The following is a 55,885-nucleotide window of genomic DNA, read 5'->3' on the forward strand; positions in this document are numbered from 1 at the left end:
GTTTTAACAAATTTTTATAAGTAATTCATCAAGACAACTCATTTGGATGCCAAATAAAATTAAATTTGGTTCGCAATCAACATGTATCACAAATGTAATGCAGTATAATTACGAACTGAATGAGAATTATTCAAGTAATAAAAATGTTACATTTTTAATAATTTTTTTGAAAAAAGTTGTATAAATCAACGCGATTGTGTAATAATAGTATTACGAGGGAGGAATGGCAAAATGAATAACCAAATATTAGGTGAAAGGATTCGTTTTGTTAGAATCGAGCGAGGCTATACGCAAGAACAGTTTGCAGAAGTTTTGGATATTTCAAGACAGGCTTATTTAAGGCTAGAACAAGGTAAGCGTACGGTTTCCTTCATTGAGTTGGATAAATTGTCGAAGTTTATTGATGAACATTATAGCATTTTCACAGATGTAGATGACAAAGACTTTTCATTAGGAGCTTTATGTAGAAATGAAGGTTTTTCAGCAAATGAACAACATGCATTTGTAACAATCGAGAGAATATTAGACGTATTTAGCGCTCAGGAAAGACTTTATTACAAAATGAACGAAGGAAGTGAGCAATAGATGTCCTATATGGATGAGAGTTCTATTATTGAGTTAGAAGAACAAGCGGAAGAAGAAGCTGAAAAATTAAGAGCTATCCATAAGTTAGGTATTCGAGGGATTAAAGATCCATTTCAATTTGTGGAACAATCTCTTGGATACCTTTTAATTCGATATCCATTAGGTGAAGACTCCATCCAAGGGTTTGCTACAATACATACTGGTGAAGAATTGATAGTAACTAACTCATCTGAGAGGTTATCTAGGGAAATATTTACGCTAGCTCATGAAATAGGGCATATTATTTTTGATTTTAAAGATAGAAAGCCTAAAATAATACGAGATGTAAAAATAGGTGACTTTGAAAAGGAAAATTATATCGAATATAGGGCAGACTGTTTTGCTGCAAATTTCTTAATGCCAAAAGAAGGCATTGTAAAAAAATTGAAAGAAATGAAAATAAGAAATCAGCGAATCGATTATTTTGATGTGATTCAACTTCAAATTGAGTTTAGTGTTAGTTATAGATCTATGGTAAGAAGATTGCATTCACTTAATTTTATTGACTACTCTAGGGCAACAGAATTATATAATTATTATGAAGAATTGGGATTAAGTTTGAGTAAATTGTTTAAAAGAATTAATGCTGATACGAGATTGTTAGATAGAACTTATGAGATCCACGTTCCATTAAAATACTTTAAGTATCTTCAATCAAATTATGAAAATGGTTATATATCATATGATGTTCTTACAAAGGTATTAGAATCGATAAATGAAACTCCTGAAAGGCTAGGGTTTAATAAAATTTCACATATACAAAGCCAAGAAGATGATGATATTGATATTGATAGTCTTATTAAGGAGTTTGATAACTAGTGCGAAATGCAACAATTGATACAAATATTATAGGTCACCTTTATAGATGCAAAGCAGGTAAATTAATGACAAATTTATTTGAAGTTATTTTTGTAGATGAAATGATCTTAATAGAACTTCAAAAGAATTGTTCTGATATCTATGATGAATTTTATGAGGACGTGATAAACACTGGTTCTTGTTATAAATTAGTAACAGGTGAAATACTAAAAGATCAGAATTTGTATTCAGTGTATGAAGCACAACTAAAGGATTATAATGATTTGTTTTTTCCTCAAGATGAAGGAGAGAAAAGAGCTATTGTGCTAGGTCAAACATTTGGGGCTTTCTATTTATTAACTGATGATCAAAAATATATGGATGGACCTGCTTATATGATTCAAAATGAAATTATAAAAGACATGGAGTCACTAGCATTTTGGGAATTGATTTTTTTAAACGTACTTTGCGACTATATATCATTCGATCAAGCAAAAGAATACTATGACATTATTTCTAACAAGGGATTTACTGATGGATATAAACCGGATTTTACTCAAAAAACTAAACAGGCAGTTAGAAGGTTATCAAAACAAGAATGGTTTAGATTATGGATAAAGGATCAAAATATACCAGAAAAAAGAATAGCTGATTATTTAAGATATGCAAAAAGTATTGAACTTATTGCATAAAATAGAACCCGGTAATTTACATAATTGCCGGGTTTTTTAGATGTCGATTTCTGTTAATTCCCTCGAGCCTTGCCTTTACTATACCTGGATTAATTTTAAAAGATTGTGCCATATCATTAACAAGATAATTACTTTTAAAATCAAATAAATGTAGCATATGAAACGGAATAGCAGCATAACGTGTAAAACGTTTAGCATCCCATTCTTGGAGATCACGAAATGCTTTAGGCATGATTAGTTGCGATCCACAGTGTCTTAGAATATGACAGAGCTCATGAAAAAATTGTTCGTGTTGTTCCTCGATTTTTAACCTAGAATCAATACTGATGATTTTACTTCTACCATATGTAAAAGAATAAGAGCGTTTCTCTCTAAATCCAAGCTGAATTTCAAATGACCGAGCAATCTTGTGAATATCCATTTGTGAAGGAGTAGTAATTCCTTTCTTTAAATAATGATTAGCTATCCATTTTTCTAGATCGAATGGCTTATATGTGTAGGACATTTTAATCACCTCTGTTACATTATACGAACAAACGTTCTTTTTATCAATAAAAAAATACCAGTTTTTTCACTGGCATTCTTTATGTATTTAACTGATCTTCTTTAGTTTTTGTTTTCTCCATTCACCTATAAATTGTTCTACATGTAATCCATGCCACATTTTCATACCAGTTTCTTGACCGAACTCTTTAGCACTCCTAGTATAGTTACTAGTTGTTATAAAAAATGTTCCTGGGGTTTTATAGAATCTCTTTCCACCTTCTAGTTTTATTAAGTCAGCGTTACTTACATTATTACCTACTTTATATCTTTTACATTGAACTGCCATTTGCAACCCATCTTTAGGATCACGAACAATAATATCTACACCGTGATCACCAGCCCGTCCAATATGTTGGGGTTTATATCCCTTATCTTCGAAATACATTATACATAACTGCTCGAACTCTTCACCAGTTAATGACTGAAAATCAGCTTTCAATAAATAGTTCTTATCCTTTGTGCTTATTTTTTTTGAGACGGTTTTATTGGTAGCAGTTTTTTTGTTTGTTACCTTCTTTTTAGGTTTTCGCTTTGTCCGTTTAACTGGAATTATCCAACTCAATATAGCAGTAATAATCCAAGGCACTATTAAGGCTGCGAAGAAAAATATGAAATGTAATTCAAATCTGTTTATGTACCATATTGCTAATCCAGAAATTATTAAGATAATTCTGATTAAATGCAATATGCTATCCCTTTGTTTGGCTGTCAAAATGCTATTCCCCTCTTTCTTGTTTTGCTTTCCACTTTACATAGTCTATATGACGCTTAATATCGTCAATTTCCTCTTCTGTCAAACCTTCCATATCGAAGAAGAATAAGTTTTCGCTTTCAGCTTCTTTTTTTCTTGATGAGCCATTAATTAAATAATCAATGGAAACATCATAGAGATCTGCTAACTTATTTAATGTTTCATAATCAGGAGTACGTTTACCACTTTCATAACTAGAAAGTGTATTATTTCTTACTCCTATTTTCTTTGCAACTTCATTTTGTCTTAAATCATTTTTTTCACGGCACTGTTTTAATCGTTCATGAAATTCCATAAAGCACCTCCATATAATTTATATCTTAACATTATTTCTCTATCTGAGAATTTTTATTCACGAAATGTGAAAAAAATATTGACATTCACGTTTTGTGAATGTATATTATAAGTGTAGTTCTCATTATGTGAATGAATGTGAGGTGAATACATGAGAAAAATAGGGACTAGAATTAAAGAAATTAGAAAGTCAAAGGGATTAACTCAAGCCTTTGTATCCAAGAGATTAGGCTATAAATCTCCATCCATGCTTAGTGAGATAGAATCAGGAAAAAAAGGTTTGGATGCAGATAAAATACCATTGGTAGCAGGTATACTAAATGTCGATATATGTGAACTTTTTTTTGAAGATAAAATTCACGAAATGAGAACTAAAGATAAAACAGCGTAACCTGTTATTACTATAGAACAATTAAAATAATAATTTAATTAACAAAAAACTACCACAAGTTTCCATATTCACAAATAACAAAAATATGGTTAGTCCACATATTGCTGCTGCATATGTTAAGAACAGGGGTGATACAAATGGCAAAGCAAACAACCAAGAGAAAAGTCACTTATAAGATCAGAAAGGTTACTTATGGCGATATGCCAAGAGAGGAAGCATTTGAAAAAGCCTTAAAGCCGTATTTTACACCAGAAGTTATTCCAGATAATCCACAAGAAAAGGTGATGAATGCTTAATGCTAGGGTTTCAAAAATATTTATATACCGTTGTTGCTGAAATTGATGGATGGACGATAGAGAAAACTTTTGAATCAGATGTGACCTTACCGAAAAATGAAGTTGCGAGGAGAGGTTTTGACTTATTTGGTCTAAATGCAAAGCTAATCGGCTATAAAATGAAAACAATTTAACTAAAGCGGTGAAAACTATGAAATTAGAAAACTGTCAGAAAAAACAACACTTAATAAATTTAGTGAAAGATCTAAAGAAGCAAGGAGTAAAGATCGATTTTGCAGTGAAGTTTATAGAAAAGTAGGTGAGAGGGTTGAATGATAAAGACATAAAAAGTAGCAAGTGCGACCACACACTTACTACAAAGGAAAATTAATTCACTTTAACTTTATCATTCTTCTCCTATTTTTTAAAGTCTTTTTACTAGTTTTTTACAAAGAAAGGGGAAAAATATGAGTTTGGCGATCGCACCATTGAATCTAACAAGTCTATCAAGTCTCTTTCCATCAGCAGAAAAACCATTCAAAGTAATTAAGCTGATTGGTTATTCCTATATAAATAAAAAACAAGACTATAGCGTTGCAAAGCGTCCGTTTATGAAGAAATGGCAAGATTTGAATGTGCCAGGGTTAGATGAACATGAAACAACACAATGGTTGAATCAAAAAGGATGGACAGGCTTAGTAATTCCAGATGGCTATGACGTTATTGATATCGACGACCAACAGGAAGGACAAGCCATATTTGAAGCACTTTTTGCAGCTGATTTTCAATTTCACGCGATTAAAACTGTTCGAGGTTATCAGTTCTTTTTTAAGTCTACAGGTAAAGTGAGAGGTCAAGATGCAAAGGTACTAATGGCAGGTGGTTTTGTAGGTGATTATCGCCTTTCTGGTAGGGGACAAGTTGTTTTGCCAAGTGAGAATACTGAAGGTCGTGAGTGGGTACATGTTGCCAGTGGTGAGTTAGACGAAATGCCAATCTTTTTTGAACGATTAAAAAAATTAAGTAATGAAAACGATCGTCCATTCTTTTTGCCAGTAAATGAGGGTTCACGTAATAACACTCTTTATAGTCATTGCTGCCGGTTGATTGAGTTTGGGTATTCGCAAAAAGATGTATTATACATTGTTAGTTTTTTAAATCGATACTTCTTTATGCCGTCTATCGATCAATCAGAATTTGCAAATACATTACGCAGCGCATTTCAATTTGAACCATCCGGAACGAACTATCCAACAAATGGAACAGCACCACCTAAAGATTATCCATTACAGGCTGTAACTAATGAGAATAAGTCACGATTCAATCTCACAGAAATGGGAAATGCTGAACGGTTGGTTTATCGGAATGGTGAAGATTTAAAATATTGTGTTGAGTTTGAAGAATGGTTGATTTGGAATGGATCAACATGGATTGAAGATCGAAAAAGAAGAATAGAGCGTATTGCTATAAAAACATTTCGAGAAATGTATGGAGAAATCCAAGACTTAACAGATACGGATGAACGGAAAAACCTATGGAAATGGGCGCAAAGTAGTGAACGCAGTTCCGTTTTTCTTAATAGTATTGCTAGAGCACAAGCTATGTTGCCAGTATCACAGGAAGAATTAAACAAAGACAAATTTAAATTAAATTGTGCTAATGGTGTTGTGGATCTAAAAACCGGTCAACTACTTAATCATGATCGAAATATGTTGATGACGAAAAATACACACATTACTTATGATCAGAATGCTGAGTGTCCGAACTGGTTAGCTTTTTTACAAAGCATTTTCAAAAAAGACAATGGAGAGATCAAATTTGAATTGATTGACTTTATTCAAAAATCAATAGGATATGCCTTAACTGGAGACACAAGCGAACAAGTAGCTTTTTTCTTATGGGGAACAGGTCGAAATGGCAAAAGTACGCTAATAAACATTGTAAAGGATTTACTAGGAGATTACAGCAAGCAAACAAATGCCGATACGTTTACTACTAGAATCAATGAAGGTGGTATTAATAACGATATTGCTAGGCTACATGGATCACGATTTGTATCAGCTGTAGAAAGTGAAGATGGTCAAAAGTTATCCGAAGCCCTAATTAAGCAATTAACTGGTGGTGAACCGATCACCGCACGTTTTCTAAGAAAAGAGTTTTTTGAGTTTATGCCTGAATTCAAGATTTTCTTTACAACCAACCACAAGCCAATTGTAAAAGGTGATGATGAAGGGATTTGGAGAAGAATTAGGCTGATACCTTTTGATCGTACTATTCCCAAAGAAGAAGTGGACAAAGATTTACCAGAGAAGTTACATGATGAACTACCCGGCATTTTAAAATGGGCTGTTGATGGCTGTTTGAAATGGCAACAGGAAGGATTAGGAGAACCGGAAGAAGTGAAGAACGCAACAGACGAATATAAAGAGGAAATGGATCTCTTAGCTAGTTTTTTAAGTGAATGTTGTGTAATTAATTCAGAAGCTAAAGTCCAAGCTAATGAATTGCACAAAGAGTATTTAACTTGGGCTGAATCAGTAGGGGAATATCCAATGAAAAAGCGTTCGTTTAATAATCGTTTAGTCATGAAAGGTTTTCAGAAACGTAAGTCTACAGGTAATAAATTGTATTTTTTTGGTATTGGTTTACGTTCTGATTTTGATGAAGATATCATTTAAAGTTACTTAGTTACTTAAAGTTATCTATTTTACGATAACCACCTATAGAAAAAACTATTAAGAGAGTAACAAGAATTTAAGTAACTATTGGTAACTAAGTAACTCAAAAGTAACTAGAGGAGGTAAATATATGTTAAATACCCTCTTAGATGAACTATATGTAAATAATATACAAATAATACTACATGACAATAAAAAATTAAAACTAATATATAACAAAAATAATAACATAGAAAAATTAAAACAAAAAATAAAACAAAAAATAAAACATAATAAATTAAAAATAATCACTAGATTACAAGAAAACAAAAAAGCATGTGACATAGGTTTCAATATCTATGGTCATGGCGATCTTTATGAGTTTCGCTATGGCTATGGCTCTTATTTATATATAGAAAGGCATGAGAATGAATTGGTTAGCGTTTATAGGCTTAATTACTTTAAAGGGGGTGTAAAACCCTACAAGGTTAAAATTATCCGTGAGAACTGTTCCTTTGAACGAGGTTTTAATGATGCAGTTGGATTTATCCAATGGCTAAAAAAAGACGAAAAACAGGTTAGGAGTGATTCAAGATGTTTCTAGGTAGAGTACGAGCAAAAGGAAAGACGTATTTATATTTGAAAAAGTATTGCATAAGAGAAAACTATGAAGCAAACGCAACCATTATTTACGCATTTGGAAGAATTGATAATGCATTAAGTAAGATGTATGAATGGAAAAATGATTTTTCCAGCTTTCCACTAGAATTAAAACAACAGGGTTGCACCAAAAAAGATTTATTGAGTTGGATTGACACGTTAGAATCTGGCATACATAAAAGGTCAGGGAGATCATTTATTCATCAACAAAATATCTATGAATTTACAAAGTGATTTCCATTCAATCCAAGTGAAAACGTGCAGTATTTTAATATAATATATATATTAATTTTTGCACGCCTTTTTGAATGAGTCACCAAGATAATGCACCTTATATTTTTGTTAAATGAAATAGAAATCGCTTCTGAGTTTGGAGCGATTTTTTTGTTTTGAAAGATATTTTTAGAAAAAGTTTTATCATACATATGTTTGGTTTTATCATATGTAATGCTTAAAAATCGTGATAACTTTGAATGTAGTTAAAGCAATTTAATCTCATTGCTTTAGGAAGGTGAATGCATGAATAACGAAGAATCCCAAGATGACCAAATAATAGATTCTATGTCTAGTGATCCACAAGTAGTAGTTCCAGTAGATACACGTGAAATGACATTGTTTGAAACAGATTCAGGTGTTATTCATATCATCCATGAGATCACACTAGGCGAGTTAATAACGTCGACATTAATTATTTTGCTACTGGTATTAATGTTAATTAGTCACGTTATCAGGAGGTTTTAAAGGTGTTTGAGATCGTAGACTATACCGTATTAGAAATAGTATTGGTTTACATAGCTTTTTTATCAGCTTGCCTTTTGATCTTCCCACTTATTCGTCTAGTATTAACAGCATTTGAAAGGGGATCTGGTCTATGGAGGTAGGCGGTTTAATGGCGCAAGCCTTCAAGGTTTTACTTGGAAACCCGGACATAATGGCTGTTGTTATAAGTTGGGGCATGTTTTGCTCTCTCCTTTTTACAGTCATTGGTATTTATCGATTTGTTAAAGATAATTAAGTGAGATAAAAAGGAGGTAACAACATGCAAGGGGTTTGGGATTGGGCTTTCTTTTGGGATGCTTTTGAATTTTTTATGAAAACAGTAGCGCCGTTCCTTATGTTAATTGTAGCGGTGGTATCAGTTGGTTTGTTGCTACTAGTAGTAATTAGAGCCGTTAGAAACGGAAGGGACGCATAATGCTTTATAGTATCACTTTTTGGACTAACGATAACATGGCGAAATTTTGGGACTATGTCCAAATGTTATTAGAAACCATTCAACCAGGTATTATGCTTACCGTTGCTATTGTATTAGTAGGATTATTGATCGGTGTTATCGTTCGATCTTTCAAAAAGACAGAGGACGACGAAAACAACGATCGAGATTATGAAATAAGGCGCTATAATCGTTAATAATCGGGTTTTACCCGATATTATATAATTTTAAAATTTTATTAAGGGAGGAATTTAATAATGAGTATCGATTGGACAGGTTTAACATTACCGTTTGATGTAGGAGATTTAATCGCAAGTGGTAACGGACTTTTAGGAATGATTGGAACTTTCGTACTTTTAGCACTAGCATTCGTATTCGTTCCAAAAGTTATCACTTTGATTCGTCAGTCATTTTCAGCTGCCAGAGGTAAATAAGCCTTTAATTCTATTTTAGAAAGCGAGGTAATACAAGATGGAAGAAACAACACCGACTGGAATTGATTGGTCAGGTCTTTCGTTACCTTTCAATGTAGGTGACTTAATTTCAAGTGGTAATGGTCTTTTAGGAATGATCGGGGGCTTTGTGCTTTTAGCACTAGCATTTGTATTTGTTCCAAAAGTTATTACGCTTATCCGTCAATCATTTTCAGCAGCAAAAGGAAATTAATTTTTAAAGGATGGCAACAAAAAGCCGGGTAGATAGTTTTAAATGCTATCCTCCCGGCTTTTTGTTTTGAAAGGAGGGTAAACAATGGGGATTGATTTTTCTAATTTGTCGTTACCGTTTGATGTAAGTGATCTGATTTCAAGTGGTAATGGTTTATTGGAATTGGTTGGAAAATTTGTTCTTATTGGTTTGGTGTTTTATTTTACACCACTAATACAAGGTTTAGTTACTAAGGCTCTAAGTGGAGGCAATGTAAATGGTAAGGCTCATGCAGAAAGGGAATATAGGGAACATTTAGTATCACAACGGAGAAGAAACAGAAAAATAGCAAGTGCATTCAGGAGGTAAATGGAATATTGAAAAAGATTTTACCTTTGTTTCTATTAATATTTATAGCTTTACCAGTTAATGTTTTTGCTGCCGGAATAACTAGCAGCGAATATAACAGTAGCGAGGATATTTATTATGTATACCTGGACTTATCCGGGGTTGATACATTCACTATTACACAAGACAGCACCGGGGCAAGTTGGGACTATGAGACAGTACCAGGAACAAATTACACGACACTAACGTGTAACGGCTCCTTTACCTATACGTTTTACGATTCATCCGGCACATTACTAGCAACCGATAGCGTTACAGCTTCCGGGATTCAAGAGCAAAATTCAGCTTGTGAGGATGAACCGGACGACAGCACAGGCGGTAATGATAGTGGAGATAATAGTTATTGTGGATGCATTTTCCGTACACCAGGATGGGAAGAATACCTGGATAAAATAGACGACGTTATAGGGGCGATTCCCCCGGCTCCTAATTGGGGCAATGTTGCCGATACGTTTAGGGATTCGATTGTGCCGAGTTTAATAGGTGGAATAGAAAACATGCTAGGAAGTCCACCTGGTCAAATGTCTGCGCCTGGTTATCCGTCAGACCTGGACGACGGTAATTTACAAGAGCCAACCGGACAGGAAGACCCAGGGCTTGAAGGGTTCGACGATAGCGACATTAAAGGTCAAGCGCCGGATGTAGAATTCCGAGAGGATGAAAGCGGCGGCTTTGACATTGACAATCCTATAGACGCTATGCCGGAGCAAGAGGTATTTGAACCGGAAGAACCCGAAAACCCAAGACCGGAAGACCCGGAAGAGCCAGAGAACCCAACACCAACACCGGAGGAACCGGAAAACCCGATACCAGGAGAACCGGAAGAACCCGAAAACCCAGCACCAACACCAAGCGAACCGGATAACCCGGCTCCTGTACCGGAAGAAGGAGACAACCCAACACCGATACCGGAGGAAGGGGAAAACGAAACCCCAACACCAGGAGAAACAGAAGGCAGTTTCCCGATACCTGGAGATAGTGAGGGTGGTTATCCAATGCTAGGAGAAAATAGCGAAGGTTTCCCAATGCCATAAAAGAAAGGAGAGTGTATAAATGAAAAAATATATTGTATTACTTTTTGGTCTTTTATTGTTCTTAATGCCATTTAGTAATGTTTTCGCAAATGATGAACTAGATAGTTTAAATAGTGGTCATGGTGTAGGTTTATTGTACGACCCGAACGACAACGCAGTAGATGGTGATGATAGTACAGCTAGAAGTATATCTGGTAGTACTGTCGTTACTTATGAAATTGAACCATCAGACATAACACATTACTATTTAAAAACAAGTAATGGACGTGTAGCCGTAAGACTAGTGGACGGTGCCGGAAATGAAATAAAAACCTTTAGTGATAATGGATATAGAGCATTTAACCCGAAAATTGAAGACGTACACAAAGTACAAATATATAACGGTGGAAACTTGACATATGCAGCTTATTCATTGGAAATATACGGGCACGAAGCCGGGCTTGATGTAGAACCACCTGAAGAGGTTGGCAACTTAACGGCAGAAGAAGACAACGAAACAGTTACGTTAAATTGGAGCAATCCAAATGATGAAGACTTCTCCGGCATACAAATCTATCAAGATAACACTTTGATAAAAGAAAACTTAACAGGTACTAGCTTTACTATTAATGATTTAGAAAATTTCACAGAATACACTTTTAAAATAACTACCGTAGATACAACCGGGAATGAATCTAACGGTAAGACGATAACAGCAACACCTTACGAATGGATAGACAGCGACGGCGACGGAATACCTGGCCATGAAGACGAATACCCGGACGACCCTTTAAATGGTCAGCCGGACAGTGATGGAGACGGAATACCGGATAGCGAAGACGAATACCCAGACGACCCGGAAAATATTCCACCACCGGAAACAGCCGAAGAAGTGCCGGAAGTAGAAAGCTTAGAAATTGAAGCAACACCGGAAAGAGTAGACTTGTCCTGGAACAACCCACCAAAGTATTTTGGGAAAGCGACGATCTACCGGAAAACGACCGGAACCGTTACAAGTTTCAATATAAATGATCTTAATCCTTTTGCAGCACAAACCGTTTATGCTGCCGAAGATTACGAGCCGTTATTTGAAACAAATGGGACAACCTTTGCCGATCTTAGCGTAAACGAAAACGAGGAATACGAGTACAAAGTGACTAACACGTACAACGGTATAGAAAGTAATGGGGTAACGGTGCAAACCACCATCCCGGAACCCCCACTTGTTGACACTTCCGAAATGACGTTGCCGTTTGGTGTAGAAGGATTGATAGAAAGTGGTAACGGCTTATTACTATTGATCGGTGGCTTTGTGTTATTGGCATTAGCTTTTATCTTTGTACCGAAAGTAATAGCAGCTATAAGGCAATCCTTTTCCGGTAGTAATGGAGCAGCACAAACAGCAGCACCAGGAACCAGGTTAACCGAAAGACAACAAAAGATAGTGACCGGTCAGAAACAACGAGAACCGAGAGCGCCACGTATACCGAGGGAACCCAGACAAGGGAGGACATAACTATGAATAGCGATTTACTACAAGCGACAATAGAAGTGGTTTTTATGGGGCATATGATGTATGTTGCCCCCTTTCTTCTCCTTATGATGTCGATTTTGTTTATTGATAGGATTGTAGACTTTATTAAATCGATCGTAGCAAGCAAAAGGACAGGTTACTAATGGGGATTATAGGTGATGTTTTATCCTGGATAGGTAATTTAATATGGGGCGCTATTCAATGGCTGTTAGAGGGCATAGGAAACTTTATTCAAACGCTAATAGATATTATCGTAGCCTTTTTCCAAGTTATTTATGACCTTATCCAGGGCTTTTTTTATTTGCTCTATATGATCGGTGTACTAGCCGTTAAGCTGTTTCATGTGTTACTGGAAGCCGGAGGGCTATTGTGGTCGCTTGCGGTTGGATTTGCTCGAACATTAGGAAGTTTAGCTTATAGTCCACGATCTAGTGGCGGTCATGGTTATTCCGATATGGTAGGGCGATTATTTGATAATCTCACACCGTTACAACTAGAGCCGATAGCTTACATTTTATTGTTTGCTATATGGTTTACTACAGCAATCGGAGCCATGAAATTAATCTCAAGCATACGAGTGGGGGGCGATTAAAATTGATGCACTAGAAACAATTAAAAGTTTTATAGATAAGATATTTCAACCTCCTATTGGTTTTCTTGATCTTGCTATTGAAAGAATCCAGGGCGTTCAATTAGTGACAGCCCAGGGCATTGACATAGGTTCATATTTTGCAGTATTTGGAGACTTGCCTGGTGTATGGCAAATGGTAGTCTCTTCTATTTTGCTCTCTACTGTGCTGTTGGGCACACTATTAATCTTTAGATCAGTTATGAGAATGTATTATAGCGTGAAAGAAGGTGTTAAGTGGTGGTAGACGCATTTTTCTATATGTTTGTTGTAGGAGCCGGGACAAGCGCCGGGGTTGCAAGTGTTGTCTTTGTCTCCTGGAAGGTATACCAACGATCAGCTAATAAACAACCAAAAAGAAAACGAAAGGTAGTGTAATAAATGGCATTATTGAATCGAAAAAAGACAGAGGATGAATTTAACCTAGAAACGGATGACTTACTAATAGTTTTTGATAACGAAAAGAAAACGAGTGACATTAAGCATGTAACAGATATTACAGACGATTCTGTTATTTGCATGGGGTACTATAAAGTGCCCTTGTCAGATTGTGAGATTACAGTAGGAGAAATGGGGCGCAATTTCTTTTATCGTGCACCTTCTCGATCTGTAGAGGAAACAGAACGACTTGCACAATTAGAAATGAATACCGTACTTAGTCAGATCACAGCATATCAGCCCCCGGCTTTGCCTAGTAGTTTGGATTGGACGAAAGGAATATTATTCGCTTTGATCTTCATTGCATTTATTATTATCGCAGTTGTAGCAACTTAATAAACCAGGAGGGAAAAACATGGACGAATCAATGTATCGACTATTATATGAATTAAAAGGGATGGTTACTTCTACTTTGGAAGCGTCCGAATATTCCGACGAGGTGTTACGACCTTGCTTAGATTTAGTAGAAAACAAACTAATAGAGATTTTCGAGAAAATACCGCATGAGTAGTGTTGCTAGAAGGCTCTCAGGCTTAACGAAATTAAAATAGAAAGGTAGTTGGTCACTCAATGCAAAATACAGAGCAACAAAATGCACATTCAAACGCTGATAAGCTGCAATCTGTAATAAGTGATGATCTTTTCCCTCAGGTGCAGCACATATCAGACGTAAAACAAGTGATCGAGGAAATGCAAGGCAAATCACAGAACTTACGAGAACCACAGGTCAAGGCTTTGCTTTTCCTAGAACGATTAGGGCAAAACGAATATTTACACAAGGACGGCAGCCCCTATAAAGACTTAATTGAATATATCAAGAAACAAGGTAAAACAGACGTTGCAAACCCGGAATATTACCTAGACACAATCGAGGCATTAATACCGAAACCACCGAAACAGATCGTTATGGCTCCGGATGGAAAGGGGGCAAAACGATAATGGCACACCACTTTTTCATACAAGGACCACTTGGGGGCGGTAAAACCTTTTTAATGTCGCTCCTGGCTCACCATTGGAAAGCAAAAACCGAAGCCCAGGGCGGACGAGTAGAACTGTTCAGTAATTACGAACTTGCCGACAGTTACCCCATGACACACTATACAGACTGGTACAAGGTAGCCGAAGCGCAAGGCTCTATATGTTGTTGGGACGAAGCGCAAATGGCTTTCAGCAATCGTAAGTGGAGCAAATACGGTCAAGGAATAGCCACAGAAACCATGATGTTTACTAGAAAAATGCAATCGGTGCAGTTTTATTGCAGCCCTTCTATAAACAATGTAGACAGCCGTATAAGGCAAATTGTAGAAGTGCTGATCACAACTAGAAAGATTGGAGATAAAGGATTCTCATTGCATTTCATGGACTATCAAACCAGGGAGTTTTTACACAAACAATTTATACCTATGTGGAAGGCTAAAAGATTTTTTAAATTAAATTTATATGATTCCTGGAACATGGTACAAGGTTTTCCTTTGCCTGGCACTGAAAGAGAAGGAAAAGAGTTTTTTGAAACGTTAAACGACATTCACGACGAAGCAAGGGGGAAAATACGTGTTAGAAATTAAAGAGATTAGCATAGTGCCGAAAGGTTACAAGAAAAAAGACCCTAGAACGCTTCCGTATTTATACCCGGAGACATTAAATGTTGTTGCTTACGCTAGAAGTTTACAGCGGTTTACGTTTTATCAGACTTTAGAAGTAGCCGAGGATTTAGCAAAGCGCCAGGGTTTTATCTTGCTTCCGTTTGGTTGTATCCATTGGCAACGAGCCAAAAATTACGGTGCAGATCGAAAAATAAAGATCGGCAGAAGATCATTTTTTCTTATGAAGCCAGACGAACTTACGAAAGGTGAGAAACGAAAATTAGTGATGTATATAGAAGATTTAAAAGCGTAGGGAGGATCTTTATAGATGTTATTAAGACTAGATCACAGCGAAACAGCCTTATTATTGGCTCATATGGCTATGACAAGAAAAAGTGCTAGAAACACTTTCAAAAGAAACCATAAGAACGTAAAGAAAGAGTTGCTGCAATCTTTTGACGAGGTAAAAGCAAACCTGGAGTACGTCATAGAGAATACGGAAGAAGCAAGCGACCAGGTGTACGATTTTTATTTTAACGTAAGAGAAATAAAAATGATCTATTCTTTTCTTGCTAGTTATATTTCTTTGATTTCCGATACAGTCAAGAAAGCTGGAGTAAAGGACGGAGACAAGGAACAAATAGAAGCACTGGAGAAAGTCAAAGAACAATCTTACAAGCTGTTAGAAGGTGCTAGCGTTGTATAAAACATTCCTTCTATCAATTATCGGTTTTTTGTTGTATGTTTTCCCGGTTGCTGCTACTGATCTACACGACCAGGAACAAAAATATAAAAGAGAACTGGAAGAGATTGAAAAGCAAATAGACCAGACGAAAGACAAAGAGGAATTAATAGAGTTAATCAGGAAAAAAAGCGAAATAGCAGCTTATAAAAGGGCTTATAGTAAAGCAATAGAATATACGCAAGAAAACACGTTTACAGCCGTATATAATCCCAATACTAGCCACGATCTACAATACATTGATTTATACAAGCAAGCAGCAGCCCAATACAACATAGATTGGACATTGCTTGCTGCTGTTCACGACCAGGAGACTAACTTTTCTAGTCATGCAACTATGATAAGCAGCGCCGGGGCATTAGGGCATATGCAATTTATGCCTGGAACGTGGGAGCATTACGGTGTAGACGCAAACGGAAACGGTAAAAGAGATCCGTTTGAGATCGAGGATGCTATTTTTTCGGCTGCCAATTACTTAGCAGCAACCGGAGCAGCCAAAGGAGATATAAAGAGTGCATTGTGGGCTTACAATCACTCTACACAGTATGGTTTAGAAGTGATGTCGAAACAAGAATACTATAAAAACAATTACCAGGAGGAAAGAGAATGACTATAGGTAAAATAAGAACGATCTTATACAAGCTAGCAAAGTTTTTAGGAGATGTTAATGCAATACGAAGAGGAAAAGTAAAACAGCGTATCAAAAATAGAGTTGTTGGTAAGTTTGCAGCAAAAAGATTATTTAAATAGGGCTAGAATTAGCCTTTTCTTTTTTATTAGTGGTGTCATAACTTACAAGTATTGAACCAATTATAAAGTGGTTAATAGATCGGTATTCTAAGAGGTATCAAAACTTAGTGTCATAAGTGGGGGGATAAAAATGAAATACGGATACGCGAGAGTATCTACTGTTCATCAAGATTTAGAAGGTCAGATCCAAAAGCTAAATGAAGAAGGTTGCGAGAAAATATATAAGGATAAATTTACTGGAACTAAAAGGGATCGTTCGGCATTTAGTGAATTGCTCCAGGTCTTAATTAAAAATGATACCTTAGTTGTTACGAAATTAGATCGGTTTGCTAGGTCTACAGTAGATGGAATCAGTACGATTAAACAGTTATTTGAGAAAGGTGTTAAGGTACATGTGTTAAATATGGGATTGGTGGAGGATACCCCAACAGGAAGGCTTATTTTTAATGTGATGAGTGCTTTTGCAGAGTTTGAAAGAGATATGATTGTTGAACGTACACAAGAAGGAAAACAGGTCGCTAAGCAACGTGATGATTTTCGGGAAGGTCGCCCAAAAAAGTACAGCAAGAAACAAATTGAACATGCTCTTATGTTAAAGAAATCTTACTCATACAAACAAGTTGAGGAAATGACCGGTATAAGTAAGAGTACATTAATACGGTCTAAATAATTTTTGAATAAAAGGAACAAATGTTCTATAATTATTTTGTTATCACATTAATATGATATGTATAAAGCGAGGTGTTATAAGTGGAGAAGGATGAACAACTTACAACTTATCGTGAATACCCTTATTTAGTCTATGCCAGGGTATCTACAGATAAAGACGAGCAAAAGGATTCATTAACCAATCAAGTTGATATTTGCCGCTACTGGTTAGAACAAAATCATTTTGAATGGAATGACAGATCCATTTTAGAAGATAAAGCAAAGTCAGGTACAATGTTTCTCGAACGAACAGCTATGCAGCTAATACTAAAAAAAGCACGAAACAGAGAAATTAAAATGGTTGTGTTTAAATCAATACATAGGCTTGCCAGAGATTTAAAAGACGCACTAGAAATCAAAGAGGTTCTATTAGGTCATGGTGTACGTGTTGTAACTATTGAAGAAGGCTATGATAGCGAATTTGAAGGCAAAAATGATATGAAATTTGAAATGTTCTCTATGTTTGCAGCACAATATCCTAAAACACAATCGGTATCAATCAGTGCTGCACTTGCCGCTAAAGTTAGAAAAGGACATCATATCGGCAAAATTCCATATGGTTATGATCGTGTAAATCAAAAATTAGTTATCAAAGAAGATGAAGCAGCAGTTATAAGGAAGATTTTTGACTGGTATAATAACAAAGGATATGGACAAAAAACAATTACAAATAAACTTAATGAAGGTTTAGAAAACGGATCTATATTACCACCTAAATCAGGTGGAACTTGGCAACTTACTTCAGTTCAACGGATATTAAAAAACCGTACATTTTGTGGGGATTTCATCTTGAATCAATACACTAACATAAAAGTGGATGGAAGAAAGAAGCAAATAAAAAATCCAGAATCAAAATGGACGATTATTAAAGATCATCATCCTGCTATTGTGTCCAGAGAAGAGTTTGAGAAGGCTAATAATAAAGAAGTAGTTAATAAAAGACGAAAAGTAACGCCTTGGAATGAATTTCGAGGACTTATCAAATGTGGTCATTGTGGAAGTAATATGGTTGTTATGCAAAGTTGGAAAAAGAAGAAAGATGGATCTAAAACATATTGGAAATATTTAAAATGTAGTAAATATAGACGATCTAATAAGTGTATCAATCATCCGCCAATTACTTATGAGAGTTTCCGTGAAATGATTCTTGAAAGATTAAAAGAAGAAACGAAAAAAGAAAGTTTTAACTTAGGTAGTGAAATAACTGATTATACACATGATAAGATTAATCAGTTGAAACGGAAAATCAAATTAATTAATGAAAAAAAGGAAAGGCTACTAGATATTTATTTAGATGGGCTATTGAATAAATTTGAATATGATAAAAAAAGAAATAATTTGCAGAATGATCTTGAAAAGTTGGAGAATGAACTGTACATATATAATAATAAGGAGAAACAGGATATGGAGATTCAGTACATTAAAAATGCCATTGAAGCTTTAAATAATACTAATAAAGACTTGTATAATGTTTTTAATGCTTTGATTGAGTATGCTATTATATTTGAGAATGGATGTATTGAATTAAAGTACACATTTTACAATTGAAATATCAAATGTTGAGTTACCTTAATTCATAGCAGTTTGTTTAGTATGTTATTATATAATAGTGATTAATAGATATTTAATATTTATTCACTTATTGAACATTTGTATGTTGATAAACATTTTTAAAAAAAGGGGTATAGGCATGGCTGAAATTAATTATAAACCAGAACTATTAAAGTCAGAGGACGATGTGGAAAATAAATTTATTCAGGAGCTATTCACTAAGATATTGAAATATGAACTTCATGAAGACTTAAAATGGAAAGTGCCTGTTACTTACCAAGAAGGTAGAGAAGTTAAAACCAAAATAGCAGATCTAGTTGTTTATAAAAATAATGAACCTGTAATTGCTGTAGAAGCAAAAAAACCAACAGAATCAATAAACAAAAATATAGGGCAAGTTGATTCTTATTCCGCAAAGTTAGAGGTTAGATATAGCGTAATCACAAATGGAAGGAGTTTTATTTTAAGAGAATACCTTGCGGGAAACAAAAAAATTAATCTTGTGGAAGAAACAATTTATAAGCTTCACAATAAAAACTATAATTCTTTAATAAATATATTAGCAAAAGAAAACATTAACTTAAATGAAACAAATAAACTTCAAGAAGAACCAAAAGTTACTAATGAAATTACCGATTATCGAAGATTTTTTCGATCTATACACAATATTATTAGAGATAACGAAAAACTTGATCCAGCTGGGTGTTTTGATGAATTCAGTAAAATACTTTATTTAAAAATGGCAGATGAACAATATAAAAATGAGGGTATGGATAAATATCGTTTTAATATTACTACCTATAAAAGTTCAGCAAACTCAATGAAATTAATTAATGATTGGTTTGAAACTGCAATGAAGACATTCTATTCAGATGTATTTGAAGAAATACCACAATTAGAAGTTAGTGTCGAAACATTAGAAAAAGTCTTAAAAAAACTAGAAAACTTTTATATGAAAGATGGGAAAATGGATATAAAGGGAAGAGCGTTTGAAGAGTTCCTACCTTCGCAACTTCGCGGAAAAGGTCTCGGTCAGTATTTTACTCCAAGAAATATAGTGGATTTTATGGTTGAAATTGCTGATGTGAGTATGAATGATATTATAGTAGATTTTGCATGTGGTTCAGGAGGTTTTTTAATAAAATCTTTTGATAAAATGAAACAAATTTTAAATAGCTTACCGGAAAAAACATTCAATTCAATTGGAACAACTAAATTAGAGTTCGAAGAAACATTAAAAAAAGAGCAAATATTTGGAATAGATGCTGAGCCTAGGGCTGTAAGAGTTGCTAAGATGAACATGATGTTGTGGGGAGATGGAAAGCGTATCGTTAGAGGAAATGGCTTAGCACAAGATGACTGGAAAGGTGATTTATATTCGTTAAAAGAATTCGATCCAGAAATAGAAGGTAGTGGATGTACCCTAATTCTAGCAAATCCTCCATTTATAAAGGAGAAAGATTCAAAAGTTTTATCACAATATGAGATATCGGAAGGACGAAAAAGCATAGATGCTCAAAGTTTATTTGTAGAAAGAGGAATTAGATTATTAAGGCCTGGAGGTCGAATGTTGATCGTATTACCAGAAGGGGTACTATCAAATGAAGCTTCATTAAAAACCAGAGAGTATATACTAAAAAATGCGTTTATAAAAGGTATATTTGAACTACCTACACATACTTTTGTGCAAAGTGGTGTAGATACAGTGAATACGGTAATATTATACATTGAAAAATATGAGCTTGAGCTTAAAGAAAAGGTTAATAATGTTATTTCTTCTGCAAATGGTCCCGCTGAAAATATAAATATAATAAAGCAGCTTGAAGAGATGAATTATGAAATTTTTATGTCATCAGTTGAAAATGTTGGTTTTGAGCCCAATGGAAGAGTGTTTGTAAAAAAAGGTGAGAAGACGGATTTAGATATGATATTGAATATTTATAAAAACATGGAAATAAATAATGAAAAAAAAGATTTGATGGTCAGCTCTTTAAAAAAGTTAAAAAATCCAAAAAAACAATATAGAGGTAAAGTAAGTAATTATGATGCGATGTTAATAAATCTCAGGGAAACAAAATTAAGACTTGACCCTTCCTACTATTTATTTTGGAAAAATATTGGTGACAACTTTAATAATTATGTCCCTTTAAAGTATTACAAAATAAAATTCCATACCGAAAGAGTAAATCTTTCTACTGAAGAGGAAATTGATAAAGAGTATGCTGTCTATGGAGTGGACAAGAATAATCCTTTTAATCAACTAGTTTTTAATGAAATACAGCTAGGAGAAGATCTAATCGTAGAAAATTCTAAGAAGAAAATTGCTCCAAAAAATTCTATTGTATATAATCCTTACCGAGCATCTATAGGCAGCTTTGCATATGTACCAGAAGAATTTGATAATGCATTGGTTAGTGGAGCATATACTATTTTTACTACAGAAAACTTTGATGAAAGATTGCTTGTATACTTATTTAAGTCTCCAATATATAATCAATATATTAAAATTTTATCGACTGGATCGGTAAGAGATAATTTTGGAAAAGAAGAATTAAAAAATATACTAATCCCTAAACTTTCATCAAATGAACAACAACGTATTTTAAAACAATTAGAAGAAAAGAATAGATCGATACGTAGTAAATATGATGAGTTAAATGATGCTAATTACTCTAAAGTTAACTATATCTACGATGAATTAAGAAACTCACAACAATAATTTGGTTTTAACAAATTTTTATAAGTAATTCATCAAGACAACTCATTTGGATGCCAAATAAAATTAAATTTGGTTCGCAATCAACATGTATCACAAATGCCATGCAGAAGCTGGGTGTAAAGGGGCGCTCACAAGCTGTAGTGGAGTTATTGCGAATGGGCGAGTTAGAGCTTTAGATGAAAACCAGTTATTCTACAAAGGAATAACTGGTTTTTCTGTGGTTAGGAATTCATTTGAGAAGTAGTGGTTGGTATTTGTGGTTTATGATAAATATTCCAAATCCACTTTATGACAAAATACATTAAAATTATATTTGCAATGAATGCGAAGATGTTAACTGAATATGAATTGTTTATAGAAAGATGTTGTAAAAGGAAGCCAGAATTATTCTCACTGTAGATTGTAATAAACGGAAATGGAACACCAAAAGTATAAGTATATTTTGTTGTATGAAGTAATGTGGGTGTTTGATCCGGTATGATCGTTGATAGAAATAAAAATACAGCAGTTGCTATTAATAGAATCCATTTACTTAATCGATGTCTTTTTATTACACGGAATAAAAAGAATCCTAATAATATAAATGCAACAGAATACATGAAGATGTTCATGAATGTAGAATTGATTTTTAAAGCAATAGAAGTTATTTGAATAAAAGCACCACAGCCAATTAAAAGCAGAAACATAAAAAGAAACTCTATTACGGATTTTATTATGTCTCGCACCATTACCTCTCCTTTTAGAATAAAATGGTATAAATGTATTAAATTATATCAAAAGGTTACTACTATTTTCATCAATCAAGAATGAGCTTAAGCGTGCGCTGAAAACCAGTTATACAATATTTTACAAGTGAACTATTTTTAAAGTAAAATCAAAAGGAAATTATAAATAGAAAACTAGGGGAGCATTAGTATGGAGGTTTTATTAACCATATTTGTATTTACAGCACAAGTTTTTATTTATTTCATACCAAGTATTTTAGCTACTAAAAAAAATAAACCTAACAAAATAATTGTATATATTATTAACCTTTTCTTAGGTTGGACTCTACTCGGTTGGATAGCTGCACTTTATTTAGCGTTGAAAAGTAACCCTGGAAAGATCAATTATTGATTTTTATGTATGGATATGAATTGCTACATATTATAAAAGAGTTAAAGAATCATCAATCAACAAGTCCATTTCCAATATAATCTAGAGTTTCTAAATCAGCATATACAATCATATTATTAGGCATACCTGTATTTTTTGTAGGATAATCAATCAAATAAACTTCCTCCCCTTGATATGATTGATCATCTAGGTGAATGATCATATTTTGGTTTAAAGTAATTTTGGATACGTTGCCATCTTCCCAAGTGCCATTAACCCATTCTTTCTGCTCAGCTGATAGTTGGCTCCAAACAGTCTTTTTAACTTCAACTATGTTGGTTTTACTCGATTGTTTGTTGTGTTTACCCATATGTTGGTTAGCATAATCATTTGCATATTGTGAATTAGAACACGCGAAAAGTCCAAACAAAAGAATAGTGGATAAAACAAATAGACTAATTTTTCCCATTATCCAAACCTCCCTTATTAACTTAGTCGTCTGATAGTTTGATTAAGTTACAAAAATGTATCGAATTTATCGAAATGACAAAAAAGAAGGACTTTGCTGTCAATAATCAGGATATTTCACTATGTCGAATTACTCTGTTAACGTGTTAAATTAAAACCAGTTACCCGGATAAGGAGTAACTGGTTTTATTCATGCTAATTTTTAAACCAATCCGCTTTTTCCATATGTAGAAACGGAATATCCGTATCAACCTTTCCTTCAATTCGTACATTGGAAAAATCGGTTCCAGCTAACCACTCAGCAAAATCAAACTCAGTCGGCTTTTGATCACCACCTAATGCAAGCCATGAAGCTAATGACTGAGGGAAGTATGCTGATGTATGAATCGTTCCAGCCCAATTACGATATTGATTCGAAAACAGCTCTTGATCAGAATCGTTCAACATCCGGAAAGCTTCGAGTCCAGATAAATCATGATTTTGTTTGTTATTCATTGCATTTAACCTTTTGTTGGAATCATCTAAGAAATGGCGGTTTTCTTTAGTCATCATTTCAAAATGATTAGTACAAGTATTTCCTTGACGTACTTGTACACCTCGAGGTGACGTTTCTACAATCGAAGCCATATTACTTTTTCCATCGAAGAGTATATAACTAAATGAACCACGATGCCGAAGTTCTTTTAATAAGGAAACTGCTTCTTCCACATTAGCGCATAATTCTAGAACAAGTCTTCCCACCATGTGACAAACAAATCCGTCACCAGGGCGTTTTCGGTTAATAAATGTATAGCCTAAAGTAAGTCCCTTTTCGTTCATTCCGTCAGATCTTCCTGAAACTCGTTGACTGACACCAATTGTCGCATAACCATGATCTGTTGGTTGATATACAACGTAACGCCCATCATAGGTTTTCGGGTGATAATCATAATTACGGATCATATAATCTTTTCCGATAAAAATAGAACAACCGGATTGCTGTAGTTTCAAGCGATAGCCGCCAAACTCTAACAAAACGCGTTCCATTGGCCAGCCCAGTGCATCTCTTAACCCTTCCATTTCGTCCCAGATAGAGGAATTAAAACGTCTATATATGGCTTTTGCTGCATTCTCGTCAATCCGAAATCGAGGAATTCTTACTTTCCATTGTCTATTTCGATTTTGCACAAGAAAAGAGTTTTTTAATTTTTGACCTTGTATATAGCCTAGCTCATAATGCGAACCACGAAACTGGATCACATCTGTATAAATTTGTTTCATTTTACTGCACCTCAATAAGTATGTAAATTTCAATCAATACTCTTCATTATAATCTAATATGAGATTATTGAAAATATAGAAGAACTGTATAATAATGGGGGAGACTATTCCGACAAAACTTAAGCTTAGGGGGGATTAGTTGCAGTTTACATTTAATCCTGATGTTAAATGGAAGAAATACAGTGTCAATTGATTTCTATATGTAATCGCTGTTGTTGTGACTGTGGTGAGCACATTTTCTAACATGTTAGAGATAGGCATGATCCAGTTAATTATCGGCCTTATCTTGCAGTTGTTAATTATTTTATTCGGTATAACTCGGGTTATGTTTTATTATAAAATGCCCAATAAAGTATATTTACGTTTGGAAGAGAACTCTATCTCATTGTATCGACCAAATTTGTTAACCAGAATAGAAATTAAATTTCGTAACATTGAGCGTGTAGTTGAGATGGACGATATGTTTTTATTGGTGCAGGATAACGGTAAAGAAGAGCATATAAATAAGGTGTGGTTAGCGGAAGAGGCGATCATGATGTTGAAAAAAGAATTAAAATTTATCTTTAGTGAAAGGGCAATTCTTACTTGAAGAATATCGAAGTACAGCAACACGAAAATGAATAAAAGGAGTTTGATGTGTATTGGAAAATGAGATACTATTCAGGCAAGCAGAAGCAAAAGATTTGGATAAAATTGTGAAAATGTTAGCGGATGATCCACTAGGTAAAACACGTGAAAATTATAGACATCCTCTACCAAAGCAATATATTAAAGCGTTTGAAGCGATACAATCAGATCCCAATAATGAGTTAATGGTGGCTACTTTGGAAGGAGATATTATTGGAGTACTACAAATTACATTTACCCCTTACATAACGCATCAAGGGGGATGGCGAGCAACGATTGAAGGGGTGCGGACTGATGAGTCAGTAAGAGGGAAAGGGATCGGAACGAAGATGATTACGTGGGCAATTGAGCGTGCTAAATCCCGAAATTGTCACTTAGTTCAACTAACAACAGACAAATCAAGAACAGATGCTTTAAGGTTCTATGAAAACCTTGGTTTCAAAGCAACACATGAAGGCTTAAAATTAAAACTTAACAGGCGTTAAAAGGAATACCATTGAGTAATTGGCCATATGTCTTGTACGCTTTGGTGCTTGGAATCATATCGATTGTAACAGGTGAAATAGTAACTTTTGTGATGTTAGGCTTAATTTTAATCAGCCTGCAAAATATCCACCGTGTACTGAAGGAATTAGTTAAAATCAATCAAACAGATACTAAATAACTATCTACATCATTTATCCGCTGTATATATGGGTTACCTTTTTTAAAAAAAGATGATTTCCTTGCACATTCTTTCTAATTAGTCATTAACTTATAACAAGTTTACATGCAGTGTAGGTATTATGTCGAATTTGATACCACTTTATTTGTGGTAGGGTATATTTATAGGATAATATTACCATGTCCACCTCGTCATCTGGGTGATGTTTCAAATCAAAATATGAAGGGACAGGTTTAGTTGAAGGGTGGGTATGGAAAATAGCTAAAACCTGTTCCTTCCTGTTTTGAATCTTCTCAACTGTGGAAGTAACGATTTCTTTGGGAACAAAAAAACGGCTGCTTGATTTGACTTGGTTTTGCAATGGCCAAAATGACCTGACTTGTTTTGGAAAACCAGCTAATAGTCCGCATGCTTCATATGGTAACTGTCTTTCGCCTTCTACAATCAAAGCGTGATAGATGTTATTTGGTAAAGTGATTATTTTTTCCATAATGATTTAGCTAATAACCATGTTTTTTTAATGCCACTTGGAGAAGTGTTTTCCTCTTGTGTAGTTTTTGTTTCTTGTTTGTGTGGAACGCTTTTTTGTTCTGGCTCAACTGTGGCTGGTTCCGGTTTACTTGGTTTAGGCTCAACAATTGGCTCTTGTTTTTTTGGTTCTCGAGAAACGGCTGATTCTTGCTCTTTTGGTTCAGAAGGAACATTGGATACTCTCGTTTTTGGTGCTTCTACTTGCTCCACCTGTTGGATGTTTTTCTCTTCACTTTCAGTTCTCTTTTTATTCACATTTTCTTCTTTAAGCTTTTCTTTATTTTTTATTTCAGTTTTTGGTTCTGTATTTGCTGTTTTCTTTTTGACAATGATATTTTTGTTGAGTTCGTATTTTGCATTGTGGAATACCTTCTTACCATTCTGGACAGTGATCATATTCGTATCAGTAGATGGACGTCGCCGTTTTGGGTTTGTCATCGTACGATTACTTGGGGGTGGGGTTACATGGCTTTTAGGCTTTGCTGCTTTTAACATGTTATGCAATCGACGGTATTCACTCGTAGGTCTTCTCGTTCGCTGCTGTTGTTTTTCAGGTTGAGGCTGATTTTTGACTTGAGTAAATACATGCTTCTGCTCATCTATTTGTTTTTTTACTTCATGTAATTCTGTATCTGTATGTCCGATTATTTGATCTACTTTTTCGAGTAATTCATTAATACGTATTTCTTTCACATCATCCTTTATACTGTGAACGTCCTTCTTTAATTGTTGGATCGAGTGGTTAATTGCATGGATTTGAGCAGCTACTTTCTGTTCCTTCTGTTCATAACCTTGTATTTGCTTTTGATAGGTTTCTTCCATAACCTTCATTTCTCCTTTATATTTAGCTAATTCTTTCTTTGTTTCTTCTAATTCTTGTTGGACTTCCATATATAAAACGGATTCACTCTGATTCCACGTTTCTATTGCTTTTTTATAAACTTCTAGATCACGATTTAATTTTTCAATTTCTTCATAATTATAGAGCCTATATTGATACATGACGATTCACCCTTTTTACTGCACATTAATATAATATTGGTGAAACACCAATTCGTGACAAATGTGCTGTTTTATTCAGATTTTATAACTGATACTGATGAAACTCACACTTGTTTTGCGCTTGCGGACTCTTTTTATCATATGATATTCGCCTAACTTCCCAAATATCATGATATTTCCGCAAATTCACTAAAACATTTTTTGGTGTGTTGTCATAGGCTATATGGACAGTAATCTTATTTGGAGGTGTTTGCTCGATGCAAATGGATAATCTAACAGGAGGGCAGGAGCTTCTGTGTATTAATACAGAGAAGGTATATGACTGGATCTTAAACGAAGCAACTTTCGATTTGAATTTGCCAGACTTAGAATTACCGATCAACCCTGTAACTGGTGATCAGCTAGAATGTGATGATATTGATTTAGACTCAGTAACTTGTGAAGTTGCTCCTGCTGAAACGGATCCAATCGTTGTATTGGAACGTGAAGATCAAGTGTTTATCGTGGATGATGAAGAAGTAACATTACAAATTGTTAACATTCGTAAAAATTTCGAGGTAACTGTTTTCGTTAATTTGGTACCGGCGCTTGGTGGTACTCAAGTAGAAGTTGGTACGGCAGAATTTACTCGTTGTGAGCAAGTCATTCTTTGTGCACCAGAAGGAACAGACATAGATGTATCGTATACAGATCTAGATTGCTTTGTATGTACTGCTGCATGTGATGCAGGTACTACTACAGAAGCAGATGAATTAGATGTTACAGTAACTGTACGTCTATGCCAAAGCATCCAATCTACTTTTGATGTAACATTAGAACTTGTAGCTGAGTTCTGTCAACCACGAGACATTTTACCATTCCCACCATGCCCAGCACCAACTATTCCAGCACAATGCCCTGTAGTTTTCCCTAGTAACGGGAATAACGGATAATTCAACGACATAGGGATAAAGAGAGGGAAAATCCTCTCTTTCTTTTTTTTCATCTAGAAAGACATACGAAAGAGGTGTATTTATGTCTGATCATCAGGAAATACAACAAAAACTAATTAACTGGCAAGAAGAGCAGTCGTCTTATTTAGACCAAATCAAAGGTTTAATTCAAGATTTAGGTGTTACCGAAGATTTAAAGATAATTTGCTATTTTACTTCTTCTTTTCAACTGGCACATCAAGAAGATCGGGAGAATTATGGCATCGGTTCCTTTCATGTTCAGAATGTTGGAAACAAAGCCTTAACTAACCCACATATAGGGCTGAAGATCACCGCCAACATTGACTTTCAATTTTCAGGAAAATACCTCTATCAAAATTCCAAACAAACAAGAATGCTGTCAAATGCATGGGAGCGAATTAATGAACCATCTGACAAAAATGAGATTTGGTTAAGGCCGACCCAACAACAGACAATTGAACCAGGTGAGACATTAACCTTTTCCAATTTCCAAATTAAATGGATTCCAACCGGTAAATACTCTGGTACGATTCAAGGATTCACCTATGGCAATGAATTACCTAATGGTGTGAATGCATTGAATCAGATTAACCTGAACGGCTCGGTAGCAGATCGGCAACAGGAGGGCGATCTACATGAAAAAAAGTAAAAGAGATCAACAATCATTTGATATCAATCAAATGATAAGCCAATATATGAAAGACTATATCGACCGTATCCATAAGGAGGATTATAAAAAGAATAATAGTTTTGTATATTTAGAAAACGAAACATTGCATATGCTGCTCATGTATTTATTTATGAAAAATACTAGTAATAATACCGACAGTAGTCAGGTTAATTTATCAGAACTAGCGGAGGTACTAGATCGTCATATTGAAAACAACCGTCAAGGTTATGAAGAAGTAATTCAGCTATTAAAGTCTAGAGCTGAAGGAAGTAACGAAAATGACTAATCGTTGGTTATATTTGCCGATTGAAGTGAAAGTACGTGAACTAGATGCTAAATTACTTCTTTCTTATTATGCGATTCGTAGAGGCTATCAAGTAATGATTGGCGACATTGTCTTAGTGGCAGAAGCTGCAGCTCATTATCCCTCGGGTATATATTTCGCAAAAGGCGGACCAAAAGGGTTTCGAAAACGCATGGTCACCAAAGCTACTGAACATGGCCAAACAGTTGTTGAACTGGATGAAGAAGGATTATTAATCGAGAAAAATCAATATATACGTGACCGAATGAGAAAAGATACATTAGAGCTTGTAGAACATGAATATTGTTGGGGTGAGTACCAAAAACAAATCATTAGTGATACATATCCTGATATGGCTAATAAATGTCATGTTGTAGGTAATCCACGAATTGATTTACTAAAGCCTAAATTTCGAAATTTGTATCAGGATGAGGTTAAAAGCCTGCGACAACAATATGGCGATTTTATTTTAATTAATACCAGGTTCTCTTTATATAATGCGGCAAAAGGTAAAAAAGATACGGTCTTTGTCCAACATATCAAAGCACTTTATGAATCTTTTTTAGAAATGATTAAAGTGACGGCAAGCCATTTTCCTCATGTCAACATAGTTATTCGTCCACACCCAGCTGAAAATTTTAATTCTTATCGACGACTGTTCAAAAATATATCAAATGTCCATGTAGTCCATGAAGGCGGCATTAATAAATGGATATTAGCAGCAAAACTCGTAATTCATAATGGTTGTACATCAGGTATTGAAGCCTTTCTTCTGGATCAGCCAGTGATTGTCTATCAACCTTTTGAAACAAATGAAATAGAGCTGCCAAATCTATTGGGTTTTAAGGCAACAAGTTTGACAGAATTACGTGCTACTATTGATCAGCTATTACATCATCCAGTTGTTATTCCAGGTGATGATAGGTTGTATCATTATTGTAGCTGGGAAAAAAATAAATATGCTGTTGATCATATTTTAGATTTATGTAATACAATTTCGTTGCCATCACCACCTCGTAGCCGTTCAAACCCTAAAATTGAGCAGAAAAAAAACCTTCGAAAGCAAAAGCGGAAATTTTCATTGTCTGCAGAAGAAATTACATCTTTTTATCAAAAATTAGATGATATAGAGGGGCAATCTCCCCAACGAACAATTAAGCAAATTTCGCAAAATCTTTTCCATATTAAACAAGTATGAATTATTTCATACAGCAGCCGCCTTTGCTTCTTCTTATAGCTTTTCTTTTAATCTTAGAAGTGATAACGATTGGTTCATTTGATGATTTAAAATAATTGCCTACTTTTTTTGTGATTTGTTTAGCTTTCATTGAGCCATCTCCTTTAATTATTGTCCATTTTAGTATATTGGTATGTTTAAAAAAGGTATGGACGAATGGAAGTGTTGTCGAAAAACTAGGTGTTTATCGTTTGTTATGGTGAATAGCTGTTACCTCAGTCGTTGGGTTATTCCACTTTTTATTCGTATTGTTAGAGCTATCTGTTTGAACCGATTGGAGCATTCTTTGCAACTTACTGTATTCTGATGGCTGATATTTGGTTTTTTTAGATGTCACCGGTTTTCTCATTTCTGTTAATCCTTGTTGCAGCTGATCGACATCCTGTTTGACGCCATTCATTTCATTAATAAATAGTTCTAACCTATCGATCAATTTCGCTATTCGCAATTTCTCCACGTCGCCTTTTATGGATTGTACTTCTTGTTGTAATTCTGCGAGCACCTCGTTAAGATTTTCGATATCTAATTGATCACTTTTTTCGTTCATTTTTTGAATCTCCTTTCGTGATTATCGCCTACTACCTAATGTATGATGCTTTTGATAAACCGTGAAATAACATTAACGTTTTACCTATTAGTTTCATAGTCTATAGGGAGATGACGATCATAATGGAGGTGTGTAAGTGAAATGGCAATTAACCACATAACAGGTGGGCAGGAGTTATTGTGTGTCAATACCGAAAAAGTATATGACTGGGTCCTAAATGAGGCAACATTTGATTTAAATATAGATGGATTGGAATTGCCGATTAATACGGTGACTGGTGCCCAATTAGAATGTGACGATATTGATCTAAATACCGTAACATGTGAGGTTATTCCAGCGGAAGAAGATTCAATTGTTGTGTTAGATCGCGAAGATCAGGTATTTATAATAGATGATGAAGAAGTAACTTTACAAGTTGTCAATATCCGAAAAAGCTTTGATGTCATCGTAAATGCACAACTAATACCAGAGCTTGGTGGGGGTACAGTTGAAATTGGTACGGCTACCTTTTCACGTTGTGAGCAAGTGATACTTTGTGCACCAGAAGGAACAGATATTAATGTATCCTATACTGATTTAAGTTGTTTTGTATGTTCGGTAAATTGTGATACAGGTACAACGACGGAAATCGATGAATTAAATGTAACATTAACAGTACGGATATGCCAAAGCATTCAATCAACACATGAGGTTACAATTGAGTTAGAAGCTGATTTTTGTCAGCCACGTGATATGTTACCAGTTCCTCCTTGCCCAACACCAACGATCCCGGCACAATGCCCAGTTGTTTTTCCTGCTTCAGAACCTGAAATAAGTAAAAAGAAGAAACATGTACTAAGTAAGAAAAAATCGTTCGGAGTAATGAATACGGAACAACAGGTAGTAGAAGAAACGCCACAAATCGTACAAGAAACAAACGAAATAACGGCTGTCGAAGAAGAGCCAAATGAACAAATAAATCCGGAATCGGTATTAAATGAAGAACCATTAAATGAAGCAACTCATTCAGAAGACCTAACAAATGAAGAAGCAACAGAGACAAAAGGAGAGGAATAATCCTCTCTTTTTTGTTACTTGTAAGAAAAGTATATAACCATTGGTATCACAACTTTTATAAGCAAGTATGATAGGAAAAGGTGATTCATCACGTATATTTTAAGAAGCAGGAATGGCTATACATATGAAATTGCCATTTTGAAAGCTAGCTAGGGCAAGTCAACCACTACGGCTGACCGTTTCGCTTTCCTAGGGGCATGCTCTTCAGCTAACGCTAATGGAGTCGAAACGGTCGCCTTCGCTATTCTTGTTCTAAAACGAATAATAGAAAAAGCATATTGGATTTTATTAACCTTATTAGTAATTTCCTATGCCGTACCTTGCACTTTCACAGGGATGACAACTCAAGCTGTCTGATCTGACAAATATTGTAGCACATGTATAAAGCGAAGGCCGCCCCCTTCCACTCCTGTGGAAACTGTTTGACCTGAAGATCCACTTTTTCAAGCGGTTTTGGCTCGAAAAAGTTAGCTGGCTGAAGGGCAAACCCCACGGAAAGGGAAGGGGGCAGCCGGAGCGGTGGTCAAGCTGTTCAAATATTTCATCATTACTACTAAAGTAATAAAGGACCGATGGGGTTGCCGGTCTTTCTTATATTCTACCTATTATATAAATGGGTAGCTCTTAATAGGCTGAGGTCGTTACTGTTTTCCGACTATTCAATATACATATACAAGTACCATTTAATAAAGCCTTATTTAAACAGGAAAGAGGGACAGCAGTGTTTTTTAAAGATAGGACGATTTTAGTTATTGGAGGTACTGGCACAATTGGAACAAGTATAATTGCAGAACTGTTAAAAGACCAACCCAAAAAAATTAAAATATTTAGTCGCGATGAATATAAGCAAAATGTTGTAAAAGAACAATTCAACCATCATAACACACTTGAATTTGTAATCGGAGATGTTCGAGATGAAGATCGAGTAGAAGAGGCAATGACAAATGTAGACTATGTGCTGCAACTAGCTGCAATGAAAAGAGTTGATGCCTGTGAGCAAAATCCAATCGAAGCTGTTCAAACCAATATTATCGGAAATCACCATGTAATGAAAGCAGCGATAGCAAATAAAGTGAAAAAAGTCATTTTCACCAGTTCAGATAAGGCGATTTCTCCCACAAATGCATATGGTGCAACGAAACTAATTGGTGAACGTTTAATAGCAGCAGCAGGAGAAAATAACACCGTTTTTGCAAGTGTCCGTTTTGGTAATGTAATGGGATCAAGAGGTTCCGTTATACCACTTTTTCAGGAGCAAATACGGTCACATCAAAAAATAACTGTAACTGATCCTGATATGACAAGGTTTATGATGACTGTATCACAAGCAACTAAGCTGACTATCAAGGCATTAAAAGAAGCAAAAGGAGGAGAAATATTTGTACTGAAAATGCCTGTTATTCGATTAGGCGATTTAGCTGAAATATTAATCAAACAATCGCAGCAGCAAGTGACTACTGAAATTATTGGCTTAAAGCCAGGTGAAAAAATGTATGAAGAACTGATGACCCATGAAGAATCGTTACATGCATGGGAGTTTTCTAATATGTTTGTGATTCCAGTAGATACAGGCGTCAGCTATGTGCATGCAAAAAAAGCAAAACCAGGCACCTACAGTTCTGCAGAGCAGCAGGCAGTAAGTAAAGAGGAGCTTTATCAACTGTTAACTGGAGCAAACCTGATTTAAGAGGAGGAAATCATGGACAAATTCCTAAAGAATTATTGGTCAATGTATCTCGATTTTCTTCATGATTTTGAATCCTTAACTTACCGTGATTATGAGATTGTTCATTTTTGTCATTTGCCAGCCTTTGTCTTGCCTAACGATCATTTAATGAATCAACTGAAAGAGGGCTTCTATACAAAGTATGCAAAACGAGAAGTGATGTCATCAAAAGATATTCAAGATAAATTTAATGCTTTTACGGCAAAGCATCAAACCAATCAACCTAGATCAGGTGGTAAAGTTGCCATCCATGTAGATAAATTACTCCGATTTCCTAACTTGAGTTTACAAAAAAAATTTTCACCTGCTAATACGATTATGATAACGAATGGATCCAATCAGAAAAATAACAAACGTTCAACAAAAAAGAAAAATCGTGCTCGACCTCTCAATCAAACAGTAGTAACGACAAAACAAAGAAATAAAATAACCCAAATTCAACACACCCCGTTATATTATTTTGGTGAAATAGAAGTAGATGTAGAGTCGGAAGTCAAACAAGTACAACGAAAAGCTAGAGAGATAATAGTTAATCATAAAAACCATCCATTATATAGCAAATCTACTTTTCAAAAATGGTTACTGCAAAACATTTCATCAGTCATCATCTATATGGAAAAGATAGAAAAGTTGTTGGAACAGGTGAAAGTCTCATGTATTGTCGTATCGACTACGCATAGTTTCATCAGTCGGATTCTGGCGGTTGTTGGTTCAAGTAAGGGCATCCCTTCGATTTGTATGCAGCATGGTATTATATCAAGCGAGTTAGGTTATATTCCTAAAATCGCTACAGTAGATGCACTATATGGTCAATATGAGAAAGATTGGTATCAACAGCTTGGAATAGATGAAAATGCTCTCGAGATCATTGGCCACCCCCGATTTGATCAAAAATACAGACAACCTAGAATGAATCGTAATTCGTTTTATCAACGGTTAGGTTTAAATCATAATCGAAAAACAATTATGATTGCTGTCAGGGGAAATGAAGATATTGCTAGATGGCGGAAATTCATTCAAACCCTGAATAATAAGCAAAGGTTTAATATTCTCATTAAAAACTATCCAAGTAAGCAACCACATCAACTAACAAAAGAGTTTTCTAATGTATTAGATACGAAAGGTTTTGGAATTTACGACTTGTTTCCACATGTGAATGCAGTAATAACTTATTCTTCAACGGTAGGGTTGGAAGCAATGTTAAGTAATAAGATAACGTTTGTGCTGAACAAAGATTTCCCTGGAGCAACTGGTTATTTTCAAGGACTAGGAGACCTTATGCAATATGAGCCTCAACAGTTAGCTGAGAAAGTGATTGCGTATTTTACAAAAGCTGACTCCCGGCATTACGCAGAGAAAAAGCGAATCGAGTTTCTTCACCATGCCTATCCAAGTAAGCAGAAATCGATCGATCGATTGCATGAATTAGTTAATCGGTTAATAGTAAAGGAAGGATAATGGATGAATGTTTACAGGGAAAATTATTGGTCACTATATTTAGATTTTGTCGAGGATTTTAAAGATATTGTCTATCGAGGTTATCGCCTATCCTATCTCGTTCATTTTCCTAGTCTTATCCGTCATCACCCGGATATTTGGGGAGAAATGACAAAGCAATCTTTCAAACAAGTTTTACACCACAATGTCACAAGTCGAGAGCAAGTGCAAGCTGTTTTCTCAAATTGTTTAGCAACATGGCCTACACCACAGAAGGTGAGAAATGGGCAGGTCGCTTTCTTAGAAGATTCTCTGCTTCGGATACCACCGCAAGCCTATAAGAATTATTTTAATACAGACCAAACTATATTTATCAAAACCTATAAACATCCACATGATCAAGCTCAGTCAAATGTCTATTATTTACAAGATTATGCATCACGTCATATAGATAAACCAAAAGCAAAAATTAAACAGCAAATACAAACGTTATTACAGCAATTCTCGGCTCATCATCTCTATCAGAATCAGGTATTTCAATATATGTTCTATAAAAAAATCAACTTTGTCATCGATCAAATCGATAGGATGGAGAAATGGATAAGAAAAACTGCTATTTCCGTTGTTGTTATGTCAAGTCCGAATCATTTTGGCAGAGTGATGGCTTTTGTGGCGAAAAAGCATGGAATTCCTACGATCTCAATGCAACATGGCATCATTGGCAATGAGTTCGGTTATTTACCAAAAGTAGCAACCATTGATGCTGTTTATGGTCAATTTGAAAAAGACTGGTATATGGAAAGTGGAGTTCCTGAAGACGAAGTAAAAATAGTTGGACATCCTAGATTTGATCAAAGTCTACAAAAACCAGCCATCACAAAAGCGCAATGGATGAAACAATTAAACTTAGATAAGCGAAAAAAAACATTGCTGTTGATTGTTCGAGGTCAACGCGATCTAGATGAGTGGAAAATAGTAGTAGATCAAGTAGAAAAAACATTAAACCTTAATATCATACTGCGAGATTATCCAAATGATGAACGGCATCCACTATTACTGAATTATTCTACAATAAAATCTACTAAAAACCTTACACTGTACGATATTATGCCACATGTTGATGCCGTTGTTTCTTATGCATCAACGGTTGCATTAGAAGCAATGCTTGTTGGGAAGCCAGTCTTTATTTTGCATACGAAACTACCAAGTTATACGGGATATTATAACGGGATACATTCGCAGGTCCATCGAGATCCAATGAAATTAACAGACATGATTCACTTGTATTTCAAAGAGGCTAAATGGCGAAAATTTGTTCACAAGAATCAAACTCGATTTCTGGCTTATGCTTATCCTGATCAGAGTTCTTCTAGTCAACGTCTGCGAGACTTAGTGGATGAATTAAGGAGAGGAGATATAAAGTGAAAAAATCATTAAGCGAAATTCATGAGTACTGGAAGCAGAATAGTCATCCAGAAAAGTACAATTTAAAAACAGAACGAAGTAGCTTTTTATTAAGTTATGTTGAGAAATATATACAACCAAACGAACGTATTTTGGAAATTGGATGTAATGTAGGGAGAAACCTGCATCATTTATATCAAAATGATTATAAAGAATTAACTGGGATTGAAATTAGTCAGGAAGCAGTGGAACAGCTTCATAAAGTTTATCCAGAATTAGCAGAAAATACCGATATCATTCATGCCCCTGTAGAATCGGTTCTAAAGCATATGGAGAAGGATCGTTATGACCTTGTTTTTACGATGGCGGTTCTGGAACATATTCACCCAGACAGTGAATGGATATTTAATCATATTGCGAGGATAACCAAATCTTACTTGATCACACTTGAAGCGGAGACAGATGAACATTGGCGTATTTTCCCACGTAATTATCGTGACATATTTGAAGGTTTAGGTTTTAAACAAGTGGAGCAATCAACTGGTGAGAGCATCAAACTACCCAAGTATACCCTGCGTATTTTCAAAAAGAAATAGCTTCATACAGCATAACTGATTGGTGAATATAATGATGGGAGGTGTGTAAATGAATTATTTAATTTTATCCAGCTATTTTAGAAACGGTACAAGAAATTCTGGAGATGCCTTAATCACTACTAGTTTAGAAAAGATACTCTATAATTTAAAAGGGAATCACGTAAACATTGATATTGTATATCTTAAAGAAAAACCTCGAATAGCAAAGTTAAAAACAAATTATGCAGCAATACTCTCTCCATCATTACGCATTACGGTAGAAGGTGAAAAAGTTGCCCCGACATATCGTAATGAATACATGGACTTTGCCTTGAAGCATGACATTCCAGTTTATGTAATAGGTGCAGGTTGGAAACAGTATCCGGGAACGAAACAACAATCGTTACAATTACCATTAGCTCAACACGAACAAAAGCTATTTCAGTTAATCAATAAGAATAAAGGGTTGATTTCTACGAGAGATGTGTACACAGAAAATGTATTAGAAAAACATCAAGTCTCGTCGGTTGGGACTACAGGAGATTTGGGATTATTCGATACCGACCTGTTAAATACGCCTCCAAAGCTGCCAAAGAATATCTCCACCATAGCGATCTCTTTGCCACATAATTTTTATCATTTTGACAAATGTCGAGAAATGGCAAGGTATTTGATCCGACAATATGATTGTCCTGTGAAAATATGTTGTCACGGGTACGCAGATGATACTTTTCAACAGATATCCCAGAAATGGCCTGAGCCATCGATTGAGATCGTTGACTTATCAGGAGGTGCCAATAAATTAGATTTTTATAAGGATATTGATTTACACGTAGGATTTCGATTACACGCACATATTTGGTTTTTGCGTAATCGAAAACCTAGTTTACTTTTAGCGGAGGATGGACGCTCAACAGGCCATCTTGAAACGATCAGTGGCCTGGGGTATTCAGTCTCTCCGATATCAGCAAGGGTTTTCTCGGAATTTTTCCCGATTGAAACGGATCAGTTGAAGTCAACTTTTCAACGAGAAGAACCAACTAATGCGATGTATCAATTGTTAGAAGATGAAATCACTTCAGGTTTTAAAGCAACAAAAAATTCCTTAGTCAAAATTGATGCTTTATGGCAGAAAAAAATGAAGCCAATGTTGGATTTGATTCCTTAAATGTTGATGGAAGGGTGATGAATTTGAACATTCTCGTTACAGGCGGAGCAGGTTTTATCGGTCGTTGGGTTGTAGCCAAACTATTAGAGGATCAACATCATGTGTGGGTGTTAGATGATTTATCTAATGGCCGAAAGGAAAATGTAATAGAGTTTGAACAACATCCATTATTTCATGGATTAATAGCAGGTGATATCAAAGATAAGCAACTATTGGAGGAATTGTTTAAGGAACAATTTGATATATGCTATCACTTAGGTGCAAGTATCAATGTGCAGGACAGTATCGACAATCCAGAAACGACTTTTCATAATGATGTGATAGGCACATTTCATGTTTTGGAAGCATGCCGAAAACATTCCGTGAAAATGGTGTTTATGAGCACATGTATGGTATATGATAAAGCGAGTGATGATAACGGTATTAGTGAAACCAATCGAGTAAAGCCAGCTTCACCATACGCAGGCTCCAAATTAGCTGCCGAGAATATGGTACTTTCTTATTATTACGCCTACAGTCTGCCAGTAACAGTGATTCGTCCGTTTAACACGTATGGCCCCTACCAAAAAACCGGTGGCGAAGGTGGGGTTGTTGCGATTTTTATCAAAAATAAATTAACTGGTAAGTCTTTATCCATTTACGGAGATGGAACACAAACACGTGATTTACTCTACGTCGAAGATTGTGCCCGGTTTGTAGTAGAATCCGGTTATGCTGATGAAACGAATGGTGAAATTATCAATGCAGGATTAGGCAAAGATATCAGTATCAATGAGCTCGCATTATTAATCGCTAAAGATAAAAGCCGCATACAACATGTAACACATATCCATCCGCAAAGCGAGATTCCCAAATTACTATGTAACTATGAGAAGGCGAAGAAATTATTAGGTTGGCAGCCAATGTTCAGTTTGGAAGAGGGGATTCAAAAAACAGAAGCATGGATTCAATCGACAAATCTTATTTAAAAGGAAGGATGATTTATGTCTGAGCATACGTTAGCAATTCATGGTGGGAAACCAGTAAGAGAAAGGTATTTACCTTATGGAACACAGTGGATAGATAGCACTGATATACAGGCAGTTCTTAACGTGTTGAAGAGCGACTATCTTACAACTGGTCCAACGATTGAGCTATTTGAACAAAAGATTGCAGACTATGTGGGTGCTAAATATGCCGTTGCTTTTTCGAGTGGCACGGCAGCACTTCATGGAGCATGTTTTGCAGCAGGGATTCAAGAGAATGATCAAGTAATCACAACACCTCTTACCTTTGCTGCTACAGCTAATTCCATTCTCTATCAGGGTGGCAATGTCATATTTGCTGATGTTGATCCCAACACCTACAACATTTCCCCAAAAGAAATTGAGGCACACATTAAAGAGAAAACAAAAGCGATTATAACGGTGGACTTTACTGGTCAGCCAGTAGACTATGATCGAATACGTGCGATTGCAGCAAAGCACTCTATTCCTTTTATTTCAGACGCTGCTCATGCTCTTGGTGCAACCTACCATAAACAACAGGTAGGATCGTTAGCAGATATGACGATGTTTAGCTTTCATCCAGTGAAGCATATTACAGCAGGTGAAGGTGGCATGATTACGACGGATAATCCTAATTATTATCAGAAACTACGAGAATTCAGAAACCATGGCATCACACGGGATGAGGAGCGATTGGCTGTTTCAGGTCAACCTTGGTACTATGAAATGCAGTCACTCGGATATAATTACCGGATGACTGATTTGCAAGCAGCCCTTGGGTTAAATCAGGCAAATAAAATCGAAAGCTTTTTAGCGATAAGAAGAGCTATTGCAGAGAAATATAATGAAGCTTTTCGTGAGTTTGATCAGATTACTTTACCTTATCAGCTTTCTGATACCAATTCGAGCTGGCATCTATATGTCATAAACCTACAATTGGATAAATTAAAAGCGACTCGAACAGAAATTTTTCAAGCATTACAAAAGGAAAATATCGGCGTGAATGTTCATTATATACCGGTATACTTTCACCCCTATTATCAACAGTTAGGGTACCATAAAGGTCTGTGCCCGCATGCAGAAACGTTGTATCAAGCCATGATAACTTTACCACTGTTTCCCAAAATGACAGAAGCGGATGCAGATGATGTGATTGCTGCTGTAAAGAAAGTCCTCTCTCATTATGAGGTGTCATCATGAAAATTGTAGCGATCATTCAAGCTAGAATGGGTTCTACTCGACTACCTGGAAAGGTGTTACGAACAGTGCTTGGAAAGCCGTTGATCAAGTATCAGGTAGACCGGATTCGACATGCTTCTTATTTGGACGAAATCGTGATTGCGACAACAGACAACAGAAAAGATGATGTTATTGTAGAATTTTGCAAATCAGAGAAACTGCATTATATCCGAGGATCGGAAAAAGATGTGTTAAGCCGTTATCATCAAGCAGCAGAAGAAACAGAAGCTGATGTAATTGTTCGTTTAACGGCTGATTGTCCAGTCATAGATGCACAAACAATCGACCATGTTATCAAAGCTTTTGTAACAAGTAAGCATGCCGATTATGCTGCTAATGTTCTTGAGAGGACATATCCAAGAGGCTATGATATCGAAGTGTTTACAAGGCAAACATTAGCGAAACTAAACAAAATAGCATGCCGTAATAGTGATCGTGAACATGTTACTACCTATATCAGAGATCATCCAGATCAATTTGATATCGTTAATGTTCTTCATCATATTGATTATAGTAACTATCGTTTAACGGTCGACACCGTAGAAGACTTTCAATTAATCGAAAAAATCATCCAATCTCTTGAACCAAAGAAGCCATATTATATGTTAGAAGATGTAATTAAATTATTAGAACATTATCCAGATTGGCTAACAATCAATGCGAACATTAAACAAAAGGACTGGTGATAACTTATGCGAGTTGGTATTCGTTCTGATGCATCTAACCAAATTGGTACTGGTCATGTAAGGCGTTGTTTAGTGTTAGCAGAGCAGTTACGAACACAGGGCGTAGAGGTTATTTTCTTTTGTTACCATTTCCCAGGAAATTTAATTAGCTACATTGAAGGAAAAGGGTTCCCAGTTCATGTTTTATCTCATTCGACGATGATCGGCAATTTGCGCTCCAATTGGCGAAAGGATGCAGAAGAAACGATTGAGTTCATTCGACAATATCCTTGTTTTGATTACATTGTAGTAGATCATTATGATTTAGATTATCGGTGGGAGGCTGCAGTAAAACCATTTGCAGACCAATTGATGGTAATTGATGATCTAGCAAACCGCAGACATTACTGTGACAGTTTGCTAGATCAAAATCTGCTTCCAAACAAGGAGAAACGCTATCAACCATTAGTTCGGCCAGATACGGTTTTGCTTTTGGGTCCCCGATACCTTTTATTAAGAGAAGAATTTGTGATGACGAAGCTATATGAGAGGAAGCGCAGCACCATAGCTCGTATTATTGTTTCTTTTGGTGGCAGTGACCCAACTAATGAAACGTATAAAGCTTTAAGAGCTATTACTCAGCTTCAAGATCAACATTGGCAGGTGGATGTAGTTACAGGCACGTCCAACCAGCAAATCAAAGAGCTACGACATTTGGTAGAGCTGCACAAAAATATTCAGTTATATGAACAAACCAATCGTATGTCAGAGTTAATGGCGGAAGCGGATCTTGCAATTGGTGCAGGAGGAACAACAACGTGGGAAAGGTGTTTTATGCAATTACCTGCCATCACCCTTGAAGTAGCGGATAACCAATCTGAAATATTAAATTATTTGCATACTAAAGGGTTTATATATCACTTAGGGAAAAATAGTGAGGTAAAAACTGTAGACATTAAAGAAGCATTATGTCGATTAAGCGATACAACTTCCCTATTACAGCGGATGGCAGATCGGTTAGCTCACTTCAGAGAAAATGTTGATCATCGTTCTGTTTCACGTTTTATGCTGAAGGAGGGTACTAATGACTGATAGTTTTTTGAGAAAGCTCGGAGAAAATGATCTGGAACAAGTGCTAGCTTGGCGAAATAGTGATCATATTAAACAGTATATGTATACTGATAAAGAGATTACTTGGCAGGAACATGTACAGTGGTATGAGAAAGTGTCGACTGATCCTCATCATGATGTTTTCATTTATGTCCAACATGACAAACCACTTGGACTTGTACAATTTTTTGATAAACAAAAGCAACATCAGCGGTGTTACTGGGGGTTCTACATTGGAGAACTTGATGCACCTAAAGGTTCTGGAACAAAAATGGCTTCTTTAGCATTTGCTCACATTTTTAGTCAAGGGATACGAAAAGTCTGTGCGGAAGTAATCGAAACGAATCAACCTAGCTTTCACTTTCATCAAAAGCAAGGTTTTAAAGTAGAAGGTACCTTACGTCAACATGTTATGAAAGATGGTCAATATTATGATGTGTGGACATTAGGTTTGCTTAAGGAAGAGTGGAAAGGAGGAATCTCATGAAGGAAGTAACGATCCACAATCGAAAAATTGGTACAGATTATGAGCCTTTTGTCATTGCAGAAATGTCAGGGAACCATAACCAATCGCTAGAGCGAGCTCTTGAAATAGTAGAAGCAGCTGCGAAGGCTGGCGCAGATGCACTCAAGATTCAAACTTATACTGCAGACACGATGACATTAGAAGTCGAAAAAGGAGACTTTGTTATTTCAGATCCAAATAGTCCATGGGCAAACAAATCGTTATACAATTTATATCAGGAAGCTTATACACCTTGGGAATGGCACCAATCGATTTTTGACCGTTGCCAAGAGTTAGGGATGATCGCGTTCAGCTCACCATTTGATGAAACAGCTGTTGACTTTTTGGAAAACTTACATGTACCTTGTTATAAAATCGCTTCTTTTGAATGTACGGATATTCCATTGATTCGTAAAGTCGCCAGAACCAAAAAACCGATGATTATTTCAACTGGTATGTGTACCGTGGCAGAAATTGAAGAAACAGTCCAAGCAGCCAAAGAAGAAGGCTGTAATGAGATCATTTTACTAAAATGCACGAGTACGTATCCAGCAACCCCAGAAAATAGTCATATTAAAACAATTCCACATATGAAAGAATTATTTCAATGTCCAATCGGTTTATCAGATCACACGTTAGGTAGCGGTGTTGCTGTTGCAAGTGTAGCATTAGGTGCATCGGTAATCGAAAAACATTTTACCCTTTCTCGACAGGATGGAGGAGTGGACGCCCCCTTTTCATTGGAACCAGAGGAATTCCACTTACTAGTCCAAGAAACGAAAAGAGCCTGGCAGGCAATGGGGAAAGTCCAATACGGACCGACGAAAGCAGAGGACCAATCTAAAAAATATCGTCGGTCTATTTATGTTACGGAAAATGTAAAAAAAGGGGAATCATTAACCCGTGATAATATCCGCGTTATTCGTCCTGGATTTGGTTTAGCGCCAAAATACTATGAAATGTGTCTAGGTAAAACTGTTAATCAGCCAATTGAAAAAGGGACCCCATTATCATGGGATTTTATCTAGCTGTTTTAACAAGGCTGTCTCACTCAGCTGAGGCAGCCTTGTTAAATGATTGCATTTTTCACTTCTAATCACAGACAATATTTGGTATGATTTTGTGTGAACGAATGTTATTTTATTTGTTTTCGCTTCACCCATTCATAAATGATGGCATTACACTCATGAAAATACTTGGTTGGTACTTGATGTTTAGAACGATGAACATAGGCCACTTCTACATCTTCTAACCTTTTGCGAAAGATGTTTTGATAGGGATGTACATAATGATCGTTAGCACCATAGATAATTAATAGTGGTACATCAATTTTAGATAGTTGCTGCTCATTGTCATAATCCAAGCCTAATTGATATTGTTGTCGTAACATATCAGCGTTCGTTTTCTTTATTTCCATTTCTATTTCTTTTGCTGCTTTTTTATCTGAAAAATGATTGAAAGCAAGTGCTTTAGCTAGTAAAGGAATCCAATTATTTCTGGCAACTGTTATGCCTATTTTATATTCGGTACGAAGCATTAAGCTTTTCGGTGCGTGGTAAGCCCCAATCATAATAAGTGCTAATGTATGCTCTGGATAAGATATAGCGAATTGTTGTGCGATTAAGCCGCCGTTAGAATAACCACAAACAATGGCTTTAGAGATTTCATTTTCGTCTAACAAACTTTTTACGTCATCTACATACTGAGAAAAAGTTAGTTTTGTATTGGAATGGCCGCTACGGCAATCCCCTCTGTTGTCAAATGTAATAACGGAAAAGCTATGTTGAAGCAATGTTTGGTAACGGAATGTTAAGTGTCCCATTCCTGGCGGAGCGATAAATATGATTGCTGTTCCACTGCCGACTTTTTGATAATAAATTGCAGGATGATTCGTTGTATAAGGCATAATACCATCTCCGAATAAAAAGTATAGGAGGTAATGACGATGAGTATGTTTCTAATAGTTGGAGTTTTAGCAATTATTCTTTTTTTATTCTTGCGAAAACCAATTGTCAAAAAATTAGAGTCTTTCGGAACGTTACAGCTAGACAGTGAAAAACATAAATGGTTAAACAGTCATTGGAAGGCAGGAGGGATATTATTTGGAGTAAATGCGCTTCTTTTTTCTTGTACGATATTGATATTGATTGGCTTAAGCTATTTACTAATTCCATATCTACATATATTTATTATGATTGGTGCTGTAATTATCAGTCTTATTGTTTGGATTAAATTTGCACGTTCCTGGAGTGGATCGAAGCTGAATCAATGGAAGTTTGCTCTCATTGGCAGTAGTTTTTACGCCGTGATGATCATTTTCTTCAGTTATTGGTATGTGACATTAGAGCCTTCATATCCAGGAGAGGATTTATTTATGGCAGGTATCGGGTTAATGATGGCTATTTTTGTTTCATTTGTGGCTTTCTTAACGTGTTTAATCGTGGTTGGTACAGGTAATAATCGCTCCTATCAACGGTTAACAACTGGCTAATGGGGGTAATAAAGATATCAATAAACGGTTTGGAGGAGATGCAATTGATCGTAGCAATTTGCCAAATAATCGCCGATGTTTGTGCAGCCTTAGCAAGTTCTTTTGCAAACAATAGAAACCAGTGAAAATGACCGATTATCGGGACATAGGTCAGGTAAAAACATGCTTGTATCACTCAAGATATGCCATAATGTTAGTAGCGCGGACATTTAGTGCGTTATAGGGCGATATAATACCCATTTTTCGTTGTTGGCGGACATTTAATCCTTTATTTAGTTGTTTTTTGTTAAAATGAGTGTTATTTTCGATGAATAGCGGAATAGATGTCCTCGACGGATCTAAAAACGGTACTTTTGTTACAAATAGCGGAACGAATGTCCGCCTTAAGCCATGTTTGATGAATCGTACAATGCTCCATTCAACCTGGGTAACCTTACTTCACAGTATTTAATCTATTCAAAAGCGTTTAGTCTTGACTAAACGCTTTTTTGTCAACCTTAGAAGATTCTGTATAACATTTTATCGAGAAAAAATGTTATAGTAAACTTATGTATTTTTATGTATGAAGGGGCGTTTTGATTTGGGTAAAGAAGCAGAGCAAATTGCAGATATTGAAAGAGAATTAAGATTTTTATCAGGGATCATCAAACAAAAAGGTCGTGAAATATTAAATAATTATCCGATTACAACCCCACAGTTCATTGCCTTACAATTTTTATTAGAGCAAGGAGATTTAACATTAGGTGAATTATCCAAAAAAATTAACCTCGCTTTTAGTACCACAACAGATTTAGTTGATCGCATGGAAAAGAATGATATCGTGGAACGAGTAAAAGATACCAAGGATCGGCGAGTGGTTCGTATCCACCTATTAGAAAAAGGAAGAAAAATTATCCAGGAAGTAATTGAAAAACGACAGAAATATTTAGGTGAGGTTTTATCGAATGTTAAAGAAGAGGATATGGAACAGTTATCAAGACTATTACATCTCCTCCACCAAGAAATGAGATATCAAACAGAAAATGTAAAATTGTAAAGAGGCGATGATAGTGAAGCAACCAATTGGAGTTATTGACTCAGGGGTTGGCGGACTTACAGTAGCAAGTGAATTAATTCGTCAATTACCGAAAGAATCGATTATTTACTTGGGTGATACGAAAAGGTGTCCATATGGACCGCGCCCGAAAGAAGAAGTGATCCAGTACACTTGGGAAATGGTTCACTTTTTATTAGAAAGAGATATTAAAATGTTAGTTATTGCTTGTAACACAGCAACGGCGTTTACGTTGGAACAGTTAAGAGAAGAACTGTCGATTCCGGTTGTAGGAGTGATTCAACCAGGTGCACGTGCTGCGATTACCCATTCACGTACGGATGAAATAGGTGTGATAGGGACAGAGGGAACGATTAGCAGTAAAGCATATGTCGATACATTAAGGCAAATAAATACAGAGATTGAAGTCCACGATTTAGCTTGCCCACGATTTGTTCCCTTAGTGGAAAAAGGAATCGTACAGGGAGAAGAAGCGGATCAAGTAGTACGAGAAACGTTACAACCATTGAAGCAATTTTCTAATATGGATACACTTATATTGGGGTGTACGCATTACCCAATGATTAAAGCGTTGATTCAAAAGGAGATAGGATCAACCGTTACTGTGATATCGTCAGGAGAAGAAACCGCACGGGAAGTCAGTACCATTTTAGAATATCAAAATAAGCTTTACCAAGGTGAGCAGCCACCACAACATTTTTTCTACACTACTGGTGATGTCGGTGTTTTTCATGAAATCGCATCACGGTGGTTAAATCAGAAAATTGATGCAGTCGATAAGATTGAATTAAATACAGTCAAAAGTCTGGGAAAAGGTGCTATCTACTAGTGACATTAAATAGTAACGTATAAAAAATGTTCGCAATATGTGGAAATAAACAGATAGAAAAGCCAATAACTTGGCATTCTATCTGTTTTTTTGCCAATTTGAACCTTAATACAATCAAGGTACCTTCAAAACAGATTTTCTTATAATAATTGATTTTTAGATTATTTTGGTTGGTCTATTTTAAAAATAAGCTCGTATACATAGTAGTACAAACCATCGTAGGAGGTATCGGTTATGAAAATCGATTTAGCTAAAAAGTATGCAGGGGTTGTATTATTATGTTTGCTTTTGTTAGTGGGTTGTGGCGTTTTTGAAGGAGAACAGACATTAGATCAAATAGATGCACCACCCGAAAATGCAGAATTAACAGATGACTTGGAGAACATTCCGGAGGGTGAAGATGATTCAGAGGCAAATCCGGAAGAAGGCGAAGGTGAAGCTGAAGGAGAAGATCCAGTGGAAGAAGGAGAGACAGAAGGAGAAGACTCAGCGGCGACTACTGAATCAGTTGAAAGAGTTTTATATTTGTTAGATCAAAACGGTTTAGTTGTGCCTCAAGAAGTACAAATGCCAGCTCCAGCATCTAAAGAAGTGGCGAAACAAGTATTAGAATATCTCGTACAGGATGGGCCTGTGACATCGCTATTACCTAGTGGATTTCAGGCAGTTTTACCTGCAGGTACTGAGATTATCGATTTGAACTTAGAAGCTGATGGAACATTAGTGGTAAATGTTTCGGAAGAATTTACAACATATGAAGCAGAGAATGAACAGAAAATTCTAGAAGCTATGACACATACATTAACACAGTTTGAAAATGTAGATAGTGTGAAGTTATGGATCGAAGGAGAAGCGCAAGATTCCATGCCGGTTAATGGCACACCATTAACGGAAGGGTATTCACGAGCTAACGGAATTAACATTCAACAAACGGATGGTGTTGATTTAATGGAAAGTAAGGCGACTACGCTTTACTTTCCAATGCAAGGTGATGAAATGGTCTACTTTGTTCCCATTACACAACATGTTCCGATGAATGAAGAGAACCAATATCAATCTATTGTACAAGCTTTAATGGATGGCCCTTCATTTGATTTACCATTACAGCATTTTGTTAATACTGGCTCACAACTTGCGTCAGAACCTGTTTTTGAAGATGGAGTCCTTTCATTGAATTTTAATGAAAATATATTAGCCAACAGTGCAAAAAGCGTAATCGCCGATGAAGTGATGCAGTCGATCGTCCTTACATTAACTGAACAAGAAGATATCGAGGCTGTTGAGGTCACTGTTGAAGATCATGAAGAAGTGATAAGTGAAAGTGGACAACCATATACAGAACCAGTATCAAGAGATATGGTTACGCCAACTGAAAGTATTTAATCCATTCATTGAATCTACTTGTTTTATTATTCATTATAAAAAACTCGGCACCCGTTTCATTTGATTGGAGCGGGTGTTATCTTTTTAGCTAAATTTCTTATGTATGAAAAACCCATGTACTGAGAAAATATGTTAAGATAGAACAGTATGTAAGGAGGAAATAGAATGCGTGAAACAGGGAGAGAAATAGATCAACTAAGATCAATTGATATTCAAACTAATTTTACTAAACATGCCGAAGGATCTGTTTTAATTACAGTCGGCGATACGAAAGTGATATGTAATGCCAGTGTAGAGGATCGAGTTCCGCCTTTTATGAGAGGGTCAGGTAAAGGCTGGATTACTGCTGAGTATGCGATGTTACCTCGAGCAACAGAAACGAGAAACATCCGTGAGTCATCAAAAGGTAAAGTATCCGGACGAACCATGGAAATTCAGCGTTTAATCGGACGATCACTACGTGCGGTGGTAGACTTAGATGCTATCGGAGAACGTACGGTATGGGTCGATTGTGACGTGATTCAGGCAGATGGTGGTACACGAACTGCATCGATAACTGGAGCGTTTGTCGCGGTTGTACATGCACTAGGTAAATTACTAGAAGAAGAAAAAATAAAGTCATTACCAATAACAGATTATCTTGCAGCTATCTCGGTTGGGGTACTACCAGATGGAACGGAAATTTTAGATCTAGAATATTCTGAGGATGCCCAAGCACATGTCGATATGAATGTGGTGATGACTGGTAAAGGCGAATTTGTAGAACTCCAAGGTACGGGGGAAGAAGCAACATTTACAAGTACACAATTAACGAAAATGTTAGCTCTTGCTGAAAAAGGTTTAAAAGAGATTTTTAAAATCCAAGCAGAGGCAATCAAACCTTATCAAGATAACATAGAATAATCCTAGGGGAGCTTTTTCATATGAAAGAATTAATAATCGCAACAAAAAACGAAGGAAAAATGAAAGATTTTAAACGCTTATTTGACCCGTTAGAAATAAAAATATCTTCTTTATTAGATTTGGCAGAGCCAATTGATGATATTGAAGAAACGGGTACAACCTTTGAAGAAAATGCGGCAATAAAAGCAGAAGCGATTTGTGAAAAATTCAATATCCCGGTCATTGCTGATGACTCAGGAATAGAGATTGATGCACTTCAAGGTGCACCAGGTGTATATTCAGCCAGATATGCTGGTGAGGAGAAAGATGATAAAGCCAATCTGGAAAAAGTACTAACTGAAATGGAAAATGTACCACAAGCTGAACGTACAGGCCGTTTTGTATGTGTATTAGCTATCGCTCAACCAGGAAAACAAACGGTCTTTAAACGTGGAGAATGTGAAGGAACGATTGGTTACCAAGCAATTGGTAAGAACGGTTTTGGATATGATCCGATCTTTTACCCAACTGGCAGCTCTAAAACAATGGCAGAAATGACTCCAGAAGAAAAAAATCAAATAAGTCATCGCAAAAAAGCGTTAGATAAAATGGAAAACTGGGTAAAGCAGTTGTAAGAGGGGTGGAGACATGCCAAAAATTTTAATACTTAGTGATAGTCACGGTTGGACTAGTGAAGTTTCTGAGATAAAAGCTCGGCACCAAGACGAAGTCGATGCGATGATCCACTGTGGCGACTCAGAGTTAGAAGCAGATAGTGAAGAACTTGCAGATTTCCAAGTAGTTCAAGGAAACATGGATATGGATTTCCGTTTGCCAGAAGAAATTGATTTTCAAGTAGGAAAATTACATTTTTTTGTTACACACGGTCACTTATTTCAAATTAAATCAACATTAATGCCAGCATCCTATCGAGCAGAAGAGTTAGGTGCCAATGTCATTTGTTTTGGTCACTCACATGTTGCTGGCGCTGAAAAAGTAAAGGATCAATTATTCATTAATCCAGGAAGTATTCGCCAACCGCGAAGCGCACATCCTGGATCATATGTAATCCTGACAGCAGATGAACAATTAGAAAATATTGATATCCGTTTCTACACAAAGGATCAGCAGGAAATTTCCAGTCTTGCCTATCAAACTTCGTTAACATAAGTAACAAGCCAGCAGATATTGATTCTGCTGGCTTGTTACGAGTATGTTATAATAAATTTATAATTTTATGTTGACAATCCTAGCGTAAGTTTATATAATGGTACTTGTCCGTTAACGAGATACATAATAAAAATACATAGAAATGCGGGTGTAGTTTAGTGGTAAAACCTCAGCCTTCCAAGCTGATGTCGAGGGTTCGATTCCCTTCACCCGCTCCATGTCCCAGTAGCTCAGCAGGATAGAGCAACAGCCTTCTAAGCTGTGGGTCGGGAGTTCGAATCTCTCCTGGGACGTTTGCCAAAGCCTCACAATGATAATCATTGTGAGGCTTTTTTGTTCTCTGTGTAAGTAACGAAAACGCCAGTCAAGACTATCTTAATTTAGATCCATGAAAATCAAAGACTAATGAATAGCTGAAGATATATTTTTACCGAACGCTTTTGTAAAAATAATTTCCAAACTCTTTAGTAATAAATAAAAAATAATACTAGCACCAGGATAGACAATAAAAGTACCTAAATCATACAATATTGGATAACCCTCTATTATGTTTATAATCTTCATGATTAAACCAACGATACCACCGGCGATAGCATAATTAACCCAACGCACTCCTCTATTGATTTTATCAATTATTATAGATGCAGGTATTCCGATAAGTAAGAAAAAAGGGAATGAATACCAATAAACTATGAAAAACGTAATTAAGAATGAGGAGCCTGTTATATAAGTAAGAGTTGAACCAGTAATTTTATCGAATGCTAAAAAAGAAAAGTAAAGGATACATGGTGCAATTACAGATGTTATGATCCTTTTCATTTTATTCCTCCTAACATGTACAACATAACATAGAAAATAAACATTTACGAAATATGTTAGCGACAGTTAATGATCCGGTGTTTGACTGTTTGTTAGTTAGTGCTCTCAATAATTCCTATACTAGAATTAAAAGATTTAACGGTACTTAAAAACTTTGGATTCATGCAAATTTTAAATGAAATGGGAGGATATTCGCTATTTATGTCGAATTTATAGAATAGCAAAAGAAAGATCGTTTAAAACTTAAATGTGAATAAACAGTAGCTTTCGAATTTATGTGGAAGGAGTTCGGATCTATGTCGGATCGCCATCTCCTCCTTGCTACTACAATCTTTTTGAGGATGACCGTTCAAGATTGTATACTGCTGATTAGTAGGGTAAAAAAATATGTAACTTATGTAATGAGATACAGACGGGCGCCCATCTGTATCTGCAAAGGAGGTTATAAATTATGCGATACACTAAATCATTAAATTAATAGCCGTAACCACCACCGAAGGAAGCACCAATAATAATTAAGAGGATGAACAATACTACAATTAATGCAAAACCTCCACCGTAACCAGCTCCATATCCACTCATCGTAAGAAACACCCCCTTTAAACTCAGATAATGCATACTATGTTTTATTTTCAAAAGTTGTAACGGACAGCTGTCATCCAAATTCGAAATAAATTGAATAAGAAATGATCTTAACAATTTTTTCCTAGACGGTATCAAATTAGAGGTGAAATCTAACTAGTACTGATCGGTAATAGCTTTTGAGTCAATATTATGTAAAAGATTTATTGGATTATTTTTCTCATTTATTTAGAGGACCTAACTAAATCGTGAGGTCCTCTAAATAAGTTATTATCTACCTTGATTACCCATATTTGTTACATTGGAAAGTAATCTTTGAGCTTGTCCTTGCCCTCGACCATTCATCATACTATATGCAGCAATACCGACTCCGATGGAACCAAGTACAGATAGCCATTGGATATTTCTCACCCTAAACACCTCCGAAAGATATGTTGGCTTTAGATAGCCTCTCATATTTTTTGGAGATTGGATGAAAACATGTATGGGAATCATTTCTCATTAATAAAGAAACCATGGGAATGATGGAGGAACATACAGATACTAAATCTTATAAAAAGAATGGAATAAATGGCTTTTAAAGGAGTATCAACTTGCTAAGTATCTGTGTGAAATACGTGACTATTGGATTATTTTCTATCCTTAGAGGGATTGCGCAGATCCTTCACAACTAATAAGCAAGTAATAATGATAAAAATAATCATGGTTATTTGCGTGAGAGTGTGTTCCAAAGCTTGATGAATGCCAATGGAGAATCCAGTTAACAAAATAAATAGGTACGTTAGTTGGTGTAATTTCATTTTTAAAATGGTGTTGAAGTAACACCAAAATTCACCTCGTTTCGGTTCAAACTTTATTTGCTTTATTTGTTATAATAAGAAGAAAAAGGCTGGTGATGATCAATCAAAGCTGTTTTATTCGATTTAGACGGCACTTTGCTAGACCGAGATTCGTCGATAAATATTTTTGCTGAAAATCAATATAATAAATATTATAAAGCTTTACAACATATAGATAAAGACTTGTATATAAATTGTTTTACCGAACTGGATAACAGAGGGATGGTCTGGAAGGATAAAGTGTACCAACAGTTAGTTAAAGAATTCTCCATTACGGATTTAACATGGAAAGAGTTGTTAGATGATTATATAAGTCGGTTTTGTTATAGTTGTAAACCATTCTCTAATCTACATCAAATGCTGAACAGATTAAAGAATATGAACATAAAACTCGGGATGATCACAAATGGAAAAGGCACGTTTCAAAGGGATAGTATTAATGCTTTAGAAATTGATAAATATTTTTCAATCATTTTAATCTCAGAGTTAGAAGGGATAAAAAAACCAAACCCTAAAATTTATGAAAAAGCTCTACAACATTTGCAAGTCCAACCGCATGAATGTTTTTTTGTTGGAGATCACCCCGAAAATGATATAAATGCTGCCAAACGAGTTGGTATGCATACGATTTGGAAATATACTTCTGGTGTTACATGTGATAGTGCAGACTTTGTTATTGACGATTTAAATGAAATTCCGATTATTATGAAGGACTTTCAACACGACTAAGTATGTTAAAAAGCTCTTCCCCATGATCATCATCAACAATTAAAATTCATCCAGTCCTTCGCTATATCTGATGCTTGAGTAATATTAGAATAAACTTTATAATAGTATCTACTATCATAAAGAAAAGGCAGGTGAGATAATGGAAGAAGAAAGGGAAAACATCATTATTTTTCCTAAATGGAAGGATAATTTAGAAGGTAAAGCGAAAACAGCAATGCAGGAAAATCGTTTTCAGGAAGCTTATGACTATTTCCATCAATTAACGGAAAATGGTGTCCGATCACATGAAGTAATGACAGGTAAATTAATATGCATGATGGAACTTAACATGCATGATGAAGCGGAAGATTTATGTGAAGAACTAATCACCAAGAAAGATGATTATTTTGCTTCTTATGTACATATTTATGCCACATTATTATTTCAGTCAAGCAAGTATAATGAAGTGATGTTTCTAATTGATGAGGCTTTGACGCAAACAAATATTCCTTCTCATATTAGAGATCAATTACGACATATGTATCAGCTAAGTAAAGAATTACAGCAACAGGAAGATAAAAAATCATACATAGAAGTTCAGAAACAGTTAGAGGAAGCCATTGAACAGAAAAATGACCGTCAGCAATGGTATATGGTGAAGCGCTTACTTCAGTTGGAGGTATATCACGATAAAACTTTTTTTAGAGGGATGTTAAAGAATCCCGAAATTCATCCAGTAGTAAAGACGGCGTTATTAGAATATTATCAGAAAGTACAACCAGATCAACCGATACATATAGAAAAGTTTCAATTGACAGATGAAATACATATAAAAGAATTGGACGATATTTTACCTGTTTCCTTTATAACAGGTGTTACCCATTGGTTAGATCATGTACAACAACAAGACCCTACCAAATTTCAAATGATTCAATTCATATTAGAACGCTTTGCCTATGTATACACCCCTTTTTTACCACAAAAGGAAAACTATCAACTTTTAGCGGAGTCGCTGTTGTATTATGTTAGCAGAAGTTTCCAATTATTCGACGAAGAAGACGATCGCCAGGTTTCTGTTATCAAGGAACATTATTTGAAAATGATTGATATATCAGAGACACTTTATGGAACAATTTTAGACGTTTAATGCCTGGTGATAAAATTCATTGCAAAAAAAATACTACATACGTTATTATTATTGAAAGCAAATGCAATTATGTTATAATAAGATGGTTGCAATTTGCGTTCGGTCTATTATAGGATGGTATATTGAATGAACGTCAAATATACAGATTTTTTTATGTTGGAGGGAATTTAGAATGACAGCAAAATGGGAAAAGCAAGAAGGTAATGTCGGCGTCTTAACGGTAGAGGTAGATGCAGACAAATTCGATAGTGCTTTAGACCAGGCCTTTAAGAAGGTTGTAAAACAAGTACAAGTACCTGGTTTCCGTAAAGGTAAAATGCCGAGGGGAATGTTCGAAAAACGTTTTGGTGTAGAATCATTATACCAAGATGCTGTAGATATTATTCTTCCTGGTGAATACACAAATGCAGTAGAGGAAACTGGAATCGAACCAGTAGATCAGCCAGAAGTGGATATCGAACAAATCGAAAAAGGTAAAAACCTTATTTTTACTGCTAAAGTTACCGTGAAGCCTGAAGTACAACTTGGCGATTACAAAGGACTTGAAGTAGAAGAAGTAAGCACAGAAGTAACAGATGAAGATGTAGAAGAAGAAATCAAAAAGCAACAAGAACAACAAGCTGAACTTGTTGTGAAAGAAGAAGGCGAAATCGAAAATGGTGATACTGCTGTAATCGATTTTGAAGGCTTTGTTGACGGAGAAGCATTTGAGGGTGGTCAAGCAGATAACCATTCATTAGAAATTGGTTCTGGCTCTTTCATTCCAGGCTTCGAGGAACAACTAGTTGGTAAGAAAGCGGGAGAAGAAATAGACGTAGAGATTACTTTCCCTGAAGAATACCATGCAGAGAACTTAGCTGGAAAAGATGCTACTTTTAAAGTGAAAATCCATGAAATTAAAGCAAAAGAACTTCCAGAATTGGATGATGAATTTGCTAAAGACGTGGACGAGGAAGTAGAAACACTTGATGAGTTAAAAGAAAAAACAAAGAAACGTCTTCAAGAACAGAAAGAAAACGAAGCTGATGCTAACAAACGTGAATCTTTAGTTCAACAAGCGTCTGAAAATGCAGAAGTGGAAATTCCAGAAGCTATGGTACAATCTGAATTAGATCGTATGCTTCAAGAATTT

At 35.6% G+C, this 55,885-nt stretch carries 75 protein-coding genes, 2 tRNA genes and 1 pseudogene (1 of these 78 running past the window's edge); 65 read left to right on the plus strand and 13 right to left on the minus strand.

The window, feature by feature from the left end; translation table 11 throughout:
- Positions 1–231 precede the first annotated feature (231 nt).
- From D569_RS22530 to D569_RS0105115, 3 genes are read left to right on the plus strand one after another with little or no spacing between them, the layout of a single operon-like run.
- Positions 232–585 (plus strand): helix-turn-helix transcriptional regulator, encoded by a 354-nt coding sequence (locus tag D569_RS22530; RefSeq protein ID WP_018931325.1) that lies wholly within the window; start codon positions 232–234, stop codon positions 583–585.
- Positions 586–1,443: an ImmA/IrrE family metallo-endopeptidase gene (locus tag D569_RS0105110; RefSeq protein ID WP_018931326.1), complete on the plus strand. Its 858-nt coding sequence runs from the start codon at positions 586–588 to the stop codon at positions 1,441–1,443.
- Positions 1,443–2,114 carry a PIN domain-containing protein gene (locus D569_RS0105115; RefSeq protein ID WP_018931327.1) on the plus strand — a complete coding sequence of 224 codons (672 nt, stop codon included), beginning with the start codon at positions 1,443–1,445 and terminating at the stop codon, positions 2,112–2,114. Before D569_RS0105110 ends, D569_RS0105115 begins: the two co-directional genes overlap by 1 nt.
- A gap of 16 nt (positions 2,115–2,130) precedes the next feature.
- Here D569_RS0105115 and D569_RS0105120 read toward each other — a convergent pair whose 3' ends face one another.
- From D569_RS0105120 to D569_RS0105130, 3 genes are all read right to left on the minus strand, one after another.
- The gene (locus D569_RS0105120) at positions 2,131–2,619 is read right to left on the minus strand and encodes an ImmA/IrrE family metallo-endopeptidase (RefSeq protein WP_018931328.1); all 489 of its coding nucleotides are present in this window, start codon (positions 2,617–2,619) and stop codon (positions 2,131–2,133) included.
- Positions 2,620–2,706: 87 nt separating this feature from the next.
- The gene (locus D569_RS0105125; RefSeq protein ID WP_018931329.1) at positions 2,707–3,372 is read right to left on the minus strand and encodes a restriction endonuclease; all 666 of its coding nucleotides are present in this window, start codon (positions 3,370–3,372) and stop codon (positions 2,707–2,709) included.
- A gap of 4 nt (positions 3,373–3,376) precedes the next feature.
- Positions 3,377–3,706, minus strand: a complete 330-nt coding sequence (locus D569_RS0105130) for a helix-turn-helix domain-containing protein (protein ID WP_018931330.1) — start codon at positions 3,704–3,706, stop codon at positions 3,377–3,379.
- Between the two features lie 150 nt (positions 3,707–3,856).
- On the opposite strand from D569_RS0105130, the gene D569_RS0105135 reads away from it, so the two are divergent.
- The 31 genes and pseudogenes from D569_RS0105135 to D569_RS0105300 all read left to right on the plus strand — a co-directional run bounded on the left by D569_RS0105135 (position 3,857) and on the right by D569_RS0105300 (position 22,736).
- Entirely contained in the window at positions 3,857–4,096 is a 240-nt protein-coding gene (locus D569_RS0105135) for a helix-turn-helix domain-containing protein (RefSeq protein ID WP_018931331.1), read from the plus strand.
- A gap of 137 nt (positions 4,097–4,233) precedes the next feature.
- Positions 4,234–4,392 (plus strand): hypothetical protein, encoded by a 159-nt coding sequence (locus tag D569_RS24575; RefSeq protein ID WP_018931332.1) that lies wholly within the window; start codon positions 4,234–4,236, stop codon positions 4,390–4,392.
- Positions 4,392–4,565, plus strand: coding sequence for a hypothetical protein (locus tag D569_RS24290; RefSeq protein ID WP_018931333.1), 174 nt, complete (start codon positions 4,392–4,394; stop codon positions 4,563–4,565). Before D569_RS24575 ends, D569_RS24290 begins: the two co-directional genes overlap by 1 nt.
- A gap of 273 nt (positions 4,566–4,838) precedes the next feature.
- Positions 4,839–7,049, plus strand: coding sequence for a phage/plasmid primase, P4 family (locus tag D569_RS22535; protein WP_051084504.1), 2,211 nt, complete (start codon positions 4,839–4,841; stop codon positions 7,047–7,049).
- 130 nt (positions 7,050–7,179) lie between these two features.
- Complete coding sequence (locus D569_RS0105160; RefSeq protein WP_018931335.1) at positions 7,180–7,632, plus strand: hypothetical protein; 453 nt, start codon at positions 7,180–7,182, stop codon at positions 7,630–7,632.
- Entirely contained in the window at positions 7,623–7,922 is a 300-nt protein-coding gene (locus D569_RS0105165; protein WP_018931336.1) for a hypothetical protein, read from the plus strand. Before D569_RS0105160 ends, D569_RS0105165 begins: the two co-directional genes overlap by 10 nt.
- 285 nt (positions 7,923–8,207) lie before the next feature.
- Entirely contained in the window at positions 8,208–8,429 is a 222-nt protein-coding gene (locus D569_RS0105170) for a hypothetical protein (RefSeq protein WP_018931337.1), read from the plus strand.
- 2 nt (positions 8,430–8,431) lie between these two features.
- On the plus strand, positions 8,432–8,569 hold the full coding sequence (locus D569_RS24580; protein ID WP_018931338.1) for a hypothetical protein: 138 nt from the start codon (positions 8,432–8,434) through the stop codon (positions 8,567–8,569).
- Between the two features lie 158 nt (positions 8,570–8,727).
- A complete protein-coding gene (locus tag D569_RS0105185; protein ID WP_018931340.1) occupies positions 8,728–8,883 on the plus strand; it encodes a hypothetical protein in 156 nt (51 codons plus the stop codon).
- The gene (locus tag D569_RS0105190) at positions 8,883–9,098 is read left to right on the plus strand and encodes a hypothetical protein (RefSeq protein WP_018931341.1); all 216 of its coding nucleotides are present in this window, start codon (positions 8,883–8,885) and stop codon (positions 9,096–9,098) included. Before D569_RS0105185 ends, D569_RS0105190 begins: the two co-directional genes overlap by 1 nt.
- 60 nt (positions 9,099–9,158) lie before the next feature.
- The gene (locus D569_RS24585; protein ID WP_018931342.1) at positions 9,159–9,335 is read left to right on the plus strand and encodes a hypothetical protein; all 177 of its coding nucleotides are present in this window, start codon (positions 9,159–9,161) and stop codon (positions 9,333–9,335) included.
- 37 nt (positions 9,336–9,372) lie between these two features.
- Complete coding sequence (locus D569_RS0105200; RefSeq protein WP_018931343.1) at positions 9,373–9,567, plus strand: hypothetical protein; 195 nt, start codon at positions 9,373–9,375, stop codon at positions 9,565–9,567.
- Between the two features lie 84 nt (positions 9,568–9,651).
- On the plus strand, positions 9,652–9,915 hold the full coding sequence (locus tag D569_RS0105205) for a hypothetical protein (RefSeq protein WP_018931344.1): 264 nt from the start codon (positions 9,652–9,654) through the stop codon (positions 9,913–9,915).
- 8 nt (positions 9,916–9,923) lie between these two features.
- Positions 9,924–10,988, plus strand: coding sequence for a hypothetical protein (locus D569_RS23580; RefSeq protein WP_018931345.1), 1,065 nt, complete (start codon positions 9,924–9,926; stop codon positions 10,986–10,988).
- Between the two features lie 19 nt (positions 10,989–11,007).
- On the plus strand, positions 11,008–12,483 hold the full coding sequence (locus tag D569_RS23585; RefSeq protein WP_018931346.1) for a fibronectin type III domain-containing protein: 1,476 nt from the start codon (positions 11,008–11,010) through the stop codon (positions 12,481–12,483).
- 2 nt (positions 12,484–12,485) lie between these two features.
- Positions 12,486–12,644 carry a hypothetical protein gene (locus D569_RS24590; RefSeq protein ID WP_018931347.1) on the plus strand — a complete coding sequence of 53 codons (159 nt, stop codon included), beginning with the start codon at positions 12,486–12,488 and terminating at the stop codon, positions 12,642–12,644.
- The gene (locus D569_RS0105225) at positions 12,644–13,093 is read left to right on the plus strand and encodes a hypothetical protein (RefSeq protein ID WP_018931348.1); all 450 of its coding nucleotides are present in this window, start codon (positions 12,644–12,646) and stop codon (positions 13,091–13,093) included. The genes D569_RS24590 and D569_RS0105225 overlap by 1 nt, the downstream gene beginning before the upstream one ends.
- Positions 13,094–13,366: 273 nt before the next feature.
- Positions 13,367–13,507: a hypothetical protein gene (locus tag D569_RS24595; RefSeq protein WP_018931349.1), complete on the plus strand. Its 141-nt coding sequence runs from the start codon at positions 13,367–13,369 to the stop codon at positions 13,505–13,507.
- A 3-nt stretch (positions 13,508–13,510) separates the two neighbouring features.
- Complete coding sequence (locus tag D569_RS0105240) at positions 13,511–13,903, plus strand: hypothetical protein (protein WP_018931350.1); 393 nt, start codon at positions 13,511–13,513, stop codon at positions 13,901–13,903.
- A gap of 19 nt (positions 13,904–13,922) precedes the next feature.
- Positions 13,923–14,078, plus strand: coding sequence for a hypothetical protein (locus tag D569_RS24295; protein ID WP_018931351.1), 156 nt, complete (start codon positions 13,923–13,925; stop codon positions 14,076–14,078).
- Between the two features lie 59 nt (positions 14,079–14,137).
- A complete protein-coding gene (locus tag D569_RS0105250) occupies positions 14,138–14,506 on the plus strand; it encodes a hypothetical protein (protein ID WP_018931352.1) in 369 nt (122 codons plus the stop codon).
- The gene (locus D569_RS0105255; RefSeq protein WP_018931353.1) at positions 14,506–15,132 is read left to right on the plus strand and encodes an ATPase; all 627 of its coding nucleotides are present in this window, start codon (positions 14,506–14,508) and stop codon (positions 15,130–15,132) included. The genes D569_RS0105250 and D569_RS0105255 overlap by 1 nt, the downstream gene beginning before the upstream one ends.
- Positions 15,119–15,463 (plus strand): hypothetical protein, encoded by a 345-nt coding sequence (locus D569_RS0105260; protein WP_018931354.1) that lies wholly within the window; start codon positions 15,119–15,121, stop codon positions 15,461–15,463. The genes D569_RS0105255 and D569_RS0105260 overlap by 14 nt, the downstream gene beginning before the upstream one ends.
- Positions 15,464–15,478: 15 nt before the next feature.
- A complete protein-coding gene (locus D569_RS0105265) occupies positions 15,479–15,856 on the plus strand; it encodes a hypothetical protein (RefSeq protein ID WP_018931355.1) in 378 nt (125 codons plus the stop codon).
- Positions 15,849–16,502, plus strand: coding sequence for a lytic transglycosylase domain-containing protein (locus D569_RS23590; protein ID WP_018931356.1), 654 nt, complete (start codon positions 15,849–15,851; stop codon positions 16,500–16,502). Before D569_RS0105265 ends, D569_RS23590 begins: the two co-directional genes overlap by 8 nt.
- Entirely contained in the window at positions 16,499–16,642 is a 144-nt protein-coding gene (locus D569_RS24600) for a hypothetical protein (protein ID WP_018931357.1), read from the plus strand. The genes D569_RS23590 and D569_RS24600 overlap by 4 nt, the downstream gene beginning before the upstream one ends.
- A gap of 130 nt (positions 16,643–16,772) precedes the next feature.
- Complete coding sequence (locus D569_RS0105280; protein WP_018931358.1) at positions 16,773–17,312, plus strand: recombinase family protein; 540 nt, start codon at positions 16,773–16,775, stop codon at positions 17,310–17,312.
- Positions 17,313–17,392: 80 nt separating this feature from the next.
- Entirely contained in the window at positions 17,393–18,898 is a 1,506-nt protein-coding gene (locus D569_RS0105285; protein WP_018931359.1) for a recombinase family protein, read from the plus strand.
- 142 nt (positions 18,899–19,040) lie between these two features.
- Positions 19,041–21,620, plus strand: coding sequence for an N-6 DNA methylase (locus tag D569_RS0105290; protein WP_018931360.1), 2,580 nt, complete (start codon positions 19,041–19,043; stop codon positions 21,618–21,620).
- 89 nt (positions 21,621–21,709) lie between these two features.
- A pseudogene (gerE, locus tag D569_RS23920) lies at positions 21,710–21,796 on the plus strand (spore germination transcription factor GerE); the annotation flags it as partial.
- A 739-nt stretch (positions 21,797–22,535) separates the two neighbouring features.
- Positions 22,536–22,736: a superinfection immunity protein gene (locus D569_RS0105300; RefSeq protein WP_018931362.1), complete on the plus strand. Its 201-nt coding sequence runs from the start codon at positions 22,536–22,538 to the stop codon at positions 22,734–22,736.
- Between the two features lie 52 nt (positions 22,737–22,788).
- Here D569_RS0105300 and D569_RS0105305 read toward each other — a convergent pair whose 3' ends face one another.
- Together D569_RS0105305 and D569_RS0105310 are read right to left on the minus strand one after the other, a co-directional pair.
- On the minus strand, positions 22,789–23,184 hold the full coding sequence (locus D569_RS0105305; RefSeq protein WP_018931363.1) for a hypothetical protein: 396 nt from the start codon (positions 23,182–23,184) through the stop codon (positions 22,789–22,791).
- Positions 23,185–23,378: 194 nt separating this feature from the next.
- Entirely contained in the window at positions 23,379–24,443 is a 1,065-nt protein-coding gene (locus tag D569_RS0105310; RefSeq protein WP_018931364.1) for a C45 family autoproteolytic acyltransferase/hydrolase, read from the minus strand.
- 259 nt (positions 24,444–24,702) lie between these two features.
- Here D569_RS0105310 and D569_RS0105315 point away from each other — a divergent pair, with 259 nt between their 5' ends.
- The 3 genes from D569_RS0105315 to D569_RS24605 are packed head-to-tail and all read left to right on the plus strand — an operon-like array spanning position 24,703 to position 25,734.
- Positions 24,703–25,032 (plus strand): hypothetical protein, encoded by a 330-nt coding sequence (locus D569_RS0105315; protein WP_156822892.1) that lies wholly within the window; start codon positions 24,703–24,705, stop codon positions 25,030–25,032.
- A 52-nt stretch (positions 25,033–25,084) separates the two neighbouring features.
- Positions 25,085–25,555, plus strand: a complete 471-nt coding sequence (locus D569_RS0105320; protein WP_018931366.1) for a GNAT family N-acetyltransferase — start codon at positions 25,085–25,087, stop codon at positions 25,553–25,555.
- 11 nt (positions 25,556–25,566) lie between these two features.
- Positions 25,567–25,734, plus strand: coding sequence for a hypothetical protein (locus D569_RS24605; protein ID WP_163583348.1), 168 nt, complete (start codon positions 25,567–25,569; stop codon positions 25,732–25,734).
- Positions 25,735–25,819: 85 nt separating this feature from the next.
- On the opposite strand, the gene D569_RS0105325 is transcribed toward D569_RS24605, so the two are convergent.
- Positions 25,820–26,224: a M67 family metallopeptidase gene (locus D569_RS0105325; protein WP_018931367.1), complete on the minus strand. Its 405-nt coding sequence runs from the start codon at positions 26,222–26,224 to the stop codon at positions 25,820–25,822.
- A complete protein-coding gene (locus D569_RS0105330; protein WP_018931368.1) occupies positions 26,212–27,267 on the minus strand; it encodes a hypothetical protein in 1,056 nt (351 codons plus the stop codon). The genes D569_RS0105325 and D569_RS0105330 overlap by 13 nt, the downstream gene beginning before the upstream one ends.
- Before the next feature lie 257 nt (positions 27,268–27,524).
- On the opposite strand from D569_RS0105330, the gene D569_RS0105335 reads away from it, so the two are divergent.
- The 4 genes from D569_RS0105335 to D569_RS0105350 all read left to right on the plus strand — a co-directional run bounded on the left by D569_RS0105335 (position 27,525) and on the right by D569_RS0105350 (position 30,392).
- A complete protein-coding gene (locus D569_RS0105335) occupies positions 27,525–28,199 on the plus strand; it encodes a BMQ_0737 family morphogenetic spore coat protein (RefSeq protein WP_018931369.1) in 675 nt (224 codons plus the stop codon).
- A gap of 82 nt (positions 28,200–28,281) precedes the next feature.
- On the plus strand, positions 28,282–28,869 hold the full coding sequence (locus D569_RS0105340; RefSeq protein WP_018931370.1) for a hypothetical protein: 588 nt from the start codon (positions 28,282–28,284) through the stop codon (positions 28,867–28,869).
- Entirely contained in the window at positions 28,856–29,176 is a 321-nt protein-coding gene (locus D569_RS0105345) for a hypothetical protein (protein ID WP_018931371.1), read from the plus strand. The genes D569_RS0105340 and D569_RS0105345 overlap by 14 nt, the downstream gene beginning before the upstream one ends.
- Complete coding sequence (locus D569_RS0105350) at positions 29,169–30,392, plus strand: surface carbohydrate biosynthesis protein (protein WP_018931372.1); 1,224 nt, start codon at positions 29,169–29,171, stop codon at positions 30,390–30,392. The genes D569_RS0105345 and D569_RS0105350 overlap by 8 nt, the downstream gene beginning before the upstream one ends.
- Before the next feature lies 1 nt (position 30,393).
- On the opposite strand, the gene D569_RS24990 is transcribed toward D569_RS0105350, so the two are convergent.
- A complete protein-coding gene (locus tag D569_RS24990) occupies positions 30,394–30,522 on the minus strand; it encodes a hypothetical protein (RefSeq protein ID WP_018931373.1) in 129 nt (42 codons plus the stop codon).
- A 93-nt stretch (positions 30,523–30,615) separates the two neighbouring features.
- Positions 30,616–30,978 (minus strand): hypothetical protein, encoded by a 363-nt coding sequence (locus D569_RS0105360; RefSeq protein ID WP_018931374.1) that lies wholly within the window; start codon positions 30,976–30,978, stop codon positions 30,616–30,618.
- A 141-nt stretch (positions 30,979–31,119) separates the two neighbouring features.
- Here D569_RS0105360 and D569_RS22555 point away from each other — a divergent pair, with 141 nt between their 5' ends.
- From D569_RS22555 to pseI, 12 genes are all read left to right on the plus strand, one after another.
- A complete protein-coding gene (locus D569_RS22555; RefSeq protein WP_018931375.1) occupies positions 31,120–32,034 on the plus strand; it encodes a BMQ_0737 family morphogenetic spore coat protein in 915 nt (304 codons plus the stop codon).
- Positions 32,035–32,755: 721 nt separating this feature from the next.
- Positions 32,756–33,721, plus strand: a complete 966-nt coding sequence (locus D569_RS0105370) for an SDR family NAD(P)-dependent oxidoreductase (RefSeq protein WP_018931376.1) — start codon at positions 32,756–32,758, stop codon at positions 33,719–33,721.
- 12 nt (positions 33,722–33,733) lie between these two features.
- Positions 33,734–35,218 (plus strand): hypothetical protein, encoded by a 1,485-nt coding sequence (locus D569_RS0105375; protein ID WP_018931377.1) that lies wholly within the window; start codon positions 33,734–33,736, stop codon positions 35,216–35,218.
- Between the two features lie 3 nt (positions 35,219–35,221).
- Complete coding sequence (locus D569_RS0105380; protein ID WP_018931378.1) at positions 35,222–36,622, plus strand: glycosyltransferase family protein; 1,401 nt, start codon at positions 35,222–35,224, stop codon at positions 36,620–36,622.
- Positions 36,619–37,197 carry a class I SAM-dependent methyltransferase gene (locus tag D569_RS0105385; RefSeq protein ID WP_018931379.1) on the plus strand — a complete coding sequence of 193 codons (579 nt, stop codon included), beginning with the start codon at positions 36,619–36,621 and terminating at the stop codon, positions 37,195–37,197. The genes D569_RS0105380 and D569_RS0105385 overlap by 4 nt, the downstream gene beginning before the upstream one ends.
- A gap of 49 nt (positions 37,198–37,246) precedes the next feature.
- Positions 37,247–38,344, plus strand: a complete 1,098-nt coding sequence (locus D569_RS0105390; protein ID WP_018931380.1) for a polysaccharide pyruvyl transferase family protein — start codon at positions 37,247–37,249, stop codon at positions 38,342–38,344.
- Positions 38,345–38,367: 23 nt separating this feature from the next.
- Complete coding sequence (locus D569_RS0105395; protein WP_026287224.1) at positions 38,368–39,312, plus strand: dTDP-glucose 4,6-dehydratase; 945 nt, start codon at positions 38,368–38,370, stop codon at positions 39,310–39,312.
- 15 nt (positions 39,313–39,327) lie between these two features.
- Positions 39,328–40,530 (plus strand): UDP-4-amino-4,6-dideoxy-N-acetyl-beta-L-altrosamine transaminase, encoded by a 1,203-nt coding sequence (pseC, locus tag D569_RS0105400; protein ID WP_018931382.1) that lies wholly within the window; start codon positions 39,328–39,330, stop codon positions 40,528–40,530.
- A complete protein-coding gene (locus tag D569_RS0105405) occupies positions 40,527–41,255 on the plus strand; it encodes a cytidylyltransferase domain-containing protein (protein WP_018931383.1) in 729 nt (242 codons plus the stop codon). Before pseC ends, D569_RS0105405 begins: the two co-directional genes overlap by 4 nt.
- Positions 41,256–41,261: 6 nt before the next feature.
- Complete coding sequence (gene pseG, locus D569_RS22560) at positions 41,262–42,326, plus strand: UDP-2,4-diacetamido-2,4,6-trideoxy-beta-L-altropyranose hydrolase (RefSeq protein WP_018931384.1); 1,065 nt, start codon at positions 41,262–41,264, stop codon at positions 42,324–42,326.
- Positions 42,319–42,831, plus strand: a complete 513-nt coding sequence (pseH, locus tag D569_RS22565; protein WP_018931385.1) for a UDP-4-amino-4,6-dideoxy-N-acetyl-beta-L-altrosamine N-acetyltransferase — start codon at positions 42,319–42,321, stop codon at positions 42,829–42,831. Before pseG ends, pseH begins: the two co-directional genes overlap by 8 nt.
- Positions 42,828–43,877 carry a pseudaminic acid synthase gene (gene pseI, locus D569_RS0105420; protein WP_018931386.1) on the plus strand — a complete coding sequence of 350 codons (1,050 nt, stop codon included), beginning with the start codon at positions 42,828–42,830 and terminating at the stop codon, positions 43,875–43,877. The genes pseH and pseI overlap by 4 nt, the downstream gene beginning before the upstream one ends.
- A gap of 107 nt (positions 43,878–43,984) precedes the next feature.
- Here the strand turns inward: pseI and D569_RS0105425 are convergent, their stop codons facing one another.
- A complete protein-coding gene (locus tag D569_RS0105425) occupies positions 43,985–44,755 on the minus strand; it encodes an alpha/beta fold hydrolase (protein WP_018931387.1) in 771 nt (256 codons plus the stop codon).
- Between the two features lie 39 nt (positions 44,756–44,794).
- Between D569_RS0105425 and D569_RS22570 the strand changes: the two genes are divergently transcribed.
- From D569_RS22570 to D569_RS0105470, 9 genes are all read left to right on the plus strand, one after another.
- The gene (locus tag D569_RS22570; RefSeq protein ID WP_018931388.1) at positions 44,795–45,340 is read left to right on the plus strand and encodes a hypothetical protein; all 546 of its coding nucleotides are present in this window, start codon (positions 44,795–44,797) and stop codon (positions 45,338–45,340) included.
- 562 nt (positions 45,341–45,902) lie between these two features.
- The gene (locus D569_RS0105435) at positions 45,903–46,376 is read left to right on the plus strand and encodes a MarR family winged helix-turn-helix transcriptional regulator (protein WP_033404668.1); all 474 of its coding nucleotides are present in this window, start codon (positions 45,903–45,905) and stop codon (positions 46,374–46,376) included.
- 13 nt (positions 46,377–46,389) lie between these two features.
- Complete coding sequence (gene racE / locus D569_RS0105440) at positions 46,390–47,223, plus strand: glutamate racemase (protein WP_018931390.1); 834 nt, start codon at positions 46,390–46,392, stop codon at positions 47,221–47,223.
- A 234-nt stretch (positions 47,224–47,457) separates the two neighbouring features.
- The gene (locus tag D569_RS0105445) at positions 47,458–48,606 is read left to right on the plus strand and encodes a GerMN domain-containing protein (RefSeq protein WP_018931391.1); all 1,149 of its coding nucleotides are present in this window, start codon (positions 47,458–47,460) and stop codon (positions 48,604–48,606) included.
- Between the two features lie 165 nt (positions 48,607–48,771).
- Positions 48,772–49,509: a ribonuclease PH gene (gene rph / locus D569_RS0105450; RefSeq protein ID WP_018931392.1), complete on the plus strand. Its 738-nt coding sequence runs from the start codon at positions 48,772–48,774 to the stop codon at positions 49,507–49,509.
- A 20-nt stretch (positions 49,510–49,529) separates the two neighbouring features.
- A complete protein-coding gene (locus tag D569_RS0105455) occupies positions 49,530–50,123 on the plus strand; it encodes an XTP/dITP diphosphatase (RefSeq protein ID WP_018931393.1) in 594 nt (197 codons plus the stop codon).
- Positions 50,124–50,136: 13 nt separating this feature from the next.
- On the plus strand, positions 50,137–50,658 hold the full coding sequence (locus tag D569_RS0105460; RefSeq protein ID WP_018931394.1) for a metallophosphoesterase family protein: 522 nt from the start codon (positions 50,137–50,139) through the stop codon (positions 50,656–50,658).
- 144 nt (positions 50,659–50,802) lie between these two features.
- Positions 50,803–50,876: transfer RNA gene (locus D569_RS0105465), tRNA-Gly, on the plus strand.
- Between the two features lies 1 nt (position 50,877).
- Positions 50,878–50,951, plus strand: a tRNA-Arg gene (locus D569_RS0105470).
- 109 nt (positions 50,952–51,060) lie between these two features.
- Here D569_RS0105470 and D569_RS0105475 read toward each other — a convergent pair.
- The 3 genes from D569_RS0105475 to D569_RS24300 form a co-directional block, all read right to left on the minus strand.
- Positions 51,061–51,477 carry a hypothetical protein gene (locus D569_RS0105475; protein ID WP_018931395.1) on the minus strand — a complete coding sequence of 139 codons (417 nt, stop codon included), beginning with the start codon at positions 51,475–51,477 and terminating at the stop codon, positions 51,061–51,063.
- 474 nt (positions 51,478–51,951) lie between these two features.
- Positions 51,952–52,059, minus strand: a complete 108-nt coding sequence (locus D569_RS23925; RefSeq protein ID WP_018931396.1) for a YjcZ family sporulation protein — start codon at positions 52,057–52,059, stop codon at positions 51,952–51,954.
- A gap of 270 nt (positions 52,060–52,329) precedes the next feature.
- Positions 52,330–52,470, minus strand: a complete 141-nt coding sequence (locus D569_RS24300) for a hypothetical protein (protein WP_018931397.1) — start codon at positions 52,468–52,470, stop codon at positions 52,330–52,332.
- Between the two features lie 491 nt (positions 52,471–52,961).
- Here D569_RS24300 and D569_RS0105490 point away from each other — a divergent pair, with 491 nt between their 5' ends.
- The 3 genes from D569_RS0105490 to tig all read left to right on the plus strand — a co-directional run.
- A complete protein-coding gene (locus tag D569_RS0105490) occupies positions 52,962–53,627 on the plus strand; it encodes an HAD family hydrolase (RefSeq protein ID WP_026287226.1) in 666 nt (221 codons plus the stop codon).
- Positions 53,628–53,766: 139 nt separating this feature from the next.
- A complete protein-coding gene (locus D569_RS0105495) occupies positions 53,767–54,753 on the plus strand; it encodes a tetratricopeptide repeat protein (protein WP_018931399.1) in 987 nt (328 codons plus the stop codon).
- Between the two features lie 172 nt (positions 54,754–54,925).
- On the plus strand, positions 54,926–55,885 hold the 5' portion of the coding sequence (gene tig, locus D569_RS0105500) for a trigger factor (RefSeq protein WP_018931400.1). Its footprint extends 327 nt past the window's final position; only the first 960 of its 1,287 coding nucleotides appear in the window; the start codon lies at positions 54,926–54,928; the stop codon falls past the right edge of the window.

The sequence above is a fragment of the Gracilibacillus lacisalsi DSM 19029 genome (genome assembly GCF_000377765.1).
GTDB lineage: Bacteria > Bacillota > Bacilli > Bacillales > Amphibacillaceae > Gracilibacillus > Gracilibacillus lacisalsi.

Excerpts from the sequence above, each read along its gene's own strand:
- D569_RS22530 (WP_018931325.1), top strand. The coding sequence starts at position 232 with ATGAATAACCAAATATTAGGTGAAAGGATTCGTTTTGTTAGAATCGAG.
- D569_RS0105110 (WP_018931326.1), top strand. The coding sequence starts at position 586 with ATGTCCTATATGGATGAGAGTTCTATTATTGAGTTAGAAGAACAAGCG.
- D569_RS0105120 (WP_018931328.1), bottom strand. The coding sequence starts at position 2,619 with ATGTCCTACACATATAAGCCATTCGATCTAGAAAAATGGATAGCTAAT.
- D569_RS0105130 (WP_018931330.1), bottom strand. The coding sequence starts at position 3,706 with ATGGAATTTCATGAACGATTAAAACAGTGCCGTGAAAAAAATGATTTA.
- D569_RS0105135 (WP_018931331.1), top strand. The coding sequence starts at position 3,857 with ATGAGAAAAATAGGGACTAGAATTAAAGAAATTAGAAAGTCAAAGGGA.
- D569_RS24575 (WP_018931332.1), top strand. The coding sequence starts at position 4,234 with ATGGCAAAGCAAACAACCAAGAGAAAAGTCACTTATAAGATCAGAAAG.
- D569_RS24290 (WP_018931333.1), top strand. The coding sequence starts at position 4,392 with ATGCTAGGGTTTCAAAAATATTTATATACCGTTGTTGCTGAAATTGAT.
- D569_RS22535 (WP_051084504.1), top strand. The coding sequence starts at position 4,839 with ATGAGTTTGGCGATCGCACCATTGAATCTAACAAGTCTATCAAGTCTC.
- D569_RS0105160 (WP_018931335.1), top strand. The coding sequence starts at position 7,180 with ATGTTAAATACCCTCTTAGATGAACTATATGTAAATAATATACAAATA.
- D569_RS0105165 (WP_018931336.1), top strand. The coding sequence starts at position 7,623 with ATGTTTCTAGGTAGAGTACGAGCAAAAGGAAAGACGTATTTATATTTG.
- D569_RS0105170 (WP_018931337.1), top strand. The coding sequence starts at position 8,208 with ATGAATAACGAAGAATCCCAAGATGACCAAATAATAGATTCTATGTCT.
- D569_RS0105185 (WP_018931340.1), top strand. The coding sequence starts at position 8,728 with ATGCAAGGGGTTTGGGATTGGGCTTTCTTTTGGGATGCTTTTGAATTT.
- D569_RS0105190 (WP_018931341.1), top strand. The coding sequence starts at position 8,883 with ATGCTTTATAGTATCACTTTTTGGACTAACGATAACATGGCGAAATTT.
- D569_RS24585 (WP_018931342.1), top strand. The coding sequence starts at position 9,159 with ATGAGTATCGATTGGACAGGTTTAACATTACCGTTTGATGTAGGAGAT.
- D569_RS0105200 (WP_018931343.1), top strand. The coding sequence starts at position 9,373 with ATGGAAGAAACAACACCGACTGGAATTGATTGGTCAGGTCTTTCGTTA.
- D569_RS0105205 (WP_018931344.1), top strand. The coding sequence starts at position 9,652 with ATGGGGATTGATTTTTCTAATTTGTCGTTACCGTTTGATGTAAGTGAT.
- D569_RS23585 (WP_018931346.1), top strand. The coding sequence starts at position 11,008 with ATGAAAAAATATATTGTATTACTTTTTGGTCTTTTATTGTTCTTAATG.
- D569_RS24590 (WP_018931347.1), top strand. The coding sequence starts at position 12,486 with ATGAATAGCGATTTACTACAAGCGACAATAGAAGTGGTTTTTATGGGG.
- D569_RS0105225 (WP_018931348.1), top strand. The coding sequence starts at position 12,644 with ATGGGGATTATAGGTGATGTTTTATCCTGGATAGGTAATTTAATATGG.
- D569_RS0105240 (WP_018931350.1), top strand. The coding sequence starts at position 13,511 with ATGGCATTATTGAATCGAAAAAAGACAGAGGATGAATTTAACCTAGAA.
- D569_RS24295 (WP_018931351.1), top strand. The coding sequence starts at position 13,923 with ATGGACGAATCAATGTATCGACTATTATATGAATTAAAAGGGATGGTT.
- D569_RS0105250 (WP_018931352.1), top strand. The coding sequence starts at position 14,138 with ATGCAAAATACAGAGCAACAAAATGCACATTCAAACGCTGATAAGCTG.
- D569_RS0105255 (WP_018931353.1), top strand. The coding sequence starts at position 14,506 with ATGGCACACCACTTTTTCATACAAGGACCACTTGGGGGCGGTAAAACC.
- D569_RS0105265 (WP_018931355.1), top strand. The coding sequence starts at position 15,479 with ATGTTATTAAGACTAGATCACAGCGAAACAGCCTTATTATTGGCTCAT.
- D569_RS24600 (WP_018931357.1), top strand. The coding sequence starts at position 16,499 with ATGACTATAGGTAAAATAAGAACGATCTTATACAAGCTAGCAAAGTTT.
- D569_RS0105280 (WP_018931358.1), top strand. The coding sequence starts at position 16,773 with ATGAAATACGGATACGCGAGAGTATCTACTGTTCATCAAGATTTAGAA.
- D569_RS0105290 (WP_018931360.1), top strand. The coding sequence starts at position 19,041 with ATGGCTGAAATTAATTATAAACCAGAACTATTAAAGTCAGAGGACGAT.
- D569_RS0105300 (WP_018931362.1), top strand. The coding sequence starts at position 22,536 with ATGGAGGTTTTATTAACCATATTTGTATTTACAGCACAAGTTTTTATT.
- D569_RS0105305 (WP_018931363.1), bottom strand. The coding sequence starts at position 23,184 with ATGGGAAAAATTAGTCTATTTGTTTTATCCACTATTCTTTTGTTTGGA.
- D569_RS0105310 (WP_018931364.1), bottom strand. The coding sequence starts at position 24,443 with ATGAAACAAATTTATACAGATGTGATCCAGTTTCGTGGTTCGCATTAT.
- D569_RS0105315 (WP_156822892.1), top strand. The coding sequence starts at position 24,703 with ATGATCCAGTTAATTATCGGCCTTATCTTGCAGTTGTTAATTATTTTA.
- D569_RS0105325 (WP_018931367.1), bottom strand. The coding sequence starts at position 26,224 with ATGGAAAAAATAATCACTTTACCAAATAACATCTATCACGCTTTGATT.
- D569_RS0105330 (WP_018931368.1), bottom strand. The coding sequence starts at position 27,267 with ATGTATCAATATAGGCTCTATAATTATGAAGAAATTGAAAAATTAAAT.
- D569_RS0105335 (WP_018931369.1), top strand. The coding sequence starts at position 27,525 with ATGCAAATGGATAATCTAACAGGAGGGCAGGAGCTTCTGTGTATTAAT.
- D569_RS0105340 (WP_018931370.1), top strand. The coding sequence starts at position 28,282 with ATGTCTGATCATCAGGAAATACAACAAAAACTAATTAACTGGCAAGAA.
- D569_RS0105345 (WP_018931371.1), top strand. The coding sequence starts at position 28,856 with ATGAAAAAAAGTAAAAGAGATCAACAATCATTTGATATCAATCAAATG.
- D569_RS0105350 (WP_018931372.1), top strand. The coding sequence starts at position 29,169 with ATGACTAATCGTTGGTTATATTTGCCGATTGAAGTGAAAGTACGTGAA.
- D569_RS24990 (WP_018931373.1), bottom strand. The coding sequence starts at position 30,522 with ATGAAAGCTAAACAAATCACAAAAAAAGTAGGCAATTATTTTAAATCA.
- D569_RS0105360 (WP_018931374.1), bottom strand. The coding sequence starts at position 30,978 with ATGAACGAAAAAAGTGATCAATTAGATATCGAAAATCTTAACGAGGTG.
- D569_RS22555 (WP_018931375.1), top strand. The coding sequence starts at position 31,120 with ATGGCAATTAACCACATAACAGGTGGGCAGGAGTTATTGTGTGTCAAT.
- D569_RS0105375 (WP_018931377.1), top strand. The coding sequence starts at position 33,734 with ATGGACAAATTCCTAAAGAATTATTGGTCAATGTATCTCGATTTTCTT.
- D569_RS0105380 (WP_018931378.1), top strand. The coding sequence starts at position 35,222 with ATGAATGTTTACAGGGAAAATTATTGGTCACTATATTTAGATTTTGTC.
- D569_RS0105390 (WP_018931380.1), top strand. The coding sequence starts at position 37,247 with ATGAATTATTTAATTTTATCCAGCTATTTTAGAAACGGTACAAGAAAT.
- pseC (WP_018931382.1), top strand. The coding sequence starts at position 39,328 with ATGTCTGAGCATACGTTAGCAATTCATGGTGGGAAACCAGTAAGAGAA.
- D569_RS0105405 (WP_018931383.1), top strand. The coding sequence starts at position 40,527 with ATGAAAATTGTAGCGATCATTCAAGCTAGAATGGGTTCTACTCGACTA.
- pseG (WP_018931384.1), top strand. The coding sequence starts at position 41,262 with ATGCGAGTTGGTATTCGTTCTGATGCATCTAACCAAATTGGTACTGGT.
- pseH (WP_018931385.1), top strand. The coding sequence starts at position 42,319 with ATGACTGATAGTTTTTTGAGAAAGCTCGGAGAAAATGATCTGGAACAA.
- pseI (WP_018931386.1), top strand. The coding sequence starts at position 42,828 with ATGAAGGAAGTAACGATCCACAATCGAAAAATTGGTACAGATTATGAG.
- D569_RS0105425 (WP_018931387.1), bottom strand. The coding sequence starts at position 44,755 with ATGCCTTATACAACGAATCATCCTGCAATTTATTATCAAAAAGTCGGC.
- D569_RS22570 (WP_018931388.1), top strand. The coding sequence starts at position 44,795 with ATGAGTATGTTTCTAATAGTTGGAGTTTTAGCAATTATTCTTTTTTTA.
- D569_RS0105435 (WP_033404668.1), top strand. The coding sequence starts at position 45,903 with ATGAAGGGGCGTTTTGATTTGGGTAAAGAAGCAGAGCAAATTGCAGAT.
- D569_RS0105445 (WP_018931391.1), top strand. The coding sequence starts at position 47,458 with ATGAAAATCGATTTAGCTAAAAAGTATGCAGGGGTTGTATTATTATGT.
- rph (WP_018931392.1), top strand. The coding sequence starts at position 48,772 with ATGCGTGAAACAGGGAGAGAAATAGATCAACTAAGATCAATTGATATT.
- D569_RS0105455 (WP_018931393.1), top strand. The coding sequence starts at position 49,530 with ATGAAAGAATTAATAATCGCAACAAAAAACGAAGGAAAAATGAAAGAT.
- D569_RS0105460 (WP_018931394.1), top strand. The coding sequence starts at position 50,137 with ATGCCAAAAATTTTAATACTTAGTGATAGTCACGGTTGGACTAGTGAA.
- D569_RS0105475 (WP_018931395.1), bottom strand. The coding sequence starts at position 51,477 with ATGAAAAGGATCATAACATCTGTAATTGCACCATGTATCCTTTACTTT.
- D569_RS23925 (WP_018931396.1), bottom strand. The coding sequence starts at position 52,059 with ATGAGTGGATATGGAGCTGGTTACGGTGGAGGTTTTGCATTAATTGTA.
- D569_RS0105495 (WP_018931399.1), top strand. The coding sequence starts at position 53,767 with ATGGAAGAAGAAAGGGAAAACATCATTATTTTTCCTAAATGGAAGGAT.